This window comes from Caldanaerobacter subterraneus (genome assembly GCF_004345675.1).
In the GTDB taxonomy this organism is placed as follows: Bacteria; Bacillota; Thermoanaerobacteria; order Thermoanaerobacterales; family Thermoanaerobacteraceae; genus Thermoanaerobacter; species Thermoanaerobacter subterraneus.
This window is the reverse complement of the sequence record NZ_SLWU01000001.1, coordinates 1-56,511: the sequence shown is the minus strand read 5'-3', so window position 1 is coordinate 56,511 and position 56,511 is coordinate 1. Positions and strand designations below refer to the sequence as shown.

General features: G+C 38.0%; 67 protein-coding genes, 2 rRNA genes, 2 pseudogenes and 1 other annotated feature (1 of these 72 only partly in view). Of the genes and pseudogenes, 13 read left to right on the top strand and 58 right to left on the bottom strand.

Features of this window, described 5'->3' with window-relative positions:
* The 3 genes from EV203_RS00340 to EV203_RS00330 all read right to left on the bottom strand — a co-directional run.
* A protein-coding gene (locus EV203_RS00340; protein WP_132038816.1) for an OPT family oligopeptide transporter crosses the window boundary here: on the bottom strand, positions 1–1,297 show its 5' portion. The gene continues 647 nt to the left of window position 1, outside the view; only the first 1,297 of its 1,944 coding nucleotides appear in the window; the start codon lies at positions 1,295–1,297; its stop codon lies off the left edge, out of view.
* A gap of 125 nt (positions 1,298–1,422) precedes the next feature.
* On the bottom strand, positions 1,423–2,673 hold the full coding sequence (gene murA, locus EV203_RS00335) for a UDP-N-acetylglucosamine 1-carboxyvinyltransferase (RefSeq protein WP_031313994.1): 1,251 nt from the start codon (positions 2,671–2,673) through the stop codon (positions 1,423–1,425).
* A gap of 6 nt (positions 2,674–2,679) precedes the next feature.
* Positions 2,680–3,420, bottom strand: coding sequence for a YwmB family TATA-box binding protein (locus tag EV203_RS00330; protein WP_011024659.1), 741 nt, complete (start codon positions 3,418–3,420; stop codon positions 2,680–2,682).
* A 341-nt stretch (positions 3,421–3,761) separates the two neighbouring features.
* On the opposite strand from EV203_RS00330, the gene EV203_RS00325 reads away from it, so the two are divergent.
* Positions 3,762–4,046: a hypothetical protein gene (locus tag EV203_RS00325; protein WP_243700537.1), complete on the top strand. Its 285-nt coding sequence runs from the start codon at positions 3,762–3,764 to the stop codon at positions 4,044–4,046.
* Between the two features lie 18 nt (positions 4,047–4,064).
* Here the strand turns inward: EV203_RS00325 and wecB are convergent, their stop codons facing one another.
* The 24 genes and pseudogenes from wecB to rsxC form a co-directional block, all read right to left on the bottom strand.
* On the bottom strand, positions 4,065–5,222 hold the full coding sequence (gene wecB, locus EV203_RS00320) for a non-hydrolyzing UDP-N-acetylglucosamine 2-epimerase (protein WP_132038814.1): 1,158 nt from the start codon (positions 5,220–5,222) through the stop codon (positions 4,065–4,067).
* A 23-nt stretch (positions 5,223–5,245) separates the two neighbouring features.
* A complete protein-coding gene (locus tag EV203_RS00315; protein WP_043884188.1) occupies positions 5,246–6,286 on the bottom strand; it encodes an MraY family glycosyltransferase in 1,041 nt (346 codons plus the stop codon).
* Between the two features lie 52 nt (positions 6,287–6,338).
* Entirely contained in the window at positions 6,339–6,782 is a 444-nt protein-coding gene (locus EV203_RS00310; protein ID WP_031314238.1) for a deoxycytidylate deaminase, read from the bottom strand.
* Between the two features lie 13 nt (positions 6,783–6,795).
* Positions 6,796–7,428 (bottom strand): uracil phosphoribosyltransferase, encoded by a 633-nt coding sequence (gene upp, locus EV203_RS00305; protein ID WP_011024653.1) that lies wholly within the window; start codon positions 7,426–7,428, stop codon positions 6,796–6,798.
* A gap of 22 nt (positions 7,429–7,450) precedes the next feature.
* Positions 7,451–7,897 carry a ribose 5-phosphate isomerase B gene (gene rpiB / locus EV203_RS13615; RefSeq protein WP_031314240.1) on the bottom strand — a complete coding sequence of 149 codons (447 nt, stop codon included), beginning with the start codon at positions 7,895–7,897 and terminating at the stop codon, positions 7,451–7,453.
* Positions 7,898–7,948: 51 nt separating this feature from the next.
* Positions 7,949–8,359: pseudogene (locus tag EV203_RS13610) on the bottom strand (low molecular weight protein arginine phosphatase); the annotation flags it as partial.
* A complete protein-coding gene (locus EV203_RS00295; protein ID WP_132038812.1) occupies positions 8,356–9,420 on the bottom strand; it encodes an L-threonylcarbamoyladenylate synthase in 1,065 nt (354 codons plus the stop codon). The pseudogene EV203_RS13610 and the gene EV203_RS00295, both read right to left, overlap by 4 nt.
* Positions 9,421–9,447: 27 nt before the next feature.
* On the bottom strand, positions 9,448–10,167 hold the full coding sequence (locus tag EV203_RS00290) for a ZIP family metal transporter (RefSeq protein ID WP_132038811.1): 720 nt from the start codon (positions 10,165–10,167) through the stop codon (positions 9,448–9,450).
* 227 nt (positions 10,168–10,394) lie between these two features.
* Entirely contained in the window at positions 10,395–11,465 is a 1,071-nt protein-coding gene (prfA, locus tag EV203_RS00285) for a peptide chain release factor 1 (protein ID WP_011024649.1), read from the bottom strand.
* 48 nt (positions 11,466–11,513) lie between these two features.
* On the bottom strand, positions 11,514–12,353 hold the full coding sequence (gene prmC, locus EV203_RS00280; RefSeq protein WP_132038810.1) for a peptide chain release factor N(5)-glutamine methyltransferase: 840 nt from the start codon (positions 12,351–12,353) through the stop codon (positions 11,514–11,516).
* A complete protein-coding gene (locus tag EV203_RS00275) occupies positions 12,340–13,266 on the bottom strand; it encodes a DUF1385 domain-containing protein (protein WP_132038809.1) in 927 nt (308 codons plus the stop codon). Before EV203_RS00275 ends, prmC begins: the two co-directional genes overlap by 14 nt.
* Positions 13,267–13,282: 16 nt before the next feature.
* Positions 13,283–13,864, bottom strand: coding sequence for a thymidine kinase (locus EV203_RS00270; RefSeq protein WP_011024646.1), 582 nt, complete (start codon positions 13,862–13,864; stop codon positions 13,283–13,285).
* Between the two features lie 70 nt (positions 13,865–13,934).
* Entirely contained in the window at positions 13,935–14,144 is a 210-nt protein-coding gene (rpmE, locus tag EV203_RS00265; RefSeq protein WP_011024645.1) for a 50S ribosomal protein L31, read from the bottom strand.
* Between the two features lie 65 nt (positions 14,145–14,209).
* On the bottom strand, positions 14,210–15,676 hold the full coding sequence (gene rho, locus EV203_RS00260; protein ID WP_132038808.1) for a transcription termination factor Rho: 1,467 nt from the start codon (positions 15,674–15,676) through the stop codon (positions 14,210–14,212).
* Positions 15,677–15,910: 234 nt separating this feature from the next.
* Positions 15,911–16,762 carry a class II fructose-1,6-bisphosphate aldolase gene (locus tag EV203_RS00255; RefSeq protein WP_011024643.1) on the bottom strand — a complete coding sequence of 284 codons (852 nt, stop codon included), beginning with the start codon at positions 16,760–16,762 and terminating at the stop codon, positions 15,911–15,913.
* A 34-nt stretch (positions 16,763–16,796) separates the two neighbouring features.
* Positions 16,797–17,147 (bottom strand): response regulator, encoded by a 351-nt coding sequence (locus EV203_RS00250; protein WP_043884225.1) that lies wholly within the window; start codon positions 17,145–17,147, stop codon positions 16,797–16,799.
* 128 nt (positions 17,148–17,275) lie between these two features.
* On the bottom strand, positions 17,276–17,401 hold the full coding sequence (locus EV203_RS14005; RefSeq protein WP_279432239.1) for a hypothetical protein: 126 nt from the start codon (positions 17,399–17,401) through the stop codon (positions 17,276–17,278).
* 92 nt (positions 17,402–17,493) lie between these two features.
* Positions 17,494–17,874, bottom strand: coding sequence for a NusG domain II-containing protein (locus tag EV203_RS00245; RefSeq protein WP_243700536.1), 381 nt, complete (start codon positions 17,872–17,874; stop codon positions 17,494–17,496).
* A gap of 120 nt (positions 17,875–17,994) precedes the next feature.
* Positions 17,995–18,810 (bottom strand): RnfABCDGE type electron transport complex subunit B, encoded by an 816-nt coding sequence (rnfB, locus tag EV203_RS00240; RefSeq protein WP_132038806.1) that lies wholly within the window; start codon positions 18,808–18,810, stop codon positions 17,995–17,997.
* Between the two features lie 11 nt (positions 18,811–18,821).
* Positions 18,822–19,394: an electron transport complex subunit RsxA gene (gene rsxA, locus EV203_RS00235; RefSeq protein WP_132038805.1), complete on the bottom strand. Its 573-nt coding sequence runs from the start codon at positions 19,392–19,394 to the stop codon at positions 18,822–18,824.
* Entirely contained in the window at positions 19,369–20,019 is a 651-nt protein-coding gene (gene rsxE, locus EV203_RS00230) for an electron transport complex subunit RsxE (RefSeq protein WP_132038804.1), read from the bottom strand. Before rsxE ends, rsxA begins: the two co-directional genes overlap by 26 nt.
* 22 nt (positions 20,020–20,041) lie before the next feature.
* Positions 20,042–20,623, bottom strand: coding sequence for an RnfABCDGE type electron transport complex subunit G (locus EV203_RS00225; RefSeq protein WP_132038803.1), 582 nt, complete (start codon positions 20,621–20,623; stop codon positions 20,042–20,044).
* Positions 20,624–21,583: an RnfABCDGE type electron transport complex subunit D gene (locus EV203_RS00220; RefSeq protein WP_132038801.1), complete on the bottom strand. Its 960-nt coding sequence runs from the start codon at positions 21,581–21,583 to the stop codon at positions 20,624–20,626.
* A gap of 15 nt (positions 21,584–21,598) precedes the next feature.
* A complete protein-coding gene (gene rsxC, locus EV203_RS00215) occupies positions 21,599–22,933 on the bottom strand; it encodes an electron transport complex subunit RsxC (protein WP_132038799.1) in 1,335 nt (444 codons plus the stop codon).
* Positions 22,934–23,379: 446 nt separating this feature from the next.
* Here rsxC and EV203_RS13605 point away from each other — a divergent pair, with 446 nt between their 5' ends.
* Both EV203_RS13605 and EV203_RS13600 read left to right on the top strand, forming a co-directional pair.
* Positions 23,380–23,556, top strand: coding sequence for a NifB/NifX family molybdenum-iron cluster-binding protein (locus tag EV203_RS13605; protein WP_243700535.1), 177 nt, complete (start codon positions 23,380–23,382; stop codon positions 23,554–23,556).
* Between the two features lie 5 nt (positions 23,557–23,561).
* Entirely contained in the window at positions 23,562–23,741 is a 180-nt protein-coding gene (locus EV203_RS13600; protein WP_243700534.1) for a hypothetical protein, read from the top strand.
* Positions 23,742–23,760: 19 nt separating this feature from the next.
* Here EV203_RS13600 and EV203_RS00205 read toward each other — a convergent pair whose 3' ends face one another.
* On the bottom strand, positions 23,761–24,894 hold the full coding sequence (locus tag EV203_RS00205) for an Mrp/NBP35 family ATP-binding protein (RefSeq protein WP_207910849.1): 1,134 nt from the start codon (positions 24,892–24,894) through the stop codon (positions 23,761–23,763).
* 60 nt (positions 24,895–24,954) lie between these two features.
* Between EV203_RS00205 and sigI the strand changes: the two genes are divergently transcribed.
* The 4 genes from sigI (at position 24,955) to EV203_RS00185 (ending at position 28,078) form a co-directional block, all read left to right on the top strand.
* The gene (gene sigI / locus EV203_RS00200) at positions 24,955–25,611 is read left to right on the top strand and encodes an RNA polymerase sigma factor SigI (RefSeq protein WP_031314232.1); all 657 of its coding nucleotides are present in this window, start codon (positions 24,955–24,957) and stop codon (positions 25,609–25,611) included.
* Positions 25,608–26,486, top strand: coding sequence for an anti-sigma factor domain-containing protein (locus tag EV203_RS00195; RefSeq protein ID WP_132038795.1), 879 nt, complete (start codon positions 25,608–25,610; stop codon positions 26,484–26,486). The genes sigI and EV203_RS00195 overlap by 4 nt, the downstream gene beginning before the upstream one ends.
* An 18-nt stretch (positions 26,487–26,504) precedes the next feature.
* Positions 26,505–27,731, top strand: a complete 1,227-nt coding sequence (locus EV203_RS00190) for an S-layer homology domain-containing protein (RefSeq protein ID WP_132038793.1) — start codon at positions 26,505–26,507, stop codon at positions 27,729–27,731.
* Between the two features lie 104 nt (positions 27,732–27,835).
* Positions 27,836–28,078 (top strand): HPr family phosphocarrier protein, encoded by a 243-nt coding sequence (locus EV203_RS00185; protein WP_011024623.1) that lies wholly within the window; start codon positions 27,836–27,838, stop codon positions 28,076–28,078.
* A 294-nt stretch (positions 28,079–28,372) separates the two neighbouring features.
* Here EV203_RS00185 and EV203_RS00175 read toward each other — a convergent pair whose 3' ends face one another.
* From EV203_RS00175 to EV203_RS00140, 8 genes are all read right to left on the bottom strand, one after another.
* The gene (locus EV203_RS00175; protein ID WP_132038791.1) at positions 28,373–29,341 is read right to left on the bottom strand and encodes a hypothetical protein; all 969 of its coding nucleotides are present in this window, start codon (positions 29,339–29,341) and stop codon (positions 28,373–28,375) included.
* Positions 29,342–29,412: 71 nt separating this feature from the next.
* Positions 29,413–30,219, bottom strand: coding sequence for a 16S rRNA (adenine(1518)-N(6)/adenine(1519)-N(6))-dimethyltransferase RsmA (gene rsmA / locus EV203_RS00170; protein ID WP_132038789.1), 807 nt, complete (start codon positions 30,217–30,219; stop codon positions 29,413–29,415).
* A 38-nt stretch (positions 30,220–30,257) separates the two neighbouring features.
* Positions 30,258–31,274 carry a ubiquitin-like domain-containing protein gene (locus EV203_RS00165; protein ID WP_132038787.1) on the bottom strand — a complete coding sequence of 339 codons (1,017 nt, stop codon included), beginning with the start codon at positions 31,272–31,274 and terminating at the stop codon, positions 30,258–30,260.
* Positions 31,275–31,412: 138 nt separating this feature from the next.
* A complete protein-coding gene (locus EV203_RS00160) occupies positions 31,413–32,183 on the bottom strand; it encodes a TatD family hydrolase (RefSeq protein ID WP_132038785.1) in 771 nt (256 codons plus the stop codon).
* A gap of 10 nt (positions 32,184–32,193) precedes the next feature.
* On the bottom strand, positions 32,194–34,203 hold the full coding sequence (metG, locus tag EV203_RS00155; protein WP_269077458.1) for a methionine--tRNA ligase: 2,010 nt from the start codon (positions 34,201–34,203) through the stop codon (positions 32,194–32,196).
* Positions 34,164–34,396, bottom strand: a binding site (T-box leader). It overlaps the preceding gene by 40 nt.
* A gap of 73 nt (positions 34,397–34,469) precedes the next feature.
* Positions 34,470–35,870 (bottom strand): CCA tRNA nucleotidyltransferase, encoded by a 1,401-nt coding sequence (locus EV203_RS00150; RefSeq protein ID WP_132038784.1) that lies wholly within the window; start codon positions 35,868–35,870, stop codon positions 34,470–34,472.
* 74 nt (positions 35,871–35,944) lie between these two features.
* On the bottom strand, positions 35,945–36,466 hold the full coding sequence (locus EV203_RS00145) for a spore maturation protein (RefSeq protein WP_041587075.1): 522 nt from the start codon (positions 36,464–36,466) through the stop codon (positions 35,945–35,947).
* 5 nt (positions 36,467–36,471) lie between these two features.
* A complete protein-coding gene (locus EV203_RS00140) occupies positions 36,472–37,056 on the bottom strand; it encodes a nucleoside recognition domain-containing protein (RefSeq protein WP_132038782.1) in 585 nt (194 codons plus the stop codon).
* Positions 37,057–37,235: 179 nt separating this feature from the next.
* On the opposite strand from EV203_RS00140, the gene EV203_RS00135 reads away from it, so the two are divergent.
* Positions 37,236–37,490, top strand: a complete 255-nt coding sequence (locus EV203_RS00135; RefSeq protein ID WP_011024615.1) for an AbrB/MazE/SpoVT family DNA-binding domain-containing protein — start codon at positions 37,236–37,238, stop codon at positions 37,488–37,490.
* Here the strand turns inward: EV203_RS00135 and EV203_RS14375 are convergent.
* The 4 genes and pseudogenes from EV203_RS14375 to EV203_RS00120 all read right to left on the bottom strand — a co-directional run bounded on the left by EV203_RS14375 (position 37,482) and on the right by EV203_RS00120 (position 39,670).
* A pseudogene (locus EV203_RS14375) lies at positions 37,482–37,702 on the bottom strand (cation transporter dimerization domain-containing protein). The gene EV203_RS00135 and the pseudogene EV203_RS14375 overlap by 9 nt on opposite strands.
* Positions 37,703–37,827: 125 nt before the next feature.
* Positions 37,828–37,989: a cation efflux transmembrane domain-containing protein gene (locus EV203_RS14245; RefSeq protein WP_424945267.1), complete on the bottom strand. Its 162-nt coding sequence runs from the start codon at positions 37,987–37,989 to the stop codon at positions 37,828–37,830.
* A 104-nt stretch (positions 37,990–38,093) separates the two neighbouring features.
* A complete protein-coding gene (gene rsmI / locus EV203_RS00125) occupies positions 38,094–38,921 on the bottom strand; it encodes a 16S rRNA (cytidine(1402)-2'-O)-methyltransferase (protein ID WP_132038780.1) in 828 nt (275 codons plus the stop codon).
* Between the two features lie 2 nt (positions 38,922–38,923).
* Positions 38,924–39,670 (bottom strand): tRNA1(Val) (adenine(37)-N6)-methyltransferase, encoded by a 747-nt coding sequence (locus EV203_RS00120; protein WP_132038872.1) that lies wholly within the window; start codon positions 39,668–39,670, stop codon positions 38,924–38,926.
* A gap of 121 nt (positions 39,671–39,791) precedes the next feature.
* On the opposite strand from EV203_RS00120, the gene EV203_RS00115 reads away from it, so the two are divergent.
* The 3 genes from EV203_RS00115 (at position 39,792) to EV203_RS00105 (ending at position 43,576) form a co-directional block, all read left to right on the top strand.
* Positions 39,792–41,024, top strand: coding sequence for an arginine deiminase (locus EV203_RS00115; RefSeq protein WP_132038778.1), 1,233 nt, complete (start codon positions 39,792–39,794; stop codon positions 41,022–41,024).
* Between the two features lie 130 nt (positions 41,025–41,154).
* Entirely contained in the window at positions 41,155–43,341 is a 2,187-nt protein-coding gene (locus EV203_RS00110) for a hypothetical protein (RefSeq protein WP_132038776.1), read from the top strand.
* 4 nt (positions 43,342–43,345) lie between these two features.
* On the top strand, positions 43,346–43,576 hold the full coding sequence (locus EV203_RS00105; RefSeq protein WP_132038774.1) for a hypothetical protein: 231 nt from the start codon (positions 43,346–43,348) through the stop codon (positions 43,574–43,576).
* Positions 43,577–43,594: 18 nt separating this feature from the next.
* On the opposite strand, the gene EV203_RS00100 is transcribed toward EV203_RS00105, so the two are convergent.
* From EV203_RS00100 to EV203_RS00025, 16 genes are all read right to left on the bottom strand, one after another.
* Positions 43,595–44,476, bottom strand: coding sequence for a PSP1 domain-containing protein (locus EV203_RS00100; protein ID WP_132038772.1), 882 nt, complete (start codon positions 44,474–44,476; stop codon positions 43,595–43,597).
* 2 nt (positions 44,477–44,478) lie between these two features.
* Positions 44,479–45,450: a DNA polymerase III subunit delta' gene (gene holB / locus EV203_RS00095; protein ID WP_132038871.1), complete on the bottom strand. Its 972-nt coding sequence runs from the start codon at positions 45,448–45,450 to the stop codon at positions 44,479–44,481.
* A 10-nt stretch (positions 45,451–45,460) separates the two neighbouring features.
* On the bottom strand, positions 45,461–45,901 hold the full coding sequence (locus EV203_RS00090) for a YaaR family protein (protein WP_132038770.1): 441 nt from the start codon (positions 45,899–45,901) through the stop codon (positions 45,461–45,463).
* Positions 45,902–45,915: 14 nt separating this feature from the next.
* Positions 45,916–46,245: a cyclic-di-AMP receptor gene (locus tag EV203_RS00085; RefSeq protein ID WP_011024606.1), complete on the bottom strand. Its 330-nt coding sequence runs from the start codon at positions 46,243–46,245 to the stop codon at positions 45,916–45,918.
* Positions 46,242–46,868 carry a dTMP kinase gene (tmk, locus tag EV203_RS00080; RefSeq protein ID WP_009610873.1) on the bottom strand — a complete coding sequence of 209 codons (627 nt, stop codon included), beginning with the start codon at positions 46,866–46,868 and terminating at the stop codon, positions 46,242–46,244. Before tmk ends, EV203_RS00085 begins: the two co-directional genes overlap by 4 nt.
* Positions 46,865–48,283, bottom strand: coding sequence for an aminotransferase class I/II-fold pyridoxal phosphate-dependent enzyme (locus EV203_RS00075; RefSeq protein ID WP_132038768.1), 1,419 nt, complete (start codon positions 48,281–48,283; stop codon positions 46,865–46,867). The genes tmk and EV203_RS00075 overlap by 4 nt, the downstream gene beginning before the upstream one ends.
* Before the next feature lie 59 nt (positions 48,284–48,342).
* Positions 48,343–48,567: a sigma factor G inhibitor Gin gene (locus EV203_RS00070; protein WP_207910851.1), complete on the bottom strand. Its 225-nt coding sequence runs from the start codon at positions 48,565–48,567 to the stop codon at positions 48,343–48,345.
* Between the two features lie 53 nt (positions 48,568–48,620).
* Positions 48,621–49,181: a DNA-3-methyladenine glycosylase I gene (locus EV203_RS00065; RefSeq protein ID WP_132038767.1), complete on the bottom strand. Its 561-nt coding sequence runs from the start codon at positions 49,179–49,181 to the stop codon at positions 48,621–48,623.
* Positions 49,182–49,191: 10 nt separating this feature from the next.
* Entirely contained in the window at positions 49,192–50,139 is a 948-nt protein-coding gene (locus EV203_RS00060; protein WP_009610870.1) for an ROK family protein, read from the bottom strand.
* Between the two features lie 94 nt (positions 50,140–50,233).
* Positions 50,234–50,611 (bottom strand): glycine cleavage system protein GcvH, encoded by a 378-nt coding sequence (gene gcvH / locus EV203_RS00055; protein WP_132038765.1) that lies wholly within the window; start codon positions 50,609–50,611, stop codon positions 50,234–50,236.
* 25 nt (positions 50,612–50,636) lie between these two features.
* Positions 50,637–52,022, bottom strand: coding sequence for a dihydrolipoyl dehydrogenase (gene lpdA, locus EV203_RS00050; protein ID WP_009610862.1), 1,386 nt, complete (start codon positions 52,020–52,022; stop codon positions 50,637–50,639).
* Between the two features lie 30 nt (positions 52,023–52,052).
* The gene (gene tusB, locus EV203_RS00045) at positions 52,053–52,331 is read right to left on the bottom strand and encodes a sulfurtransferase complex subunit TusB (RefSeq protein ID WP_011024598.1); all 279 of its coding nucleotides are present in this window, start codon (positions 52,329–52,331) and stop codon (positions 52,053–52,055) included.
* 11 nt (positions 52,332–52,342) lie between these two features.
* Positions 52,343–52,702, bottom strand: a complete 360-nt coding sequence (locus EV203_RS00040) for a DsrE family protein (protein ID WP_022588123.1) — start codon at positions 52,700–52,702, stop codon at positions 52,343–52,345.
* A 12-nt stretch (positions 52,703–52,714) separates the two neighbouring features.
* Entirely contained in the window at positions 52,715–53,068 is a 354-nt protein-coding gene (locus EV203_RS00035; protein ID WP_132038763.1) for a DsrE/DsrF/TusD sulfur relay family protein, read from the bottom strand.
* 53 nt (positions 53,069–53,121) lie between these two features.
* Positions 53,122–54,138 carry a thiosulfate transporter TsuA gene (gene tsuA / locus EV203_RS00030; protein ID WP_132038761.1) on the bottom strand — a complete coding sequence of 339 codons (1,017 nt, stop codon included), beginning with the start codon at positions 54,136–54,138 and terminating at the stop codon, positions 53,122–53,124.
* A gap of 20 nt (positions 54,139–54,158) precedes the next feature.
* Positions 54,159–54,401 (bottom strand): sulfurtransferase TusA family protein, encoded by a 243-nt coding sequence (locus EV203_RS00025; RefSeq protein WP_022588126.1) that lies wholly within the window; start codon positions 54,399–54,401, stop codon positions 54,159–54,161.
* Positions 54,402–54,581: 180 nt separating this feature from the next.
* Between EV203_RS00025 and EV203_RS00020 the strand changes: the two genes are divergently transcribed.
* Both EV203_RS00020 and EV203_RS00015 read left to right on the top strand, forming a co-directional pair.
* Positions 54,582–55,475: a LysR family transcriptional regulator gene (locus tag EV203_RS00020; RefSeq protein WP_132038759.1), complete on the top strand. Its 894-nt coding sequence runs from the start codon at positions 54,582–54,584 to the stop codon at positions 55,473–55,475.
* An 11-nt stretch (positions 55,476–55,486) separates the two neighbouring features.
* Positions 55,487–55,705, top strand: a complete 219-nt coding sequence (locus EV203_RS00015; RefSeq protein ID WP_011024592.1) for a sulfurtransferase TusA family protein — start codon at positions 55,487–55,489, stop codon at positions 55,703–55,705.
* Positions 55,706–55,750: 45 nt separating this feature from the next.
* Here the strand turns inward: EV203_RS00015 and rrf are convergent.
* Positions 55,751–55,902 (bottom strand): 5S ribosomal RNA (gene rrf, locus EV203_RS00010).
* Between the two features lie 32 nt (positions 55,903–55,934).
* Positions 55,935–56,511 (bottom strand): 23S ribosomal RNA (locus EV203_RS00005); the annotation flags it as partial.

Genomic DNA, 56,511 nt, shown 5'->3' with positions numbered 1-56,511 from the left:
CAATACCGCCAATTGTGATGGCAATTATCATACCCTCATTTCCTACTACGCCAGCAAGTTTTAAAACAGAAGTCACTATTAGCAAAGTAGCAATAGTCATACCAGAAATTGGGTTGTTAGATACGCCTACAAGTCCTGTAATCCTGGCAGACACTACAGCAAAGAAAAACGCAAACAATACTGCCATTAAACTACCCAGTGCAGTCACTCCAAGGGAGGGCATAAGCCAGGCTACAAAGAATACAAATGCTGCTCCAAATATAACCCACGTGAGGGAAACATCCACATCTGTCCTTTTTAATTCTTTGCCTTTCATTCCAAGCCCTACTATTGATTCTCTGAAAGCCTTTATGATGGTAGGAAGGGCTTTTATAAGGCTTATAAATCCTCCTGCCAACACGCCACCAGCGCCTATGTATCTTATGTATTTACTCCATATAGCCCCGGCGGACATGTCCCTTATTAGCTCAGTAGCTGGACAGATAGGTGTAGTAAGCCCTGCACCAAAGAACTTTATAAGGGGAATTAGTCCTAGCCATGCCAAAACGCTACCTGCCAACATGTACATAGCTACATCCAATCCCACAATAAATCCAACACCCATTAATGATGCCAAAACATTTACTCCTACTTCTGTGCTCTCAAACCTCTTAATGACCCATGAAGGGTTTTCAGACCACATGCCAAAACCGCCAGAGAGGAGTTTATAAATTCCTCCTACAATCATTCCTGACAGCACTGTCATGAACCCTGTTCCACCCTGGTTGCTTGTAACTAACACTTCCGCGGCTGCCATTCCTTCTGGATAAATGAGCTTCCCGTGCTCTTCCACAGTCAAATACCTTCTTAAAGGTATCACAAAGAGCGCTCCCAAAAGTCCACCTATGAGGATTACAAATACAATTCGAGTTAATGTGAACTCATCCTTTAGCCCCCAAAGCACGATTGCCGGAAGAGTAAATATAATACCTCCTGCCAAACTTTCTCCTGTAGCAGCAATGGCCATCACCAAGTTAGATTCTAGGATGCTGTCCCTCTTAAAAAGGCCTTTTAGCAAAGCAGTTGCCAAAACTGCCGCAGGAATAGCTGCACTTATAGTCATTCCCGCCTTTAACCCAAGGTAAGCATTAGCTGCCGCAAAAAGAATGGCAAATAAGCTTCCTACTATAACTGCTACTGCTGTGAGCTCTGGAAGTACCTTATCAGCTGGAATAAATGGGATGTACTCACTTCCGTGAACTCCGCCGTAGGCTTCGTGAGAAAGCTTCCTCTTGTCAGATTCTTTAGCCTTTGCCATACTTTCCCTCCTTCTGTACTTGATTAAACGTTTTTTTAAGAAGAAAGTCTCTTAATTTGCCACAATAATTATTATTCTTCAAAAGCTAAAAAAATCCTTCTAAGTACTTCTAAAAAATTTTTAATCTATTTTCTGTATATTTTTGCACCCAAAGCTCTTAGCTTCTCTTCCATCTTCACATATCCTCTGTCTACATGGTAGATATCGTTAATCTCTGTTCTCCCCTCTGCTATAAGCCCTGCCAGCACCAAAGCTGCTCCTGCCCTCAAATCAGTAGCTTTCACTTCGGCTCCTGTCAAATGGTCTACACCTGTAATCATTGCACTTCTGCCCTCAATTTTTATATTTGCGCCCATTCTCTTTAATTCGCTCACATGCATAAATCTGTTTTCAAAAACTGTCTCTATTATGACGCTGGTACCCTTTGCCACGGTCATCATGGCCATCATCTGCGCTTGCATGTCCGTTGGAAATCCCGGATATGGGAGGGTCTTTATGTCAACAGCCTTGTAATTTTTTACCCCTTTTACCCTGAGGCCTCCCTTTTCTTCCGTTATCTTAACTCCGCATTCTGTCAATTTTGCAATTACAGACCTCACATGGTCCACTATCACATTTTCAATGAGCACATTCCCGCCTGTCATGGCCGCTGCCACCATAAAAGTTCCTGCTTCAATTCTATCAGGTATGACAGTGTGTTCTGCTCCTTTCAATTCCTTTACTCCTTCAATTCGTATAGTGTCAGTACCTGCTCCTTTGATATTGGCCCCCATCTTGTTCAAAAAATTCGCCAAATCCACAATTTCAGGCTCCTCAGCAGCATTTTCAATTACAGTAACACCGTCGGCAAAAACTGCAGCCATCATTATATTCTCAGTTGCTCCTACACTGGGAAAATCAAGGTATATCTTTTTGCCTGTCAATTTTTTAGCTCTTGCCTCAACATATCCGTGTCCGATAGTTATATCAGCTCCCAGACTTTGAAACCCCTTTAAATGTAGGTCTATAGGTCGAGCCCCTATTGCACAACCTCCAGGCATGGAAATTTTGGCATGTCCCAGCTTTGCCAGTATGGGTCCCATCACCAAAAAGGATGCCCTCATCTTTTTAACAAGTTCATAAGGCGCTTCTACGTCCTTTATATCTACCCTTATCTTCAATTTCCCATTGTCCAACTCACACAGGGCTCCAAAATTCTTTATGAGTTCTATCATTACATTGACGTCTTCCAGAGAGGGTATATCTTCTAATATCACTTCATCAGATGAAAGCAGTGAAGCAGCAATTATAGGCAAAACCGAATTCTTCGCACCGCTTATCTTAACCGTTCCTTTAAGGGGCGGGCTTTTTTCAACAACAAATTTCGTCTTCATCACCCTCTTTTAATATTCTGTAGCTATCAAAGGACTAGCAATCCATATATAAGTTCTATCGTCATAAGAATTGTACCTTAAAGCTACCTGTAAATTTATTTTTTCATCTCCCACTTCAATGTATTCCCCAAAACTTCTTGTATACCCCGAGATGCTGACTACTTGGACATCTTCCAGCCCTTCGACCTTCTTTGCTCTTAATTCTTTAAAGACTTCTTTGACTATACTACTCGCTTCTTCTAATTTCAACTTTCCTTCAAAACTTCCAACAATTGAAGTAGCTACGACAGGCTTTACTTTCACCTTTCTAAAAGCATTCTCCACTGTTTTTCTTTCTTCCAATATATTCTGATTGCCTTTTATCAAATAATTGTCAATAAGAAGATATGTCTCCTTTTTATCCCCATTTTTTATAGACTGAACAACCAGTGTCACACTTCTCTTATCATCCAGATACTCCAATGAAACCTGCCTTAAATTTCCCTCGTCCATCCTAGACAATTTAGCACCTTTTAGTGCCTTCATTTCCTCTGCTACATCTTTCGCATATTTTTCTAAATCCTCCAAAGCACAGAAACATTCTCCTATTTTACCCCAACCGTTTATATTTGAGTACTCATACCTGGCATGAGTTTTTTTAAAGACATCATAAAGCCTATCTGCGTCACTCTTGTTATGGAAAAAAATCTCTCCTTTAAACCCTACAAAGAAGCTCGCAAACAAAATTAACCCTGCAAGGGTTTTCTTCATACACCTTACCTCCTATTTAAAATGGGCGGTAAAAACTTCGCGAATCCACAAGGGGGAGAATGGACTCGCTCATTTTCACCGCCCTTCTATTTTTAATTATTGACAGCCTTAAAAAGTTTTATTCATTTTTCTATAAAAATTTTATCATTGCCATTTGAGGAAAAATGGACAGGTATTAGAAATATTTAGATAAAAAGAGAAAAAGTCAGATAAAGTCAGAAAAAGTCCTGTTTTTGGTCAAAAAAGGTCAAAAATCAGATTTGTTTTAAATTTTATATTGAATATAATTAAAAGTGGAAGGGAAAACCTCTGAAAAGGAGGTGTAGCATATGTTCTGGTTAATGGTACTTATCGTAGGACTCATATCTAGTCTTGTATTCCATCCATTGTTTAATACAAAAGCTGGAGAAGGGTATTGGGACAAATTGAACAAAATATGGGGAACATACTGGGCAGCACTAATCGCTCACCTAGTCGGCGCATGGTTAGGAGGAGCATATCTCGGCAAATGGGGATGGATGCTCTATGATTACAACGTAATAGGCGGCTTCATCGGAGCAATAGTTATTGGATATATCTGGTACTTAATCGCAAAAAGCCAAACGAAGCAAGAAGCAAGCAAATAACAATTTAAGGAGGGGGCTTTATCCCCCTCCTTCGTATTCTTCCGGCTTTTCTTTTGATAGCCCAAAAAAGTATTTTATCGCTCCAACTATTCTCACCGATGCTTTCCCATCGCCATAGGGATTTACCGCATTGGCCATTTTTTTATACTCATTTTCGTCCTCTATGAGAAGCTTTGCCTCTTTAAAAATCCTTTCATAATCCGTCCCAACCAACTTCACAGTTCCTGCCTCTTTTGCCTCAGGCCTTTCTGTCACATCCCTCAAAACCAGAACTGGTTTGCCCAGTGATGGCACTTCCTCCTGAAGCCCTCCTGAATCTGTCATAACCATATAGCATCTGGCTAAAAGGTTATGCATCTCATCCGTCTCAAGAGGGTCTAAAAGAAGCACATTGTCAAGCCCTCCTAAAATTTTATGGGCCGTATTTTTCACCACTGGATTCATATGAACAGGGTATATAAAGTACACTTCTTCTTTGTAGCTTTTTGCTATATCTTTAATAGCGTTGCATATGTTCTCTAGAGGTGCTCCCCAGTTCTCCCTCCTATGGGCTGTGACTACTATGACCTTTTTGTTTTTATAATCAATCCTATTTAATCTTTCCTCCCTGAAAGTGTAATCTTTCTTTACTGTATAGGACATAGCGTCAATTACTGTATTTCCTGTAACAAAAATGCTTTCTTCCTCTACTCCTTCATTTAAAAGATTTAATTTAGCCCTTTTTGTAGGAGCAAAATGCAGGTCTGCCAGCACCCCTGTCAATTTTCTGTTTATCTCCTCAGGATAAGGGAACCATTTGTTAAAAGACCTCAAACCTGCTTCCACGTGCCCCACTTTTATTTTGTGATAAAAAGCCACCAGCGCCGCCGCAAATGTAGTAGTAGTATCCCCGTGAACCAAAACAAGGTCCGGTTTTTCTTTAAGAAACACTCTATCAAGGCCGTCTATAGCAGCAGTAGTAATGTCAGATAAAGTCTGCCTCTCTCTCATTATGTTAAGGTCGTATTGAGGCACAATATTAAAAAGCCTCAGCACCTGGTCAAGCATTTCACGGTGCTGGGCTGTAACAGCTACTAGAGTGTCAAACTCTTTTTCTTTCTCCAGAGCCTTAATAAGTGGAGCCATTTTAATTGCTTCAGGTCTTGTCCCAAATACAGCCATAATTTTTATACCCATCAGTCTTGCACTCCTTAATAAAATCAGCGGGTTTGCGTCCCTTTTTTATTGCTTCTTAGCAATTCTATTTTATTTGCTCCCCAGAGTATAAAGAGGAGGGATACAGCAAGAATAACAAGGCTTTTCAGTTCGCTAGTAAAAGATATCAGTATAGCGCTCACACCCAGTACCAAGCTTACACCGTAAAGTATAAAAACTACTTGCTTCTGGTTTAACCCTTTGTCCAAAAGCCGGTGGTGCAGATGCCCTCTATCCGCCTCCATGATAGGTCTTTTGTTTAAAATCCTTCTTATAATCGCAAAAAGAGTATCAAATATCGGCACGCCAAGCACTAGAACTGGCACCACGATGGCAATTGCAGTAGCTGACTTTATTGCTCCTTGTATGGAAATGGCTGAAAGCAAAAATCCTAAAAACATCGCCCCAGTATCTCCCATAAAAATTTTCGCTGGATTAAAATTATAGGGCAAAAATCCTAAGCTTGCTCCTGCAATTGCAATTGATATGACAGCAGTTGCGTATCTGCCATTTAAGAGTGAAATTATGAAAAGAGAAGTAGAGGAAATAAAGGCAATTCCAGCTGCTAAACCGTCCAACCCATCAATCAAATTTATAGTGTTTGTCACGCCTACAACCCAAAGAAGAGTAAGAGAAATTGCCACCCAGCTCTTTAAATATATCACTCCGCTGCCAAATGGATTAGAAATCCAATCTATTCTGATTCCGCTCAGTATGAGTATCAAGGCAGCTGCAATCTGCCCTACAAGCTTCACCTTTGCACTTAAAGTGTATTTATCATCTAACACCCCTAGAAGCACGATAACTAAAGAGCCCAATATTATTCCTATAGTCTCATGGGACTTTGGCAAAAGAAGCAACAAGCTTGCCATAGTGCCGGCAAAAATGGCCAGTCCCCCTAATCGCGGTATCGGCTTTGTATGTATGCGCCTTTTATCGTCAGGAACGTCAATTGCTCCTATTGCAAAAGCTAATTTTTTCACCAAGGGCGTAGTTACAAATGACATCGCAAAAGCCAGTATAAAAGATAAAAAGTATATCTTCATTTTTGACACTCCTTTGGAGGGTACCCCTCTTTTGCTATTACCAATAATTATTTTACCTTTTAAACTTTACTAATTCAATACCTGCTTCCTTTAAAAGTTGAAAAGCCAATTCATCTGGATATTCTTCTTCGTACACAATTCTCTTTACCCCAGCGTTTATAAGCATTTTAGCGCATATGACGCAGGGGCTTGCGCTCACATAAAGAGTAGCCCCTTTTGTACTCACTCCATGCAAAGCCGCCTGTATTATGGCATTCTGTTCTGCATGAACCCCTCTGCAAAGCTCAGGCCTTTCTCCTGGAGGTATGCCCAGTTGGTCTCTTAGGCAACCTGTCTCCTCACAATGGGGTAATCCGGTCGGAGGCCCGTTGTAGCCGGTAGAAATTATGTGTTTGTCCACCACTAAAATAGCTCCTACCTGTCTTCTTATGCAAGTAGACCTGGTCTTCACCACGTCCACAATCTGCATAAAATATTCATCCCACGAGGGCCTCATTTTTATCCTCTCCTCACTTAGTTCCAAACAATCTATCTCCAGCATCCCCCAACCCTGGAACAATGTAGCCGTGCTCATTAAGCCCCTGGTCTATGCTAGCCACATAAATAGGCACCTCTGGATGGTCTTTGTGAACAGCCTTTATCCCTTCAGGGGCAGCTATTAAATTCACAAGCTTTATGCTTTGAGCTCCTCTTTCTTTTAAGAAATGGATTGCAGCCGATGCAGAACCTCCTGTAGCCAGCATTGGATCTACTACTATGAGGTCTCTTTCTGCAATGTCAGAAGGAAGCTTGCAGTAATATTCAACAGGTTTCAGAGTTTCAGGATCTCTGTATATACCTATATGCCCTACTTTTGCAGTGGGAATTAGTTTAAGCATCCCATCTGCCATCACCAGCCCGGCCCTTAAAATAGGAATGATGCCCAACTTTTTGCCTGCAATGACTTTTGTTTTCGCAACAGCAATGGGAGTTTTTACTTCTATCTCTTCCAGAGGCAGGTCTCTTGTCACCTCATAGGCCATTAGCATGGCTATTTCTCCAACCAGCTCTCTAAATTCCTTGGAACCCGTGTTTTCATCTCTTATGAGACTTATTTTATGCTGTATAAGAGGATGATCTATAACAAAGACATTCTCATACATAAAATAAAAACCCTCCTGTTTATCATTTCATGTACTTTTTTTCGATTTCTGTTATTTTGTCAATCCTCTTCTGATGCCTTCCTCCTTGGAAAGTGGCATTTAGCCACTCCTCTACCATCATGATAGCAAGTCCAGGTCCTGTAACTCTTCCCCCCATGCACAGGATATTGGCATTGTTATGTTCTTTGGCAGCCCTTGCTGAAAACACGTCCTCTACGTGGGCAGCTCTAATTCCTGGCACTTTATTTGCCGTAATTGACATGCCTATGCCAGTCCCGCACACTAAAATTCCTTCTGTGCACTCTCCAGACGCCACAGCTTCAGCTACTTTAAGAGCATAGTCGGGATAGTCCACTGACTCTTCATTAAAAGTGCCAAAGTCCTTGTAGGGTATCCCTTTCTCTTCTAAATATTTTTTTATCACTTCTTTAAGTTCATATCCTGCGTGGTCAGAACCCAAAGCGATCATTCGATCTACCTTCCTTTCCTCAGAGAGTTTTTCGATGAGCTTATCTATCAAACCGGAAAGCTCCTCTGCCGTCTTTTTGTAAACCTCCAAAGGCATCCCGTAAGGGTCTTCTACATCCCCTTCAAGTCCAACAAATTCTTTTATGGTGAAAATTTTGTCGGCATATTCAGGGTATTGAGATACCAAGCTTCTTTTGTGGGAAAAAGCCATGGCAAGGACTAAATCAGCACCTTTTAAATCTTCTTCCCTCAAACTTTTTGCCCTGTGGTCTGAAATATCTATCCTGTACTCTTTCTTTAACACTTCTACTGCCTCGCTTGAGGCTGGAAATCCTTCAGGAGCAAATACTCCCGCAGATTTTGCTTCCCAATCCTTGCCCAAAGCTTTTGACTTAGCATTAAAAATCCCTTCAGCCATAGGGCTTCTACAGGTATTCCCTGTACACACAAATAAAACTCTCATGTCAACTCCCCTTCAGCCTTTATTTCCTTATACCCCGCAGCTTTTTCCAACCTGTTCATTATGGCAAGTCCAATGTCATCATAACTGAAGCTTTCAGCAAATACCACTTCTACTCCTCTTCTGTCGAACTCTCGTAAAGTCTCAAACAAATTTTTCGCAATGGTCTCTGGTTTGTCTCTATCACCGACGACAATTATCTCTCCCTCTTTATATTGTGTCGAAGTTTGCACTGTCGCCATTATACCAACTTTTTTGCCATTTTTCAATTGGTTTTTTGCCAATTGCTGAATCTTTTTTACAACTTTATCAAGAGGTCCTTTTACAATGTAAACTTCAGCCTTGGGAGAATAATGCTTGTACTTCATTCCGGGAGATTTAGGCTTTATATTCTCATCCGGCCTTGTCAAAAGAGAAGGGTCTAATTTTACTTCCCCCAATACCTCTTTTAACATCTCTAAAGTAACTGCCCCAGGCCTTAAAATAACCGGTACTTCCTCAGTAAGGTCTACCACAGTCGATTCCAACCCCACGTCACACTTTCCTCCATCTATTATGACGTCCACTTTGCCGTAAAGGTCCTCAATGACATGAGAAGCATCTGTAGGACTAGGCTTTCCAGACACATTGGCGCTGGGAGCAGATATGGGGACTCCTGCCCTCTTTATGAGAAGATGAGCTATTGGATTTGAAGGCATTCTTATGGCAACAGTATTCATGCCAGCAGTGTTTACATACGGTACTTTATCAGATTTTTTTAAAACGATAGTAAGAGGACCTGGCCAGAATCTATGAGCGAGCTTTTTGGCCTTTTCAGGAAACTCCGCCGCCAGTTCATAAACCTGATCCATCAAAGCTATGTGTAAAATCAAAGGATTGTCCTGGGGCCTTCCCTTTGCAATAAAAATCCTTTTTACAGCTTCCTCGTCAAAAGAATTTGCACCTATCCCGTAGACTGTCTCTGTGGGAAAAGCCACAAGCCCTCCTTTTTTTATAACCTCTGCAGCGTAATCTATAAGCTCAATTTCGGGATTATCTTTGTCAATTTTTATTACCTTTGTCATCAAAGGCACTCCTCGCAAAATAAGGATTTACAAATATCTTGTTATTATTATACCACCTATGACCCCCAATATCATCCCCAAAATAGAAATTTTCCCCCTGTAAATATCCCTGGCCTCCGGTATTATCTCACCGCAGGTCACATAAAGCATCGCTCCTCCTGCCAGAGCAAGATTAAGTCCAATAAAAGTATTGGATATGCCACCGCTCAAAATACCTATAAAAGTGCCAAGGGCAGTCGGCAACCCCGTCAGAAAGGTATACAACAAAACTTTGCAGGGGGAAACCCCTCCTGCAGAAAGGGGCACCGCCACCGCTACCCCTTCTGGGAAATCGTGTAGCGCAATCACCAAAGCAATATCAATGCCCAAAGAAGAAGATACCATAAATCCAGACCCTACGGCAAGCCCTTCCGGAAAATTGTGCAAAGCTATTGCAATCCCTAGAAGCAAGCCTTCTCTAATAAATCCTTTATTAAATTTTGTCTTTTCTATATGGGAATCAAAAAGAGAAATAAGAAAAGCACCGATAATGACTCCAATGACACCTACAGGCATCCCCGATATCTCAAAAGAATGGGGCAACAGGTCAAACATCACTACAGAAAGCATGAGTCCCGCTGTAATCCCCATTATTCCACTAAAAAATTTGGGGCTTGGATTTTTAAAAAAATAAGCAAAAACCCCTCCCAGCCCTGTCCCCGCTACTCCTGCAAAAGCCCCTATCATCAATATCTCAAAATTTGACATAAAAACATCCCCTTGAATTTATCAAACAATCTCAATTTTACTTTATTAAACTTCTCATAAAGTTATGCAAAATAAAAAACTCGCTCGACGGTAGGAGGACCATCGAGCGATTAAAGTGTCCTCTATAGAGGACAGCTGGGGGGCTAATTTTTTGATTTATTGTGATGAAGCATTTTTAATAAATTATACTTTATAAAAGCAATTTAGTCAAGTGGTAACAGAGAAAATCAGTTAAGAGTCATATTCTTAAGTTTTTCCGCCTGGTCATTTAAAATCAACGCATCTATGATTTCGTCCAGCTCCCCATCCAAAACCTCTTGGAGCTTGTAAAGAGTAAGTCCTATCCTGTGGTCTGTAACTCTTCCCTGAGGAAAATTGTAAGTCCTTATCCTCTCACTTCTCTCCCCTGTGCCAACCTGAGACTTTCTAGCTTCGGCTATTTCCCTCTGCTGTTCCTTTAGAGCCATCTCATAAAGCTTTGCCCTTAAAATCTTTAAAGCTCTCTCCCTATTTTGAATCTGAGACCTTTCATCTTGACAGGTTACCACAATCCCTGTAGGAATGTGGGTAACTCTTACTGCTGAATCCGTAGTATTCACGCTCTGCCCGCCATGCCCACTTGACCTGAAAACATCTATTTTTATATCATTTGGATTTATCTCAACATCCACCTCTTCGGCTTCTGGCAGAACTGCTACTGTGGCAGTAGAAGTATGAATTCTTCCTCCTGCCTCAGTAGTAGGAATCCTCTGAACCCTGTGAACGCCGCTTTCATATTTAAGCCTGCTATAGGCTCCTTTTCCAGAAATGCTAAAAATTACTTCCTTAAAACCTCCAATATCTGTCTTGTTGGCGCTCATTATCTCAACTTTCCAGCCTTTTTTCTCCGCATACATCGTGTACATCCTGAAAAGGTCATAGGCAAAAAGGGCAGCTTCCTCTCCTCCTGCTCCGGCTCTTATCTCCATTATGACGTTTTTCTCATCATTAGGGTCTTTTGGGAGCAGCAAAATCTTTATCTCTTCCATCAGTTTTTCTTTTTTTTCTTCCAGTTGAGAGAGCTCTTCTTCCGCCATCTCTTTAAGTTCCTCATCCTGAGAGGACAAAAGCTCTTCTGTCGCTTTTATTTCTTCCAAAACCTTTTTATACTCCCTATACTTTAAAACGATGTCTTCAATAGCTGCGTGTTCTTTTACGTATTTTCTCCATTCTTCTACATTGGAAATGACATTAGGGTCGCTTATCTTTTGACTTAATTCTACATACCTATCCTCTATTGCCTGCAACTTTTCAATCATTATCTCACCTCAGAAAAACATTATATCACATGATAAAAAAAGTGAAAACTACAAGTTATATCTACCGATTATAACTCTATCTATATGAGCTAAATCTTTTATCACTTCAATTTCATCAAAACCATTCTCCAAAAAGATTTTTTCCACCTCTTCTCTTTGGCCGTAGCCTATTTCAAACAAACCCCTTCCTCCCTTTTTCAAATAAAATTTACAATCCGGTATGATTCTTTTGTAGAAAAAAAGCCCATCTTCTCCTCCGTCAAGTGCTAAAATAGGCTCTTTTTTAACTTCTTCTTGTAAATTCTCAAGTTCTGCTTTTTTTATATAAGGGGGGTTGGAGACAATTAAATCAAATTTTACATCTTGAGGTATATTGGAAAAAACATCGCTTTTTATAAATATAATTTTTTCAGCCACGCCAAGTTTTTCTGCATTATACTTGGCAACCTCTAAAGCTTCTTCGCTCACATCTACAGCGTACACCTTACAATCAGGAAAAAGTTTGGCTATGCTTATAGCTATGGCGCCACTTCCTGTACCTATATCAAGTATCAAATCTCCACTTTTCATCCTCTTTAACGCTTCTTCCACAAGAATTTCTGTTTCAGGTCTTGGAATCAATACCCTTTCATCCACATAAAACTCAAATCCCATGAAATGCTGTTTTTTTACAATATACTGATAGGGTATGCGGGATTTTCTTTTTTCTATATACTTTAAAAACCTCTCCAATTCCTCTTCTTTCAAAACCTCATCTCTTTTAATTGCAAGTTTAACTCTGTCAATCCTAAGAGAATGAGAAAGCAAAAGCTCAGATTCAAGTCGAGGATTTGGACAGACGCTTTCAAGCTCTTTAGCCCCCAGAGCTATTGCCTCATATACTTTCAAACTCCCGCCCCCCTTCATCCTGAAGCACGCTTTTTAAAGAGGCAATTGCTACCTCCAGTTGCTTATCATCTGGCTCTTTAGTGGTGATCTTCTGCAAAAGCAATCCCGGATACACAAACAAAGCTAGTATTTTGTTGTTACTCCTGCCAGCTAATTTTATCACTTCATACGAAATGCCTGCAACTACTGGCAATAAAAAAATTCTACTCAATATCCTCACATAAAGAGAAGGCCATTTTAAAAAAGAAAAGACTATTATTGATATAATCATAACTATAAAGAGAAAATTTGTGCCGCATCTGGGATGCAAAGTAGTGTATTTCCTGGCATTTTCAACTGTCAATTCCTCTTCATGTTCCAAACAGTGTATAGCTTTATGTTCTGCTCCGTGGTATTCAAATATCCTCTTTATGTCCTTCATTTGAGCAATGAGAAGAAGATAAAGTATAAAAATTAAGATCCTTAAGGCGCCTTCGACAAAATTTATTACTATAGTATTTTTTGTAAAAAGTCTTGCGTAATCTGCGACATATGTCGGTCCTATGAAAAATATCACAATGGATAAAATCAAAGAAATTATTACAGAAAAATACATTAATATGTCTTCTAGTTTTTCGCCAAAAATTCTTTGTAAAAAAACATCAAATCTTGTTGGTTCTATACTCTCTTCCTCTTCAAAAACCTCTGCCGAATAAGTAAGGCTTTTTATCCCTATGACAAGCGAATCAATTAAGGCAAAAGTACCCCTTATAAAGGGAAGAGAAAAAAATTTGTTTTTTCTGGTGAGAGGGACAGCATACTCTTTTTTTATTATTATTTCTTCCCCTCTTCTCAAAGCTATAGCATAGCTTTTATGTCCCCTCATCATAACTCCTTCAATTACTGCCTGCCCGCCTATATCAGTTTTCTTCATCACTGCACCCCCATCTTTATGTACGCGGAACTTCGTGGCACTTTCTGCACCTTGCTTCGTAAGTCTCATGGGCTCCTACTAAAATAATTGGATCATCATATTTAGCAGGTTTACCATTTATAAGTCTTTGTGTTCTCGTTGCAGGATTGCCACATTTAACACAAATAGCAGTTAATTTATCTACAGACTCAGCAATCGCCATTATATCTGGAGTAACTCCAAAAGGCTCTCCCCTAAAATCCATATCCAGTCCCGCACATATAACCCTTTTCCCCATATCAGCTATTTCTCTTACCACATCAACAAGAGAATGGTCAAAAAATTGAATCTCATCTATTGCCACCACCTGTGTATCTTCTTCTAAAAGGTCCAATATCTCTGATGCCTTTGTGACAGAGATGGCATTTATACTGCTTCCGTTATGAGATACCACTTTGTCAATAGAATACCTGTCATCAATGGCAGGCTTAAAGACCTGTACTTTTTGCTTTGCTATCTGGGCTCTCCTAATTCTTCTTATCAGCTCTTCGCTTTTTCCACTGAACATAGGACCTACTATAACCTCTATAAAACCGTGGTCCAGTGAACCGTATATCATAAAAACCACCTTTCTTTTAATGTCAAATTAAAAACAAAAGGTTAGAGTCTTTTACACTCTAACCCCCAAATTATTTTTCCTCTAAATTAAATCTCTTTCTGAATCTCTCGACTCTTCCACCTGTATCTACAATCTTCTGTTGACCTGTGAAGAAAGGATGGCATTTTGAACATATCTCTACTCTAATTTCTTTCTTTGTAGAACCGGTTATAAAGGTATTTCCACAAGCACATTTCACAACAGCATCGTGATAATAGGTGGGATGTATACCTGGTTTCATCGCTATCTCACCTCACTCAAGCCCAAACTCATACGGTGAAATTATAACACAAGTTGTGGACAATATCAAGATTTATAAAATTGGGACCTTATCATATTTACAAACTCAGCATTTGACTTCGTCCTTATCAATTTCTCAATTATCATTTCTGTAACTTCTTGAGGAGGAAGATTTGACATGGCTTTTCTCAAAATCCACATGGCTTCCATCTCCTCCTGCGTGAGCAGCAGCTCTTCTTTCCTCGTACCGGATTTATATATGTCAATGGCAGGGAATATCCTTCTTTCCTGAAGCTTTCTATCTAAGTGCAGCTCCATATTGCCCGTCCCTTTAAACTCTTCAAATATCACTTCATCCATACGGCTTCCCGTCTCAACTAAGGCAGTCGCCAAAATCGTGAGGCTTCCGCCTTCTTCAATGTTCCTTGCTGCCCCAAAAAATCTCTTCGGCGGATGCAAAGCAGCAGGGTCAATTCCACCTGATAGAGTCCTTCCTGAAGGTGGTGTCACCAAATTGTATGCCCTTGCTAATCTTGTAATGCTGTCCAATAAAATAACCACATCTCTTTTGTATTCTACCAATCTTTTGGCATGCTCTAAGACCATCTCTGCAACTTTGATGTGGTGCTCTGGCAGTTCGTCAAAAGTAGAATACACTACTTCCCCTTTTATAGACCTCTTCATATCAGTTACTTCTTCAGGCCTCTCATCGATCAAAAGGACTATTAAAACTACTTCGGGATGGTTTTGAGAAATGCTATTGGCGATCTGCTTTAACAAAGTCGTCTTACCGGCTTTAGGAGGAGCGACAATCATTCCCCTCTGACCTTTGCCTATAGGCGCTATTAGGTCCACCAGCCTCATAGAAAACTCACGAGGGGATGTCTCAAGCCTTAACTTTTGATTAGGGAAAATAGGGGTAAGTTCATCAAAAGGAATTCTCTTTTTGGCCTTTTCTGGGTCTTCATCATTTATAGCCTCAACGTACAAAATAGCAGAATACTTTTCTCCTTCTCTCGGAATTCGAGTGATTCCTCTGACCTTGTCTCCCACTTTAAGTCCAAATCTTCTTATCTGAGACTGAGAAATATATATGTCCTTTGGCCCCTGTGTAAAATTTTCTACTCTTAAAAATCCAAACCCATCAGGCAGAATATCCAAAATCCCTTCTGCTACTACGTCTCCCTGCGTCTGTATAAGCTCTTTCAAAGGGTCAGAAAGGTCCTTCACCATAGGTAAGTTCTCTTTTAAGAAAGCCTGCTGAGATTGGAGGCCGTTATTGCTAAGAGCCACAGATTGAACCTTTTCCTCTTCGCCCTCTTCTTTATTTTCTTCTTTATTCTCTTTATTCTCCTCTGGAATTTTTTCTTCTTGCTTAAGCTTTTCTTCCTCTTTTTCTTTTACTTTTTCAATAATTTTTTCTCTCAACTGCTGCTTTCTGTATTTCGTAATACTCTTGATGCCCAGCTCTTTCGCAATTTCCCTCAATTCCATTAAACCTAAATTTTCCAGATTATTAATATCAAACTCCAAAAGCGCACCTCCCAAAATATAGATTTTTAAAAAATTTCCATTCTAAACTGGGGATAAATGAGAACGGACAAACCGCACGAAGAAAAACAAAAGCTGAGAAATGAATACGTATAATCTTCTTCTATTTTATTGTTATTTTATCAACATGTCAAGTGCCTTTTTTAACAAGTTCATTGATATTTTTGCCATTTTGCAAAAATTTATACATAAAATTTAAAGCGGGTAAAACCCGCTTTACGCCTTTAAAGATGAGCCAAATAAAATCATTTTCTGCTTTATGACCTCTTTCATCGCTTCTTTGCAGGGGCCTAAAATCTTTCTCGGGTCATAGACTTCTTTATCTTCTTCAAGGAGCCTTCTTAACCTCGCTGTAAAAGCCTGTCTTACATCCGTATCTATGTTTATCTTGTTAATCCCAAGACTTACAGCTTTTTTTATCGCTTCCTCAGGTACCCCTGAAGCTCCATGCAAAACTAAAGGCATGTTTAAAAGCTCTTTTATTCTCTTTAACCTCTCAAAATCAAGTTTAGGCTCTCCTTTGTATGGCCCATGGGCCGTGCCAATTGCTATTGCCAAATAATCAACTCCTGTCTCCTTGGCAAAGCGCAGAGCTTCTTCAGGGTCAGTCATTGAAGCTTCCCTTTCATCAACTGTAATGTGGTCTTCCGTTCCGCCAATTTTACCTATTTCTGCCTCGACTGAAACTCCCATGCTGTGGGCAATCTCAACAATTTTCCTGGTCCTTTGTATGTTTTCCTCTAAAGGAAATTTAGAAGCGTCAATCATAACAGAAGTCCAACCATTCCTTAAGCACTTCATTATGGTGTTAAAATCTGTACCGTGATCCAAGTGAAGAGCAATGGGAACTGTAGCTTTTTCAGCCAGTGTCCTTACAATAGCTGAAATCGCCTCAATGCCAGCGTACTTAAGGCCCCCTTCACTCACCTGAATTATCACAGGAGACCTGGTCTCTTCTGCAGCCTCTACAATAGCCTGTGTAATTTCCAGGTTGCTGGTGTTAAAAGCTCCGACCGCATACCCTTCTTTGTGAGCCTTCTCAAGTATTTCAATCCCTGTAACTAACATCTTCAACAACTCCTTCAGTCTATAAAATTTGTATTTATACCGCCATTTCCTGTTTTAGATTTTCATAAACTAATTTTTTTAGCTCAAGTATGTCAAAAGGCTTAGCAATAAAAGGAAGATTTTTCAAAGGCTCAGCAGGTTCGTCAGCAGACATGACTATTCCCTTCATATTAGGATGAATTCTTTTTACTTTATTTATAATTTTTACCATATCCTTTGCCATGCTGAGGTCAAAAATGCCCACATCAGGGACAAAATCTTCAATCTCCTCCATAAAGTGAGATATGTCAGTATAACTTCTCACTTCATGCCCATCTATTCGAAAAATCTCCTCTATTAAGTTGCAAATTCCTTTATTATCGTCTACCACTAAAATCTTGCTCATTCCTGTCACCTTTTAAGCACTTACCTTTTACAAAACACACACATACAGTAAATAATATTCTACACAAAAATTAATATTCCTCTCTCAATTTAAAAATTTTTTGCTTTGACTTTATAATATCATAAAAATCAACAAATTTCTATAAAAAATTGCAAAAACCTCATCCTCTCATCATAAAAGCTCCATTTATGATATTCAACAACTTTTCCAGTTACGCTACTTCTCTCAGACACAAAATTCTTGACAAGCCTCATCACAAGGGCTGTCTCTTATTTTTTTCACTCAAAAAATCCAACGATAATTTTACACTATGAGGAATAGATGCAATATTTTTATTCGTTCCATTCTAGTAACTGATACCATCTATTTCTATTTCCTTCTCCCCTCCTTTTATTTCAACAACTAATCTATTGGGCAAACATACAATAGCCTCTCCAACTCGTGAAATATAGCCTTGTTTAACACACAATTGATCAGGACAATCCGCCTCAATTACTCTCACTTTATCCTCTCCAATTTCAAGTAAATTATAACCATATTCTGTCTTTATTGGTATTGTTTTTCCCACTAAACTACTATCAAATTTTATTCTCTTTACCTCTTTCCCATCTACTTGTATACTTATATACTTTTCTTCGTAACTAGAAACTGATTTATTTATAAATATTAGTGATATAACACTGATAATCACAATAGTAATTATTAAAAATTTGTCACCTTTTGTCACTTTTTTCACTCCTTGAAACAAGTTTATTTCTACAAACGTCATGCTTAGTTTACCATTTATATCTTTTATTTACAAAATAATTATAAAAGAATAAAAAAGAGCCTAATTAAAGGCTCTAAATTATTGTACATTCTCACCAATCAATTCTAAACTTGAAAATATGGCACCTGTAGGACATTTTTTGACACAAATTCCGCAATTGGTACATTTTTCATAGTCAATCTTTGCTAGATAATTTTCAAAAGTAATTGCATTTTCAGGGCAACTTTTAACACACATTTGACATCCAATACATCCAACGCTACAATTGCTTCTAACTACCTTACCCGGATCATTACTCTTACATTTTATTATCACTTCTTGGTCATAGGGTACAAGCTCAATTATTCCTTTAGGACAAACTTCTATACAAGCTTTGCAAGCCACACATTTTTCTTTATCTATAACAGCAACTCCATTAATAACTTGAATTGCACCATAATTACAAACATCCACACATGTACCACAACCTAAACAGCCATATGAGCAAGATTTGCTTCCTCCAGCTAATATATTTTGAGCCCTACAATCTCTTATACCATAATAGAGATATTTATTTTTTGCTTTATTACGATCCCCTTGGCATAATACAGTTGCTACTTTTCTTTCCACTTCCACTGCGTCGACTCCCATTATCTCCGCAATTTTTTTTGCTACAGAATTTCCCCCAACACTACAAGCATTTACTGGAGCTTCACCCTTTACAATTGCATTAGCATAGGCATCACAACCGGGATATCCACAAGCCCCACAGTTTGCACCTGGTAAAACTTCTCTTATCTTTTTTACTTTTGGATTTATCTCCACAGCAAAAATTTTAGATGCTAAAGAAAGACTTGACCCAAATAAAAATCCTAAACCGCCTAATACTACTATTGGATACAATATTCCACTCATGTTATTACCTCCTAAACAAGCCCATTAAATCCTAAAAATGCTATGGATATAAGACCTGCAATTATTAATGTGATTGGAACGCCTTCTAAAGCCTTTGGAACATCTATTATTTCAAGCTTCTCTCTTATTCCAGCCATAAGCAACAATGCAATAGCAAAACCAATAGATGCTCCTAGGGCATTAAAAATCGTTTCAATTAAAGTATATCCTTCTTGAATATTTAATATGGCAACTCCTAGTACTATACAATTAGTGGTTATCAATGGAAGATATATACCTAATGCACCATAAAGATTGGGACTAGTTTTTTTAAGAAATATCTCAACAAATTGTACTAAAGAAGCTATTACAAGTATAAAAGCTATAGTTTGCAAATATTCTAAATTTAGTGGAGCTAATATAGCATGATGTATTATATAAGTTATCACTGACGATAGTGTAATTACAAAAGTTACAGCCATCCCCATTCCAGTAGCTGTTTCTGTTTTATTAGATACACCTAAGTAGGGACATATCCCCAAAAAACGGGCAAAAACATAATTGTTGACAAATATCGTATTAATCAATATTATAAATATATTCATCTAAAACTTCCTCCCTTACACCAGTCTCAGAAGCTTCTTTTCTCTTTCTAACATAATTAAAAATCCCAATCAATATCCCAAGTACAATGAACGCTCCTGGTGGCATTATAAAAATTAGTGCTGGTTCAAAACTTGCTCCAAACAACTGTATCCCAAACAAACTACCTGAACCTAATATTTCTCTTATGCTTCCTAATATTACTACTGCTAAAGTATATCCTGCTCCCATACCTAAACCATCCACTATGGAGGGCAACAAACTATTTTTGGAAGCAAAAGCTTCTGCTCTACCTAAAATTATACAGTTAACGACTATTAAAGGAATAAAAATTCCCAGTGCGTTATACAGATCACGGGTATAAGCCTTCATAAACATTTCCACAATAGTAACAAAAGTTGCAATAACTACAATAAAAGCTGGAATGCGAATTTTATCTGGTATAACTTTTCTTAATAAGGAAACAACTAAATTTGAACTAACTAATACAGCCGTTACAGCTAATCCCATAGCCAAGCCGTTAATTGCTGAAGTAGTTACAGCTAAAACTGAACACATACCTAGTGCCTGGACAAATATGGGGTTCTCCTTCACTAGACCATTATAAAAAACTTTGGAGAACTTCATTTTTTACACCTCCACGATTTAACTAATTAGCCAATTTTGAATTATATATTTCCCGAACCATATTTACGCCGTTGACTATTGCATTACTCGTTATAGTTGCACCAGTAAGAGCTTGTATTTCATTATCAGCTTTAGGAGGATGCTTAACAACAACTAATTTATCAGCTACAGATTTGCCTTTAAAAGAATCGGTGAAGAAGCTCTTAGTTGCATTTGCTCCAAGTCCTGGAGTTTCTTTATGATTTAAGATTTTGATACCTGTAATATATCCTTTTTTAGATATACCAACCATAAATTGAATTTCTCCACCATAACCATTAGAAGTAATTTTAAATACATATCCCACAAGAGATGAATTTGCGTCATAACCTTCACTAATTTCTAATACATTTTGATTAGAACCAGCAATCTCTTTTAATCGCTTTTCATCTAATGTAACAAAACTTTTTGCTTCTTTTAATACCTCTTGTTTTGCGGTATTATTAGCAATCTCCTCCATTTCCGCTATCTTTTCTGAAGTAACTGCATTTGAAACTCCTAATATTACTCCAGCAACAGCAGTTATCAAAAATAAAATTAAACCTACTTTTACTGTTTCCTTCATCTATTTCACCTTCCCAAATACCTTAGGTTTAGTAAATTTCTCAATTAACGGAGTTGCAACATTCATCAATAGTATTGAATAAGATACTCCTTCTGGATAAGCTCCTTTAACTCTAATTATTGCTGTTAGTATCCCTGCTCCAACTGCAAATATAATTCTACCTAAAGGAGTTACTGGCGAGGAAGAATAATCTGTAGCCATATAAAAAGCACCAAGTATCAATCCACCGCCTAATATATGATATGGCAATAATTTAGGTTCAACTCCTAATAATAGTAACATGATAAAAGTTGTTCCTATGTAAAATACTGGTATCTTCCAATCTATAACTTTCCTTATTATCAAATATGCAGCACCTATTAACAATAACAAGGCAGAAGTTTCTCCAATAACTCCTGGAATATTACCTATAAACATATCCCTCAATGTTGGAAGTTCAGCTCCTGTACCGTACTTCATTATGGATAATGGTGTAGCTGATGTGACTACGTCCGGTCTAGTGCCAGTATAGTTTGTCATGTGAACTGGCCATGAAGCCATCAACATTGCTCTCGCTGCCAATGCTGGATTCATAAAATTCGCACCCAAACCACCAAAAAGTTGTTTTACAACTATGATGGCAAAAGCAGAACCTATTACTGGTAACCACCAAGGAGCACTGGCTGGTAAATTAAACGCGATTAATATACCAGTTATTACAGCAGAAAAATCTGTTATAGTTATAGGTTTTTTAAACAATTTCTGAATTAGTGCTTCGAATAACACAGATGAAGCTACTGAAATTAATATTAATTTTAAAGCATTTAAACCAAAGAAGTATACACTTCCTATCATAGCCGGCGTAAGAGCTATTACTACATCTAACATTATCCTCTGGACAGTTTCATTAGATCTTATATGAGGAGATGAAGAAACTAACAATTTATCTTGTAAAGCAACCTCTTGCACTTTAGACGCCATTTCATATCCTCCTACCTATTTAGATTTTCTTTTTTTAGCGAGTATTTCTCTTTTTGCTAGCCTTATGGATTCTACCAAAGGCCTTTTAGCTGGACATATATAAGAGCATGAGCCACATTCCACACAGTCAAGAGCATTGTATTCTTCTGCCTTATCAAAGTTTTTCTTGAGAGAATAACTACTTATATACAATGGTAGTAAGTTTACAGGACATACTTCAACACATTTACCACATTTAATACATGGTTGTACTTGTGGGGGTCTTGCTTCCTTTTTTGTCAATATCAATATTCCACCAGTTCCCTTTATAATTGGTACATCTAGAGAATGCTGAGCTATTCCCATCATAGGCCCACCACTGATAATCTTGCCTGGTGAGTCTTCAGTAAATCCCCCACACTGTTCTATCAAATCTTTAAGAGGCGTTCCTATTTTAACAAGGAGATTTTTTGGTTGTTTAATTCCATGGCCTGTAATCGTAGTTACTCTTTCATATAAAGGTTTACCTTCTAATATCGCATCAGCTACCGCTTTAGTAGTAGCAGCATTGACTACTATCACTCCTACGTCCATTGGCAATCCGCCAGATGGCACAATTCGTCCTAATATAGCATTAATTAATCTTTTTTCATCCCCCTGAGGATATTTAACTTTCAAAGTTGCTATTTGGATGTTTTTCTCATTTTTGCTCGCTTCTCTTAAAGCCAATATGGCATCAGGTTTGTTTTTTTCTACTCCAATAATTCCTCTTTCTACTCCTACTGCTTTCATGATTGCTTTTAAACCAAATATTATCTTTTCAGGATATTCGACCATTAATCTATGGTCAGTTGTTAAATAAGGTTCACACTCTGCCCCATTTACAAGAATAGTATCGATTTTTTTGTCAGAAGGAGGCGATAATTTGACATGAGTTGGGAATCCAGCTCCTCCCATACCTGTGATGCCAGCCTCTTTAATTATCTCAATAATTTCTTTAGGAGATAAGTCCTCCAGCTTTCCTTTTGGTTTTACAGACTCGTCTAGCTCATTCTTTCCATCCGATTCTATAACTACACATTTAACCCTTTGACCAGTAGGTATAAACATAGGCGTAATGTCTTTAACTATGCCTGATACAGATGAATGTACTGGAGCAGATACAAATGCATCCGATTGCCCAATTTTTTGACCTACTTTTACAGTATCTCCTATTTTCACTAAAGGTTCACAAGGTGCTCCAACATGTTGAAGCAATGGAATATAAACTACTTCCGGTTCCCTTGCCCTTTCTATTGGAAGCCCCTCAGTTAACTCCTTATGATGTGGTACATTTACTCCACCCTTGAAAGTGAGATTTTCTAACTTCACCTTTTTTCACCTCTTTTTTATTCTCCTTTTGTGTAACTGATATATGAATAAATTCGTATTTAAAAATGAAAATGAGTATTATTCGGCTCATATTTTATAACATTTTACTTAATATAGCAAGAAAATAAATTTCACAAAATCAGATACTATAAAATAAAAATGCTGGAGGATAAAAATCCCCTATAAAAAATAGCATACTTATCCTGAATGCTTTCTCATCAATTATATCACAAAATTTCTAAAAGCTAAAGATATAACTTTTGCACGGGTTAGAATAACCCTATGAGTTCCTTTTTCTGTGATGTTTTGTTTCCAAGTTCTATTTTAGCACAGGGGCTGTCTCTTGTTTTTTCACTCAAAAAGTCCCACGATAATTTTACACTATGAAAATTTCCTCTATCATTTTTTTGGAAAAAGCGCTATAATAGGAAAGAGGTGATTTTGTTATGAGAATAGCTGCTACAATTACGGAAAAAGGATATATTGAAAAATTGCCAGATGGACCTCATATAGTCATTTTTGACACAGAAAAAAATCAAACAGAAAAATACGACAATCCAGGATATCGCTTGAAAGAAAACAGGCGAAGTGCTGTAGTAGATTTTCTCTTTGAAAAAATGTAGATGTAGTGGTAACTGTGCCGGAAGCTTTTTGCAGCATCTCCTATGGAAAAGCAAGGCAGAAGAGCTTAAAATTTATAAGGCTCAAAGAAAGCATGCCTTACGAAGAAGTCATCAAAGATTTATCTTCTCATTTAAAAAAATTGACAGATACTATACCTGAAGATGAACTTTACAACAGAAAATGATATTTTAAAAAGAGCCCCCTTATTTTAGAGGCTCTTTTTCATGCCTTAAAGGCCTTACTTTTTCTACAATTTTCTCAGCTAATTCAACATAGATTGCTCCTTCTTCAGTGTCATCAAGAGCAGGTGGAATGCCTTCATCGCTTAACTCCCTTATCTTCACCACTATTGGGATTCTCGCCAGTATTTCTGTCTGCAAAGCTTCTGCCAGCTTTTCAGTCTCTCCTTCTCCGAAGATATTGTACCTCTCGCCACACTTTGGACACACAAAATAAGACATGTTTTCTACAATCCCTATAACCTCTACATTGACCTTTTTCGCCATATGTCCCACTCTTCCTGCAACGTGGGAGGCAGATGCTTGAGGAGTAGTAACAAGAATAAATTTTGCCTCAGGCAGCCTTTGCATTACAGTAAGGGGTATGTCTCCCGTACCTGGCGGCAAATCTAATATCAAGTAATCCAAATCTCCCCATAAAACCTCATTAAAAAACTGGTCTATTACTCCTGTCAAAAGGGGCCCTCTCCATATCAAAGGCGTATCTTCATCGACAAAATTTCCCATAGATATAATTTTCAGGCCAAATCTTTCAATAGGCAAGACAGTGTGTTCGTCCAAAGCGTAAGGCTTTTCTCCTACAATGCCCAAAAGCCTTGGCACACTAGAACCCAAAATATCCGCATCCAAAAGTCCTACTTCAAAGCCTAACCTTGAAAGAGCAACAGCCAAATTTACTGCAACAGTGGATTTGCCTACACCACCCTTGCCGCTTCCTACCACTATAACTCTGGTATTATCGAAAAGGTTTTTCTTCTCCTCCTTGAGCCTTCTTGCTAAATCCTGCCTTTCCTCTTCCGTCATGGCCCCAATGTTTACCACAATTTCTGAAATTCCTTCTATTTTTGATATTTCTTTGATAGCATTGTTTTTTATCTGGTTGCGAAGAGGACAGCCTTTTACAGTCAAATTTATGTCAACTGTAACCTTATCCCCTTCTATCTCAATATTTTTAACCATCCCCAAATCTACTACATTTCTTCTAAGCTCTGGGTCATACACCTTTTTTAGTGCCGATAATATCTGTTCTTTTGTAATCAATTTTATACCCCCTATTGGTACTTTTTTGTTGACAACTATATTATAATATATAATCATTACTAATAGAATACCCCTAAAAATTTTCTTCAATTCGAATAATATAGTGGGGTGGTTGATTTGGACATAAACGAAAGAGTGTACATAGCCAAAAAAGACCCCTCTGAAAGAGAAAAACTGATAGAAGAATATACCCCTTTCATAATAAAACAAGTTTCTCACTTTGCCAATAAATACATTGACGAACAAAACAGCGATGAACTAAGCATAGGTTTAATAGCCTTCAACGAGGCGATAGACAGCTTTGACATCACAAAAGGCTCCTTTTTGAATTTTTCCAGTTTAATTATAAAAAGGCGCATAATAGATTTCTTGCGTCAAAATCAGGACCTAGCTTATCCTCTTGATGTATACCCAGAAAGAGAATCTGACTATGAGATTGAAAATAGAAGGCTTGAGATGCTCTCCTTTGTGAATCTGCTAAGCCTTTACGGCATTGAAATAGAAGACCTTGTAAGACAATCTCCTAAACACAGGGAAACCAGAAAATTGGCCTTAAAAATAGCTCGCACAATATGTGAAAATGAACACTTGCTTTCTTACCTTAAAAAGACAAAAACCCTACCTGTAAAAGAATTAATTGAACTTTTAAGAATAAGTCGAAAATCCATTGAAAAATACAGAAAATACATAATCGCCCTCGTGATAATACTCTCCGAAGACCTTCCTATTCTCAAAGAGTACATAAACTTTGAAAGTGAGGTGGCAAAAACATGAAAGCCGTAGTAATTAAAAAAGAAAAAGACAAAGCATACCTTTTAACAGCAGACGGGCAGTTTATAGCCTCAAAAAAATTTAAAGATGCAGAAATAGGTGAAACTGTCGAAATCTTGCACAAAAATTTCTTTTCACATCCCGCAGCAAAAATTTTAATAGCCGCCTCCGTAATAATTGCTCTTTTAGTTTCTGTATTAACTTTCAGAGCTCCTGAAGTATACGCTTATGTCTACATAGAGATAAATCCCAGTATAAAAGCGGCTGTCGACAAAAATGGAAAAGTTGTTTCTGCCATTTCCATGAATGAAGAGGCTAAGAAAATTTTAGAAAAAATACCTTACAAAGGCTTGGACATTTCGACTTTTATAGTTAAAACTGTTGAAGAATCTGAAAAAATGGGGTTTTTAAGAAAAGATGGCGAAGTCATAATAACCACTATACCTTTGAAAAAATCGAAAATAGTCGAAGAAAAAGTACAAGAAGCAGTTGAAAATATAAAAAAATCCAAATCAGCCTTAAAATTTGAAGTTAACGCAAAAGAAGAAAAAATACAAAAAACAGAGAAAAAAAATTTAAAAGAACCGACGGACGACAAAGAAAATGACAAAAAACAGGATAAAAAGTTAAAAACAGCACCTCCTGTCAAAATAACTAATACAGAGCCTAAAAATGAAGTTACAAAAGATAAACAAGAAAAACAAAAGATAAAAGTAGAGGTACCTGTAAAAATAACAAAGCCTGATAAAGAAGTACAAAAAGAAACTACCGAAAAACCTAAAGAAGAAAATAGTGAAAAACAGGAAAAAAGTGAAATGAAGGATAATGACAGTAAAAATGGCAAAAATGAGAAAGGTGAAAGGGATAATAAAAATTAAGAAAGAGGTGAAAAAGTGATGTATAAATACCTAAAATCATTCATTTTTACAATTATAATCTTTTCTCTCCTTTCTTTTACAGTAACTTTTGCAAAAGCACAAACCTATTACTCTTTTGATGATATAAAAGAGTACAAATGGGCGATAAAAGCTGTTGAAAAAATGCATGCAAAAGGGATAATAAAAGGGGTAGGTGATAAAAAATTTGCTCCATCAAAACCTGTCACCCATTTAGAAGCACTTGCCCTAATTTTGCGCACTTTGGGATACGAAGAAACTTCCGAACTTCCCAAAGAATACAGGGGAGAAGTCCCTGCATGGGGGAAAGAATTCATAGGCTTAGCGTATGAAAAAGGGCTTGTAACTTCGGAAGAACTAAAAACATTCAACCCTAATAAAGATGCAAAAAGATACGAAATAGCAAAATACTTAGTGAGAGCTTTGGGACTGGAAAAAGAAGCAAAGCTCAATATGAATCAGGAACTATCCTACAAGGACTGGAAAGCCGTCCCCAAAGATTCGAAAGGATACATGTATGTGGCAGTTAAAGAAGGGCTCATAGTAGGTGACGGTAAAAATTTGAAACCGAACGAACCTGTCAAAAGAATTGAAATGGCTGTAATACTAGAAAGGCTAGATGAAAAAATAGGAAATGCCATATCATCTGGAAAAGAAGTAATAGGAACAGTATATCAAGCAGATGAAAGCTCTATTACAGTAAAGGTCGGCAACTTATTGAAAACTTTCCCAGTGATTAAAAATGTCCCTGTATTTGATGGAAATGATTATCTTAAAATAGACTCTTTAAAGAAAGGCTATACAGTGAGATTGATATTAGATGGCAAAAACAATATAATATTTGTAGAAGTTTTAAATAAAAACAGTGAGGAAGTGATTCCTATTCAATTAGAAAAGGCCATAAGCCTTCCCCAAAATGTCTTAAATCTTGTTGAAAGCTTAAAAGAGACACAAAACGTAAAGCTAGTTGAAGAAAATGGAACTTACTACATTATTGCCACACGCGGAATGATGCGGACAGGAGGATACAGTGTAAGCATAGAGAAAGCCCAAATAATAAAAAGTGCAAATAAGACCACCCTCGAAGTGGAAATAAAATATCAAAACCCATCAGAAAATGCTATAGTAACTCAGGCAATAACCTACCCTTATGATGTAAAAATGTTTAAATATGACGGAAAAATTGACGACATAAAAATCCTTTACAAGTACAGTGTAGCCCCTTAGAAAGGGGCTAAATTTTTGCCAAAAATTTTGTGAAAACGGTCAATTGATTAAATCGTTTAATTGATGTACTATAGTTACTAGATTGCAAGGGGAGGAAAATACATATGAAAGAAATAAAAGTAAAATTAAGCACCATTGAAAGTGTAAAGCGCTTTGTAGAAAAAACTTCAAAATACCCATTTGAGATTGACGTAGTATCTGGAAGATACGTGATTGACGCAAAGTCTATAATGGGACTTTTCAGCTTAAATTTAGAAAATGTGCTTACAGTTGTGGCTCACACTGACAATGAAGAAGAGATGAAAAAACTAGAAGAAGATTTAAAAGAATTTGCAGCACAAAATTAAAGGGGCTTTATTGCCCCTTTCAGTTTGTTGACAAAACCCATATTAATTTAAGTGGCATTTTGTGTTAATGCTCCGGAGTTGCAAAGCGACTAAACTAAGGCTCACTTTTCGGGCTCCGGCGGGGTCCCGACCAATTCGCCCTTCGGGCTCAGGTGGTCGCTCGCTTCGCTCGCCCCGCCTTCGCCCCTCAAGTTCGCCAAGTTTAGTTACCGCTTTGACAACAAGTCGCATTTACACACAAAATGCCACTTTTAAACTTTGTCAACAGTCTGAAAGGGGCTTTATTGCCCCTTTTTAATTTTGTATTATAGGCGGAGGAGTGGGCTCTATAGGCACCGCAATCTGCCCTGTTTTTGCATCTATGTGCATAAGCCAATACCCCTCATCTCTCGGCCCCCTGAAACCTTCTCTTACAGGTTTCCAAACCACAAAGCCCGTCATACCTGCAAAAGGCTGATCTGAAAGGGTGAAAAATCCTGGCATCCCATAGACGATATACTTTAAATCCCCTTTCTCGTCCTTCACAAAACCCACAAGGTAATGGTCAAAACTTCCCTCTCTGTATCCAGTCTTTACTTTCCACCACCTGTAGCCTTCCAAGTTCTTTTCAAAAGGCTGCACTTCCTCCAAAAAGTTTACTATGTTGTTGACATATTCTTTCAAATACTTTATATAGTCTGCTTCTTCTTTATTGTTACTGTCTTCTTTTTCTAAATTTTCTTTTAGTGCATCTTCCTCAGGTTCAATCTTCTCATAGACAGTTTCCGGAGCTGGTGAAACCTCAACTTTCTTCTCTTCAACTGTTTCTTCTTTATGGGTTTCACTTTCTTCGCTCTCCCTTTTAATTAAATATTTTCTGTAAGCGCTCTTCCAATTTGAGCTTTTTTTGTTCATTTGAGAAACAAGAGGCACCAAAAACTTCTCTCCGTCATGCGCTTCTACTAAAATAACAGCAAATTCCTCCCATTTAAGACCTGAACCCTTTACATCCTCCAAATCAAAAGTCCACTCTCCTCCACCTCTTCCCTTGTCATCCACTTTCAAGGCTCCAAAATCCACCACAACTATATCCCCGTTCGATTTCAAAAGCTTCAAGTTATAGGAATAATCAGGATTAAGGTTTTGAAGGGCAGCAGTTATTCTGCCTCTATTCCCTCTAAATTCTAATTTTAGATATCCTGAGACTTCCTTCCCTTCAAAAGAACATCCTTTGTCCTCTGGATTTAATACTATATAAGAACGCTTGTATATATTCACTGGCATTTGCTTAATCCCCCTCATTTCACTAAAAATCCATTGCCGCACTACATATTATGAAATGAGGGGAAATATTATTACTTTTTTATGAGAAGATAAAGTGCATTTGCCAAATTCGCAAACTGATCTATTGAAAGGGTTTCCCCCCTTGCCTGAGGGGAAATTCCAACTTTTAAAAGAGTTTCATGTAAAACTTCTTTTGAAAAGCCGAGAACTTTTAAGGAGTTTAATAAAACTTTTCTCCTTTGTCCAAAGGCTGCTCTTACAACTTCAGAAAAGAGCTTTTCGTCTTTAACTTCTACTAAAGGCTTATCGTAAACTTTCAATTTCAAAAGAGAAGACTCCACTTTCGGAGGAGGCACAAACACCTTCGAAGGAAGGTTAAAGAGTATTTCCGGTTTTGCTTTGAAATTTACAAAAACAGTAAGCATACCGTAGTCCTTTGTGCCTGGTAAAGCGCATATTCTCTCAGCAACTTCTTTTTGAACAAGCACTGTCATCTCTTTTACCAATTTGCAGTTAAGCATTTTCATTATTATAGGTGAAGTTATGTAATAGGGAAGATTGGCTACGACTTTAAAGGAATTTCCGTCAAAATGCTCCTGAGCAATTTCTAAAAGGTCAACTTCTAGTATGTCTTCATTTATGATGACCACATTTTTATAGATTTTTAATTTTTCTCTACTCATCTCAAAAAGCTCTTTATCTATTTCAAAGGATACAACTTTTTTAACCTTTTTGGCAAGTTCTTCTGTTAAGCCTCCATGCCCTGTACCCACTTCTAATACGAAATCTTCTTCTCCTACTCCTGAAGCTCTCACAATTTTTGAAAGGAGATTTTTGTCAAATATGAAATTTTGACCCCATTTCTTTTTCGCCTTCATATCTTCACCTCAAAAAATCAGGCAGGGAAGCCCCTGCCCTACTGAAGAATGTACACTTTGACGTATCTTCTCCCCCAGTTTCTGGCCTCTTCTCTGGTAGGAAAATACACGTCAATTCGATTGCCCTTTATAGCCCCTCCAGTATCAGCTGCAATGCAAAAGCCGTATCCTTCTACATACAGCCTCGTTCCTAGCGGTATAACTCTGGGGTCCACAGCAACTACTCCCCTTCTTACCACCATTCCACTCGCAGTAATACCGTAGTCGGGGTCTCCAGGCTTTTTACCTGTGCTCTCTTCACTGCTGTCATAAGCTGTAGCTAGCATTGTCTTCACTTCTCTGTATCTTACGATTTCTCCTCTAGAAGTAGTAAAAACCCCTAAAGTCCCAACTCGTACGATCTGGGGAACGGGGTTTTTAATCACTTTTTCTTCAATTACGTTTCGCGCTACTTCTTTCCCATTCTCATAAGTGACTTTTATAACTTTTACTTTTTTCCCCATTTCCCCTTGTCGGGCTATTCTAGTCTGACCCCTTTCCATCGTATAGTCCTTTACTGTCTCTGTCTGATACGGTATATCTATTTCTTCAGTTATAATCTTCTCCGTCACCTTTGTGATGTCGATGTACATGTAAGCAAATATAGGCGTATCCAAAGTCATGTTGATTTTGTCCTGTGGCCCCAAAGCTATCCCTCTTTCAGAAAGCAGGTCTTTTATAGTAGAAGCTGCTGAGTATATATTTTCTACTTTCCCTCCTACATTTAGTGTAACAGGCACTGCTCTTTTGATGGTTATCGTCATGCCATTTTTAAGTCGCGCATTAAGAGAGGGTTTGACCACATCTTCCTGCCTTAGTTCAATGCCTCTTTCCTTTAGCAAATCTCCTACTGTGGATGCAAAGGTAGTTATCACTATTTTTTTATTTCCATCCTGAAGGGTTATTTCCTTTCTCAAATTCACATAAGCCAAAAGGCCAATGGCCCCACAAGCGACTGCTACCAGTGTTACAAGGACAACCGGTTTTAGTCGCCTTCTAAGGTCATCTGTATCCATCCCATACCCTCCTGTTAAAAATTTGGTTTAGGGGAGTCGTAAGTAATTTTAATGCAATTAAATTAATTTGTCAAATTTTTATACACAATTTTTCAGTTATGTAAGTATTATACGCAATTTTCACACTTTTGATACCTATCAAAAACAGGAGGGCAAATTGAAAAGCTTTATGGCATTTTGCGAGGTTGTTTCACAAACTTCTTCAAAACTTATGCCTTTTATTTCAGCAATTTTTTGTGCTACAAATTTAACATATGTGGGCTTGTTTCTCTTACCTCTGTAGGGCTCAGGAGTCAAATAGGGACTATCTGTCTCAATTAAAAGCCACTCAAGAGGAACTTCTTTTGCAACCTCCTTAACTTTTTTAGCGTTTTTGAAAGTGACAGTTCCTGAAAGAGAGATGTAAAAATTCATACCTATCACTTCTTTTATCATCTCGAGATCACCAGAATAACTGTGAAATACCCCTTTTAAATCCTGTGTCCATTCTTTTTTCAGTATTTTTAAGATATCCTCATGGGCGACTCTGTCGTGAATTACAATGGGAAGTTTAAGCTTTTTTGCGAACCTTATCTGCTTCACAAAAGCCTCAATTTGAAATTCTTTAGGAGGGTCACCGTAATAATAATCCAAGCCAATTTCTCCTATAGCCACCACTTTATCCTCAAGAGCCAACTTCTCTATTTCCTCTATCTTGTCTTTTTCTCTTTCTGCATCATGAGGGTGAATGCCTACAGTTGCGTATATAAAATCGTATTTGTGGGCAAGTTCAATGGTCTTTTTAGAAGTCAATATATTGGACCCCACATTTATTAAAAATGTGAGGTCCTTTTTGCACTCCTCAATCACTTTTTCCCTGTCTTCATTGTATTTCTCATCCTCAAGATGAGCGTGAGAGTCTATAAGCAATTTTATCACCTCAGCTTATTTTAGAACCGCTTTCTATGTCTTTGTCTACCGTGAGAAGCGCCATTTTCCCTTCATTAGTGGCCGCCAATAGCATCCCCTGGGATTCAATCCCCATGAGTTTTCTCGGCTGTAAATTATATACAATTATTATCTTCTTGCCTATTAACTCTTCTGGACTGTAATATTTGCCAATTCCTCCTACAATCTGCCTTATCTCTTCCCCGACTTTAAGCTTCATTTTAATGAGCTTGTCTGAACCTTCTACTTTCTCAGCTTCTAAAATTTCAGCAACTCTCAGTTGAACTTTTGAAAAATCTTCTATCGTGATATAATCTATCTTCTCTTCTTTTGTTTCTTTTGTCTTTTCTTCAGTTTTCTTTTCAAGAGATGCCAGTTCTTTCTCAACATCTATTCTGGGGAACAGGATTTCTCCTCTCTTCACCCTTGTGCCTTCCTTCAAAAGCCCAAATTTTAAGCTTTCCCATGTAGTCAAATCTTCCGTAATCCCTAATTGTTCAAACATCTTTTTAGGAGTATTGGGCATAAAAGGAGATATCAAAATTCCTATGAACCTTAAAGATTCTGCCAAATTGTATAAAACTGTACCCAGTCTGCCTCTTTTAGATTCATCTTTTGCTAGCACCCACGGCATAGTCTCATCAATGTACTTATTAGCTCTTGACACTAATTTCCATATCTCTATTAAGGCGTTGGAGAATTGCAACTTGTCCATGTATTCTTCTACTTTCTGTGGTAAATTTTGCGCTACATTTATGAGGTCTTCATCTATTTCTTCTTGAGAAGAAGGTTTAGGCAACACTCCATCAAAGTATTTCTCAATCATTGTGACAGTTCTACTTAAAAGATTGCCCAAATCATTTGCCAAATCGGAATTTATCCTGTTTATTAAAGCTTCGTTTGAAAATACGCCGTCAGCACCAAAGGGAACTTCTCTTAAGAGGAAATACCTTACAGCATCTACTCCGTACCTGTCCACTAGTTCCTTGGGGTCCACTACATTCCCTTTGGATTTTGACATTTTACCTCCTTCTAAAATCAACCATCCATGCCCAAACACCTTTTTAGGAAGAGGAAGTCCTAAAGCCATGAGCATAGCAGGCCATATTATCGTGTGGAACCTCACAATTTCCTTACCAACGAGATGCACATCTGCAGGCCAATACTTTTTAAATTTCTCATCATTTTCTGTCATATATCCTAATGCAGTGATATAGTTAGAAAGAGCATCTATCCAAACGTATATGACGTGCTTAGGGTCAAAAGGCACTTTTATTCCCCAGTCAAAAGTGCTCCTTGAGACAAATAAGTCCTCCAATCCAGCCTTTATAAAGTTTATCATTTCATTTCGCCTGGACTCTGGCTGTATAAAATCTGGATGCTCCTCATAGTACTTCAAAAGCTTATCTCCATAAGCTGAAAGTCTGAAGAAATACCCTTCCTCTGTAACCCTTTCAACGGGCCTTCCGCAGTCAGGACATTTTCCATCCACAAGCTGGCTTTCTGTCCAGAAAGACTCGCAAGGAGTGCAATACCATCCCTCGTATTCTCCCTTATATATATCCCCCTGCTCGTACAACTTCGTGAATATTTTTTGCACTATTTCTTCGTGATAGGCATCAGTTGTCCTAATAAAATGGTCATAACTTATATCCATTGTTTTCCATAAATCTTTTATCCATTCCACAATGCCGTCCACATATTCTTTTGGAGACATGCCTTTTTCTCTGGCTATCCTCTGAATTTTCTGCCCGTGCTCGTCCGTGCCTGTCAAAAACATCACGTCATACCCTGTCAATCTTTTGAACCTTGCCATTGCGTCAGCAGCCACAGTAGTGTAAGAATGGCCAATATGTAGCTTGTCACTGGGGTAATATATAGGGGTGGTGATGTAAAAAGTCTTTTTCATTTTGACCTCCTCCTCAAGTTTTTTATAGTAATTAAATAAAAAACTCGCCTCCGGCAAGGGGCGAGATTTTCGCGGTACCACCCTTCTTCGCATGAACCTCGCGGCTCATGCCTCACAGAGTGCAAACACACTCCTACTCTGTAACGGGAGTCCCCGGTAAAGCCTACTAGCCTTCGACAGTACGGCTCCGGAGCCATCTTCAAAAGCTAGAACTTTATCGGCTCTCACCTTGCCCGACTCTCTGTAAAAGTTCTAGTCTTCCTACTCTTTCCTTCATCGCCTTTTCCAATATTCTATTTATCCTTAAATATACCCTTTATAATGAGTATTGTCAACTCCCTTTTTTATTATTCAACTCCTCATATTTTCTCCACTCTCATTCTCTCTTTTATAAACTCAACGGCATCTTCTTTTGTCTTTATTTCGCCGTAAAACCTGTTTTTCCTTATCTCATACAGTATCTGCCCGAGCTTTTTGCCATCTTTCACATCAAAATTTAATATTATGTCTAGAGGAGAAAGCAGCGGTTTTTCCGTCTCTTTAAACTCTACATATCGTCTTAAAAGTCTGATTATAAAATTCTCATAACGGGGTATGTCCTCTTCTTTCCCAAAGCTTAACCGGCTGGCAGTGTAATCTGCCAAAGAGGCTAGCAGAATACCTATAGCGTTATCTTTTAGATGATAGAAAAACCTGAAAAGTGTCTTGTTATTTACCCCTTCAATGTAGTAATCGAGGGGCTTTTTATGGTAAAGCACAAGTTTTTTCAGGAGGTTTGTCTCTTTTTTGGGAATTCTCATGCGGGAGGCCATTTTCTTTATTATCTCAGCACCTTTTATCTCGTGATTGTAAAAGTGGAGGCGGTTTTCTACGTCGATGTATATGGAATCAGCTTTGCCTATGTCGTGAAACAAAATTCCCAGTTTTATTATATCTTTAACTTTATTTCCCGAAGACATGGGTTTTTCTAGGTATTCACTCACAAGGTCTTCTACATCCTTGGGAAATCTCATAGCGCTTATGATGTTTTCATACTCCTCCACTGCCCTTATAGAATGTATCCACGCGTTTATAAGCTGATAGTAGCATTTACCCACCTCTTTGAGTTTAGCTACCTCTTCAAAAATATTTTCCATCAAACTTAGCTCTTCCATCAACCTCAAATACTTATGCGAATCTTTTTCTCTTATTATCATAAAAATTTCATTCATTATCCTCTCAGGGGCAACATTTTTTAATAAATGGGCTTCTTCCTTTATTTTGGCTTTTGTCGCCTCATCTATATCAAATTTATAAGTGGCAGCAAATCTCACAGCCCTCAAAGCCCTCAAAGGGTCTTCCCGAAAGGTATAGTCTGCCACATGTCTTATTTTTCTGTTTTTTATATCCTTTAATCCTCCAAAAGGGTCTATTATGTATTCAAATTCAAAGTGGTCAGTGAGTCTAATAGCCATGGCATTTATTGTAAAGTCCCTGTGGACCAGATCTTCGTATATGTCTTTCCCTCTTAAATTAGTGAAATCCAGTATTTCACCTCCAACCACTATTCTATATGTTCCTTTTTCTGCCATAAAAGGTACAAAACTGCCTCCCATTTTCTCAGCTGCCAATTTTGCGATTTCTTCTGCATTGCCTTTAACTACAAAATCGTAGTCCTTTGCTTCTTTGTTCAATACCCTGTCCCTTATGTAGCCGCCGACAATGTAAACGTTATAGGCTTCTCTTCCTAATTTCCTTATGAGCCTGGGTACTGTAGCCACGAAGATCCTTCCTTTCAAAAAGGTAAATTGCCTACCAATAATAAGTATAACAAAAGGGAAAAAGTATACAAGGCCTAAAAAAATATGCGGCTGTAAAAAACGCAAGAGATAATAGCCACTATATCAGCAAAAATTCCAGAAACGATTGAATGCCTTATATTCTTTATTCCTACGGCTCCAAAGTAAACTGCAAGCACATAAAAAGTAGTCTCTGTAGAACCGTACATAGCAGAAGCCATCTTGCCAATGAAAGAATCAGCACCATAAGTTTTCATAAGTTCTGTGGCAATCCCTAAAGCTCCGCTCCCTGAAAGAGGCCTTATCAAAGCAAGGGGAACAAGCTCTTCAGGCATACCTATCTTTTGAGTGAAAGGCATCAAAATCTGGGCAAGCAAATTCAAAGCCCCAGAAGCCCTCAAAACTCCTATAGCCACCAGCATAGCTAAAAGAGAAGGAAAAATCCTTACAACCACATCTAGTCCCTCTTTTGCGCCCTCTATAAAAATCTCATAAACTTTGGCCTTTTTTACAAGACCGTAAAAAGGTATAATTATAAGAAGAACAGGGACAAGCCATTCAGAAAAAATTTCTACCACACACATCACTCCCTAAATATTGACATTTTTTCAATAAAGTTGTTGAAAATTAACCCTGCCGTAAGAGCTGTGGCCGTAGAAAAAATGCTCACAATTACAAAATCCGCCGGGTTTTGCGCTCCAAGGGATGCTCTAAGGCCTATCATAACAGCTGGAATAAGTTGAATTGAAGCAGTATTTATAACTAAAAATCGGCACATGGCATTTGAGGGATTCTCTTTTCTGTTGAGCTCTTGAAGGTACTCCATAGCCTTAATTCCAAAAGGAGTAGCGGCATTGCCAAGCCCCAGCATATTAGCTGAGATATTCATAATCATTGCAGAAACAGCTGGATGGTCCTTAGGAATCTCAGGAAAAATTTTTGTTATCACAGGTTTTAGCACTTTTGCTACAATATCCATAAGCCCTGATTTTTCAGCAATTTTCATTATTCCGAGCCAGAGAGCCATAACTCCTAGAAGGCCTATTGAAATCGTCACTGCACTTTGAGCGGAATCAATTATCGCCTTTGATACCTCCGACATTTTTCCATTTGCCATTCCAACAAATATTCCCACAGCGATCATAAAAAACCATATGTAGTTCATCATAAAAAAACCTCCTGCATTGCCAAAAATCCTACTATTTTTCGCTTTTTCTTCTTATGTAATAAAATTTATGTTATTATCCTAAAAAAATTCCAAAAAAGGTGTTGACTTATTTTTCAAAACTTGGTATTATTATAAGTGAAGTACAACTGTCGAAATTTGTAACTCAGGAGGGGAGAAATATGTTGAAATCCACGGGTATTGTGAGAAAAGTAGATGAGCTGGGAAGGGTAGTAATACCAATTGAGCTCAGGAGGACATTAAACATCGCAGAAAGAGACGCATTAGAAATCTATGTAGATGGAGAGCAGATAGTCCTCAAAAAGTACGAACCAGCATGCATTTTCTGCGGCAACGCTGAAAATGTCATAAACTACAAAGGGAAAAACATCTGCAAAAACTGCTTGGAAGAGCTTAAGAAAACTCCATTAGAATAATCGCAGGAAAAATAATGGGAGGAAAATCCTCCCATTATTTTTCCTCCTTTTTTCTTCTGACTCTATGTGAACTGTGACATTGGCTCCTGGGAATCTATCAATAATTTGCTTTGAAACCCTATGGGAAAGTTCATGGGTAATTTCCTAGTCCTCAATTTGTGAAAACTTGTAATTTCAGGATTTGACTTGATTATCTCCTCTATTTCTTTCAATTTTTCCTCCGGAAGAGTTGTATCCGTCAGGTTTTTTAAAGCTTCTTTTGTAAGGTCAACAGACCAGACACATTTTCTCCCGTGGCCAAAGAGATGGTCCTCATCAGCAGGCTTTGCCGCTTTTCTTATGGAAAAAAGGCAATTATACTTGCAATTAAATCAATTGAGGAATGAATTGCCTCAGAAATTACACCTATAGAATGCATCAAAATTCCTGCCACCAATTTTGCTGTGATCAAAAAGCTGTTAGAAACAAGAGACAAAAGAGCCGCTTTTTCTCTATTCATGGCAACCTCCACACATTATCAATTGAAATTGTCACTTGTATATATTACAGTTCATGGGCCAAAAATATGCAAATATTTTACACAAAAGGTATTGAAAATCAACTTCAATTGATATCCTCTTCCATGGCAAGCTTATAAACTTCTCTTTTTGAAACCTTCAGTTCTTCTGCAACCTTTTTCACAGCTTCTTTTTTATCCATCCCTAGTTTTAAGTATTTATATAGCAATTCTTTAGGGTCTTTTTGTAAAGGACTAATTTTAGCTCCTTCTATTACTATTACAATCTCTCCTTTTACTTCCTCTCCTAACTTTTCTAAAACTTCTTCTACCGTCCCTCTTATAAACTCTTCGTGAATTTTTGTAAGCTCCCTTGCCACCACAACTTTTCTTTCCCCTATGTATTCTTTTAGTTCCTTTAAAGTTTCCTTCAATCGGTAAGGAGATTCATAAAGTATTGTAGTCCTCTCTTCTCTTGAAATCCTCTCTAGTTTTTCCCTTCTCTCTTTGCTTTTCTTTGGCAGAAAACCTTCAAATACAAAAGAAGAAGTATCAAGTCCTGAGGCAATAAGCGCTGTGATGGCTGCTGTTGGCCCTGGAAGAGGCACTATCTTTATGCCTTCCTGTATGCAGAGCCTAACTAATTCTTCCCCGGGATCTGAAATCGAAGGGGTACCCGCATCAGTCACCAGTGCAATAGATTTTCCACTTTTCAATTTTTCTATTAGCTTGGGTCCCATCGTTACTTTATTATGTTCATGGTAACTTACAAGGGATTTTTTTATTTCGTAGTGATTTAACAACTTCAGTGTCTGTCTGGTATCTTCTGCTGCAATAAGGTCCACCTCACTTAAAACCCTCAAAACCCTAAGAGTTATATCTTCCAAATTGCCAATAGGTGTGGGGCACAAATACAATGTCCCATACTCTTCCATTTTTATTCCTCCTCCAAACTTTCCTTTGAATATATGGATTTCACCTCTTCTGTATACTCACCAGTCCTTTCATACACATAAAGGGGCGGAAGTACAGTCAAAGAGGGCTGCGCTCCCTTTTTTGCTTCCAAAAGCAATAAATTGGGCTTGCTGTTAACGTAGGGATGAACAAACCTAAGCTTTTTAGGCTCCAAATTGTACTTCCTCAAAAAGTACATGACATCTACTAACCTGTCCGGACGGTGAACCATAAAAAATTTTCCGCCAAATTTTAAAAGCTTAAAAGCTGCTTTTACAAAATCCTCAAGTCCTCCGTAAACTTCATATCGCGCGATATTCTCTGCCTCCTCCTTTTTTTCAAAACCTGTATAAAGGGGCATGTAAGGAGGATTAGAAGTTACCACGTCAAATTTTTCGTAACCCAATAATTTCTCTACTTCTCTTACATCCCCGTGTATTATCTTTATTCTGTTTTCCAGACTGTTAATTGCCACGCTCCTTATCGCCATGTCAACCATCTCTTCCTGAATTTCGACCCCATAAATAAAAGTATCTTTTGTTTTTGCTGCAATCAAAATAGGAATTATCCCATTGCCGCATCCCAAATCCACAATCCTATCTCCTCTTCTTGCAGTGACGAAATTTGCAAGCAAAACTGCATCTATCCCAAATCTGAATTTGTCCTTGTGTTGAATTATGGCCATATTTTTTATGTTTAACTCATCCAATCTTTCTCCCTCTTTCAACACTTTTCTCACCTCTTCTATATTCTACCTTTCAACCTGCCTTTTTTCAACAAAAACCTCATCCAGCGTATTGAAAATCACCTCATTGAACAGTATACTATATAAGGAATTTATACGCGGGAGGATGAAAAATTTGATAAAAACAGGTATCGTCCCTAGAATAACCTCTGAAATAAATCCGTTAAAAGCTGTGATACTACATAGACCAGGAAGAGAACTGGAGCGCTTAACTCCTCAAAACCTTTCTGAACTTCTCTTTGATGACATACCCTGGGTGCGAAAAATTCAAGAAGAGCACGATGAATTTGCAAAGGTACTGAAAGAAAACGGAGTAGAAGTGCTGTATATAGAAAGATTGCTGTCTGAAATACTACAAGATGAAGAGGTAAAAGAGGAATTTATCGAAGACCTCCTCCAATTAAATGGTATCACCTCTCCCAAAATATTAAACTTTTTGTTTGGACTTTTAAGAGAAAAACCCGTAGATGAACTGGTAGAAATATCTATATCTGGACTTTCATTGTATGAAGCAAAAGTAAAAAGGTCCTTGATGGGCCTGGCAGAACACATATACGAAGAAGACTATTACTACATCAAGCCATTGCCAAACCTCTATTTCACAAGGGATCCATCCGCTGTAATCGACAGAGGACTCATGATAAGCTCAATGAAAGCTGCTGCGAGAAAGCCAGAAACCCTGATATTTAAGTACCTGTATAATTATCATCCTCTCTTCAAAGACAACGAAGTCCCCCTTTTTTATGACAACACTTATCCTCATTCTATAGAAGGCGGAGACATTTTAGTCTTAAATGAAAAAGTAATAGCGGTCGGCTGTAGCGAAAGAACATCCCCACAGGCAATAGAACAGCTTGCTCACAATCTATTTGAAAAAGGGTCCTCTGTTGAAAAAATACTGGTAGTACAAATCCCTCCAAAAAGGTCTTACATGCACTTAGACACTGTATTTACCATGGTGGATACCAACAGATTTGTCTTCTACCCGGGCATAAAAAATGAGCTAAAAATTTTTAGCCTCATAAAAGAAGAAAAAGGTTTTTCAATACACAGGGAAAAAGACTTACAAACAGCCCTAAAAAATGCCCTAAACCTCTATACAATAGACATAATTCCAACTGGAGGATTAAACGCCATAACTTCTGCAAGAGAACAATGGAATGACAGCACTAACACTCTTGCCATAGCTCCGGGCGTAATTGTAACTTATTCGAGAAATGAAATATCAAATAAAATTTTGGAAAAAGAAGGGATAAAAGTGATCCCGATTGAAGGGTCTGAGCTGTCAAGAGGAAGAGGAGGCCCTCGTTGCATGACAATGCCTCTTTTAAGAGAATAAGTTAAATAAAAAGTCCTCTTTTTTAAAAAGGGGACTTTTATTTTTTCTATTAATAATTCTTTAACAATTTTATGGTATAATAAGAAGTCGTGCACAGAACATAACTAAAAAATTAAGGAAGGAATGTCATATGAAAAAATTTGCAACTGTTTTTTTATGTCTCATACTTGTTTTTCTGGCAGTTTCTCCTGCCAGCGCCTTTGCTTCATCAAAACAAAATAAAACTGCAGTCCTTTTTATCTTAAACAGAATGAGTATTAAAGACCTTAATAAGTATGAACTGCCCAACATAAAAAAATTGTTAGACATCGGTTCTTTAGCACTTATGAATACAAAAACAGCAGGAAGTTATTCTGAAGCCGCTGCTTACCTAACAATAGGAACTGGAACAAGAGCAGCTGCAGGAGAAATAGGAGGACTATGCCTTAATAAAACCGAAGTGTATGGCTACATTTCTGCAGAAAAGCTTTATCATTTGTACACAGGAAAGGAAGTAGGAAAAAGCGATATAGTAAACATAGGAATACAAGATTTAATAAATCAAGCTTCAACTTTAAATTATACCGTCACCCCTGGACTATTAGGCCAGCTTCTAAAAGAAAATGGAATAAATGTATATGTCTTTGGTAATGCTGATGTAAAAACCCCTTCTGGTACCTTTTATAATAGATATGCCCCTCTAATTGGAATGGATAAAAACGGATTAGTTCAAGGGGATGTAAGTGAGGACTTACTTGTAAGGGATGAAAACAGCCCTTACATGGTGAGAGCTGATTATGAAAAACTTTACGAAAAATTTTTAGAAGCAAGTAAGGATGGCGGGCTTATCATCATAGATCCAGGAGATATCTTGAGGGCAGATGTGTTTTCTAAATATGCTTCCCCTTCTTTAGCTCATTTATATAGAGAAAAAGCCTTACAGGAATCAGATAGATTGATAGGAAAAATCCTTGCAAATTTAGACTTATCTAAAGACCTGTTTATAGCAGTTACTCCTTATCCTTCTAATCAAGATATACAAAATAAGAATTTAATAACGCCTGTAATAGTAGCGGGTCCATCTTTTTCCAAGGGATTTGCTACTTCTAATACAACAAAGAGAGAAGGAATTATTGCAAACTTAGACATAGCGCCTACAATTTTGACGTATTTTAATATAAAGCCTCCAGTAGAAATGTTAGGTCATCCCATTGAAACTATTCCCAACAGCAATGTTTTGCATAAACTTTTAAAAGCCAACACTATGATAGTATCTGTGCACAATGCAAGACCTCCTATACTAAAAGGGTATGTTTTAGTTTTTATTACTCTCCTTGTACTCTATATAGGCCTATTATTTTTGAAAAAAGACTATTTAAAATATTTGACTCCTCTCTTATTAGGAGTAATGACTGTTCCTCTCACCTTTTTAGTACTGCCTTTATTTGGCCCTTTGTCTCTTTATTGGAATGTATTTGCAATTATATTAATAACCTTTGTTATTGATGCGATAATAATGCTTATCACAAAAAATGCCCTTGACAGATTAATGGCAATAAGTTTAATAACGTCGCTGACTATAATAATAGATTTGCTGCTTAATTCTCCTCTAATGAAAAATTCTATCTTAGGATATGATGTGATAAGCGGTGCAAGATATTATGGAATAGGAAACGAATACATGGGGGTACTAATAGGTTCCTCAATAATGGGAATAAGTCTATTGATAGAAAAATACCAGAGAAAAACCACAAAAATAGTCGCTTTCATCTTCTTTACTGTCGCCTTCGTACTAATGGTGTTGCCTCAATTTGGGGCAAAAGTAGGAGGATTTATAACAGGGTTTATGGCTTTTGGCACTACAATTTTGATGTTCTCGGGAATAAAAATGAATAAAAAAAATTTCTTAATCATGTTTTTTTCGATGGTAGCATTGTTATTCTTAATGTTTGTAGCTTCAATGTTTTGGGGAACAACAACTCATATGGCTCAAACAGCTATCATTGTAAAAACTGAAGGCATCAATTCTCTACTGCAAATTTTTACAAGAAAACTTCAAATGGAACTTAAACTCATGAGATACACGATATGGTCGTGGGTTCTCGTAATCTCTATCGTAGTGCTATTTATAATTTCTTATAAGCCAACAGGAGTTTTACAAGACATCTTTAAAAACCACAAATATGTTTACTTTGGATTTTTTGGTAGCATTATTGGGATGCTCTTTGCATTGGGATTCAATGATGCAGGCATTGTAGCAGCCGCTACAATATGTATATATACCATCCCCCCCATTTTGCTACTCCTTCAAAAAAAGGTAGCTGATATAAACTTATGACCTCTTGCACAATTGCATCAAAAGCACTCTAAAATATATAGCAAGAATTTTTGGCACTCTTTTAAAACTAGGAGAAGGAGTAATTGTAATTCTTGCCCTGACTTTGTTATTAGGAATAAAAAGAGGCATTTTTAAGGTCATGGCTATTGCAGGACCAGTAGCATTGGGAGTGCTATTAAGAGCAACATTGGGCACAAAAATAATGCAGCACCTTAAGAATACTACTATAAAGTAGAATAAAAAAATAGAGGAATTACTCCTCTATTTTTTCTAAATCTTCTTTAAACATCTCTTCTTCACACATTTTTTCTATCTCTTCTCTTTCTTCTATTACTTCTACCTCTTCAGGGTCATATTCTTTTATTATCTCTATGCCTTCCAGATTTTTCATTTTTACTTTGAGTTTGCGCCTTATTACATCTACTTCTGTTATCTTCATCTCCTTATCTCCCACTCTTATGATGCTGCCCACTTTGGGAAGTTCAGCCCTCAATTTTTCATACATTTCCTGCTCATATTTCAAGCAGCACATCAAGCGCCCGCAAAGCCCCGATATTTTAGCAGGGTTTAAAGAGAGATTTTGGTCCTTTGCCATCTTTATTGAAACAGGTTCAAATTCTCCCAAAAAAGTGGTGCAGCAAAGTGGTCTTCCACAGGGCCCTAACCCTCCAATTATTTTGGCCTCATCCCTTACACCTATCTGCCTTAACTCTATCCTTATTCTAAAAACAGATGCCAAGTCTTTTACCAACTCTCTAAAGTCTACTCTGCCTTCTGCAGTGAAGTAAAATATAACTTTGGTGTTGTCAAAAGTGTATTCCACATCTACGAGGTTCATCTCAAGCCCGTGTTCTTCTATTTTCTTAAGGCATATCTCAAAGGCTTGCGCCTCTTTTTTCTTGTTTTCATAATAATGTTCAATGTCTTCTTCTGTAGCAATACGTATAACTTTCTTTAAAGGCGCTACAATCTCTTCTTCAGGGACTTCCTTAATTCCAACTACAACTTCTCCAACCTCTATCCCTCTTATAGTCTCTACAATCACCTTATCGCCAACTTTTATAGGCAAATCTCCCGGGTCAAAATAGTATATCTTGCCTGCCTTCTTAAATCTAACTCCTACGACTGTAACCAACGTTATTGACCCCCTAAAATATCTAAAAGTAAATTCTCTACAGCCAACTGATAGTTTACATTGCTTTTAAGCTGGGAATTAAACTGCTCTATTCTATTGATTATATTATTTAATCTCTTAAAGGTCAACTTAGATTCCAATTTTTCTATAGAATCTATATAATCCACATTCTTTATAAATTTCAAATTTTTGGTTGTTTTAAAGACCAACACATCTCTTAAATAAGAGAGGAATATTTTTAAAACCTCCTCAATCTGTTCCTTATTTTCCTCAAAAAAGCTGTACTCATTAAGCACTTCAAAACCTTTTTTCTCAAAAATTTTCTCAATCTCAGAAAGCACATTGCTGCGAAGCTTTTTATAATTTTCGTCCACCAATTTGTCCGCCTCACCAAAATTGCCATCCGCGAGATGTGCCAGAACTTCTGCCTCTTCTTCGCTGACGCCTTTTTCACCAATCAGGTATTCTTTAATCACTTCTTTTCTTTCTCTTTTAAATCTTACCACATTGCAGCGAGATACTACTGTAGGCAAAAGAGCTTCTATTTGAGGTGAGATTAGTATGAAAAGGCCGTATAAAGGCGGTTCTTCTAAGGTTTTAAGAAAAGCGTTCTGAGCTGCAGGAGTCATTTTATCAGCCCTGTCAATTATAAATACCTTTTTAAAAGACTCATAAGGCTTTATATTTATTTCAGCGTTTATATACCTTACAGTTTCTACTTTTATAGAATCTCCCTCTGGTTCTATTATAAACACATCTGGATGACTTTTCTTAAGCATTTTTACACAAGAGCTACACTTAAAACAAGGCTTATCAGTACCTTTGCAGTTTACCATCATTGCAAAATATTCAGCCAAAAATCTCTTTCCTAAACCTTCTTCCCCAACAAATAAGTAGGCATTAGAAATTTTATTCTGATTTATTATATTGCGAAATACTTTTAGAATCTCTTCGTGGCCATACACCCTAAGCAACTTCATCACCTTACGAGTAAATGTCTATTAACAAACCTCTTATATCATCAATCATTTTTAGCAGTTCTAACTTTTTAGACTCTTTTAGAAACTCCTCTGTAAGCTTTTCCAGCTCTTTGTCCACCTTTTCCACTAGAGAATATATTCTCCTTCTTCCTCTTAAATCTACATGTTCTTTTTTAGTGTATTTGAGCATGTTTTCTGTGGCTTCTTGCAAAAACTTCTTTACAAGCTTCTTATACTTGAGAAGGTCTTGTAAATTCAAACTTTCTTTTAATTTGTCAGCCGCTTCATCTATTTCTGACAAAATTTCTGACAATTTATCTTTATAAACTCTGTCTAACTCTTTTTCAAAAGTTTCTCCAAATTTTTTCTCCACTTTATACGTTCTTGAAATCTCGCTTTTCATTTCACTAACCACTTTTGAAAGCCTGACTTCATTAACCCTCATAGCAAACACCCTTTTTATATCCTAAAGAATTTTTCTACATCGAGCACAAACACTGTAGCACCGCCAATTGTCACTTCAACAGCCTGCGGAAGGAAGATATCTGTAGCCCCTCCCATTGGAGTAGGTGAAGTTATTATTCTATCACGGGTTTTGCACTTCTTTTCTATTATGCTTATGACATCGTCCAATTTATCATCTTCCACTCCTATTATCAAGGTGGTATTGCCAGACCTCAAAAAACCACCTGTAGAAGCAATCCTTGTAAAGCTGAATCCTCCCTCCGTAAGCCCATCCATCAACCTTCTGACATCTTCATCCTGTACGATCGCAAGAACTAACTTCATACTTTCGCCCCCTTCAAATATTCTTCTACTGCCTTTACCACCATTTTATGAACCGCCAGTACCTCCTGCATACCGTCTATCAAAACAAACCTCTCCGGAAAATCCTTCACCAGTCTAAGATAACCTTCCCTCACTTTTTTGTGAAATTCATAGTCCTCCCCTTCGAGCCTGTCGGCTTTTTTACCCTGTCGCCTTTTTATGGCTTCCTCCGGTGTAATGTCTATATATACTGTAATATCCGGAAACAAACCTTTAGTTGCTATTTCATTTACAATTTTAACTTTTTCCAGTCCCAATCCCCTAGCATATCCCTGATATACATAAGAACTATCTACAAACCTGTCAACTATTACCATTTGACCTTTAGAAAGAGCGGGTAAAATCTTCTCTTCCACCAGTTGCGCCCTAGAGGAAGCGTAAAGGAGCATTTCTGTCACCGGGAAGATGAGATTTTCTCTGTCAAGCAAAATTTCGCGGACTTTCTCTCCTACTCTCGTCCCACCCGGCTCCCTTAAGACAAGTAGGTCATAACCCTCTTTTTTAAGATGTTCTTCCAAAAGCTTAACCTGTGTGGTCTTCCCACATCCGTCTATGCCTTCGAAACTTATAAATTTCCCTCTCATATCTCACACACCGACAGTAAATTATCCTGTATACCCAAAACCTTAATACCTTTATTATACAATACTTCTATATATTTTACCATATCTTTTTCAATCCTCTCTCCTGGACATATGAGAGGAACTCCTGGCGGATAAGGTGTCACAAAATCTGCAGAAATCGCCCCTTCTGCCTTTTCAAAGGGTACCCTCACCTTCTTTTTCCTCACAGCTTCCGAAGGAGTCAACACCATTTCAGGCAAAGAAGGAAAAAGAATTCTATCCCCAAATTTAACCCTCTTCCTGTTTTTTGAAAGCTTTTTTAAACCTTCTAAAAGCATTTTTACCCTTTTTTCATCATCCCCTACAGTAACCATCGCTAATATATTGTAAACATCAGACATTTCAACTTGTATATTGCATTCTCTCCTCAAAAAATCCTCTGCTTCAGGCCCTTCAATTCCCAAATTCTTTACACTTATAGTGAGCTTTGTAACATCAAAATCCACAATGCCGTACCGTCCAACGACATCTTCTCCCAGACATTTCATTTCTTCTATTTTACCAATTTCTCTTCTAGCATATAGGGATAATTGAATAATTTCCTCTAATCTTTTTTTGCCCTCTTTCTCCATGTATTCTCTCGCCATGTCAATTGAAGACATGAGAATATAAGAAGGGGATGTAGATTGAAAAAGGCTTAAAGAATATTTTAACCGATCCACATCTACCCTATCAGAATTTAAATGGAGTATAGAAGTTTGAGTAAAAGAAGTAAGAGTCTTGTGCAGGCTCTGTACTACAATATCTGCTCCTGCTTTTATGGAGGACTTAGGCAAATTGTTTGAAAAAGGAAAGTGAGCCCCATGAGCTTCATCTACAATTAAAATTTTACCGTACTTATGCACAATATCCACAATTTTTTCAATATCACTGCAAAAACCGTAATAATTAGGGTATGTCACTACTACAGCTTTTACATCTCTTTCTTTTTGCAAAACCTCCTCTAGCTTTTCTACATCAATTCCCATCGCAATTCCATTTTCATAGTCTATCTCGGGCAGCAAATACACGGGAATCGATTGAGTAAGCACAACTCCGTTGTAAACAGATTTATGAGAATTCCTCATCACAAGCACTTTATCCGTAGGGTTTAGCACTGCATACATGGCCGCATATATTCCAGCAGTACTGCCATTTACCAAAAAGAAAGCTTGTTTTGACCCAAAGGCCTTTGCTGCAAGCTTCTCAGCTTCAAGGATTGGACCATCGGGATTGTGAAGGTTGTCAAGTCCTGGCACCTCTGTCAAATCAATTTTTGCTAAATTTTCAATGTACTCTTTTGGCAATACTCTTCCTTGTTTATGGCCGGGCATGTGAAAAGGTACAGTTTCCTTTTTCACGTATTCCATGAGAGCGTCGTACAAAGGGGTTGACATAAAATACCTCCACAAAACATTTTTCATTTTCATTATACCACAAAAAAAGAAAACTGGATTTACACCCAGTTTTCATACCCGACGTCTTTCATATAATCCTCCCATATATCAATCATCTTTTGCCTGTAGAAGTCATAGTTCTTATCGAAGGGAGACAAATTTATCAATCTCTTCTGACACTCTTCGCATATAAATTTTCCTAATACATCTATGCCATCTTGTACCTTTTTATCGCATATAAAACATTTTCTTTTTATCGTGACACTCTCCATCTGGCACACCACTTTCAATATTATCCTAATAGAATTATTCCCTATTTCTTGAAAAATATTCTACTTTATGATAATTCTTTATATCTAAAACAGCTAATCAGATGGTCATTAACAAGCCCTACAGCCTGCATATAAGAGTACACTATGGTAGAGCCTATAAAGACAAAACCTCTCCTTTTAAGGTCTTCACTTATCATATCAGATAATTCCGTGCGGGATGGAATATCCTCCACTTTCTCCCAACTATTTATTATAGGTTTGTAATTCACAAATCTCCATATGTATTCATCAAAACTACCAAATTCTTTTTGAATTTCTATAAACTTCTTCGCATTGTGAATGGAAGCCTCTATCTTCTTTCTATTGCGCACAATGCCCTTGTTCTCCAATAATTCTCTTATTTTTTCTTCATCGTATTGAGAAACCATATGAGGGTCAAAACCACTATAAGCTCGTCTAAAATTTTCCCTCTTTTTTAGTATGGTAAGCCAGCTGAGACCAGCTTGGAAAGATTCCAAAATCAAAAACTCAAAATGCTTCCTATCGTCGTGGACAGGCACTCCCCATTCCTCATCGTGATACTTTATATAAATCGGATCCACGAGGCACCAAGGGCATCTTTGCATATTCATCCCCTCACAAGAGCAATGCAGCAGCCCCCAAAACTCCTATATTTTCTCCCAGCTGAGCCTTTACCACTTCACATACTTCTGCATTGGGTTTTAATGCCTTTTTTCTTACAGTTTCCATCATTTTCCCATACAACATATCCCACTGAGCAGAAACTCCTCCCCCTATGGCGATCTTTCTGGGATTGTAAAAAGCCATTATGTTGGCAATTCCCACTCCCAAGTAAAAAGCCTCCTTTTCTACCAATTCTTTTGCGAATTCATCTCCCAGTTTTGCAGCTTCGAACACGTGCTCTGCTCTTACTTCTCCTTCTCCCGCCAGTTCCTTTATTTTCGTCTTTATCCCTTTTTCAATCCCTTCCCTTGCAAATCTGGCAATCGCCGTTCCAGAAGCGTAAGCTTCAAAGCATCCGTAATTTCCGCAGTTGCACCTCGGCCCATCAAAGTTTATGGTGTGATGTCCAATCTCTGCAGCATTCGAATTCTCTCCACTATATAATTTCCCTTCAATTATGACTCCTCCGCCAATTCCAGTGCTGACTGTTATGTACACAAAATTATCTACTCCTCTACCTGATCCAAAAAGGTGTTCTCCTATTGCAGCCGCATTTGCGTCATTTTCCAGTCTAACCTCTATGCCAAGCCTTTTCGACAAAATTTCCACTATAGGGACGTTACTCCAGTGAGGCAAATTTGGAGGGCTTATCACAATCCCCTTTTTGGCATTCAAAGGCCCAGGAGACCCTATCCCGATACCTTTTAAATTGCTCATTTCAAGCCCTGTATCTTTTAAAACCTGATATATGCTCTCTTCAATCCTTTCAATCACCACGTCTGGTCCTTTCTCAGCCATTGTTGGAATTTTTATGCTCTTTATTATGTTGCCATTTTCATCAACAATGCCTGTGCTTATCTTTGTGCCTCCCAAATCAACTCCACAGAGAAACTTCTTCAACTATACCGCCTCCTTCACTAAAAGCCTTTTAAGCTAATTATACCACTACTGAAAATTTCAATAAACTAAAAAAGGCCCCGTAAAGGGCCCTTTATTACTCTTCCAAAAATTTTTTGTACTCTTCTGCCTTCATAAGCTTTTCAACTTGAGCTTTATCTTTCAACCTTACAGCAACAAGCCAGCTTCCATAGGGATCGCTATTTACCAAAGAAGGGTCTTCAGCTACAGCATTGTTCACTTCAATTACTTCTCCGTCTACAGGTATATAAACGTCAGAAGCCGCTTTTGCAGATTCTATAACTCCAAGCACATCTCCAGCTGTAAACTCTGTTCCAACTTCAGGAAGTTCAATGTACTCCGCATCCCCTAAAGAGTCCTGGGCATAATCAGTTATGCCAATATAAGCTTTATTCCCTTCTACTTTTACCCATACATGGTCCTTTGAGTAATACAAATCTTCCAAAACTTTCATTTTTGTCCCTCCAATTTTTAATAATTTAAATTTTGTGGATTGCCTCTTTGAAAATATCTTTAAAAGCCTCCATAATAGTTTCGCTCTTTGTAGGATGGGCATAGACCACATCTTTCAATTCTTCCGCTTTTGCTCCGCTCTGACAAGCCGTTGAAATTATGTGCACAAGCTCTGATGCACCACTACCTACTACCCATGCCCCAACTACTTCTCCATCTTCAGTTGAAATTATCTTGGCAAATCCTTCTGTCTCACCATAAGTTTTGGCTCTCCCGTTATTTTTAAAGTCAAATCTTCCTACTTTAATTTCTCCAAATTTTTCTTTGGCCTCCTCTTCTGTATACCCGAAATATCCAATTTCTGGTTCTGTAAAAACAGCTGCAGGTATCTTGTAGTAATCCAAAGTTCTCGACTTTCCAAAAATATTGTCAACTGCCACTTCTCCCTGTGAAGAAGCTACATGGGCCAGCATCATTTTACCTGTCACATCTCCTACAGCCCAAACACCCTCTATGTTTGTCCTCATGTGCTCATCGACTTTAATCGCTTTCTTATCAAATTCAAGCAAATCTACAATTGGCCCTATACTTGTATTTAACTTTCTTCCAATAGAAACAAACACTTTATCAACAGATATTTTCTTAATATCATCACCTCTTCTAATCGTAACTACAGAGTTTTCTCCCTCCTCCTCTACTTTTTCCACAGTAGAAGAAGTATAAATCTTAATGCCTCTCTTCTGAGCAGCAAATTTAACAGCAGAACTTACTTTTTTATCAAGGGAAGGGAGGATATTAGGCATCATTTCAACCACATACACTTCTACTCCAAATTGGTTCATTATAAAAGCAAATTCCATCCCTATTACTCCGCCACCTATAATGCATAAACTTTTGGGTAAAGACGTTATCTCCAAAATTGTATCGCTATTTAGAACATTTTTCGAATCAATGCCTTCAATTGGAAGCTCTGCAGGAGATGAACCAGTAGCAATTATAATGTTTTTCGCTTTGATTTTTTCTCCCTCAAAAATTACATTCTTCTCTTTGTCTACCTTCGCTTCTTTATTGAAGACCTCTATTTTATTGGCTTTAAGCAAAGCCTTAATGCCTTCAACAAGTTCCCCTACAATGGTATCCTTTCTCTTCACTACTTGCGCATAATCAAAATAATTTATTTGAATATCAAAGCCAAACTCTTTTGCCTTTTTTAAAATTCCATAGACCTCAGCAGCTCTTGCATAAGCCTTTGTAGGTATACAACCTCTATTAAGACATGTGCCCCCTAATTTATCCTTTTCAAACAGAGCTACTTTTGCCCCTTTTTTAGCAGCTTTGATAGCCGCCACATACCCTCCAGGCCCTCCGCCTATGACAGCCAAGTCATATTCTCCGGTATGAAGGTTTTCCATTTACTCTACCTCCAATATAAATTTTGTAAATTAAGAAATCACTTTTTCCTCCTTCTCGATAAGTTCCGCCCATCCATCATAATCCACCAAAGTCACTTCGCTATCCTTTTCATCAAATCCCCTTGCAATAAAATCTTCTTTTAGAGCAAAAAGTTCAACTCCCTCTTTCACAAGATTCTTCACATTTTTACAAGCAGCAAAAATTACGCCGTCCTGCACAAATAAAACCTTATCCTGAGGCAGAGCAAGGTTTAATAAAAATTCGGAAATTTTTTCAGAAGGACTTTTCTTTACTATTATCAAGGCCATACTTTCACCTCCTAGAAAATCACTACTTTATCAAAAGAATGGACAAATTCCGGCAGCTCATCTTTTGACACAATTTTTAAATTCCACTGAGGAGCAATTTCATCTTCTTTTATATTGAACTTATCTAAATCTTCCTTTACCGCATAAACAGGCGTCTGATACTTCTCAATATACTTAAAAGTCATCGCCAAAGGCAGACACCCAATCAGCTCTGGCTTACAGGAAGACCTAACAGCCAAAACAGCCTCCTCAACAAAGAGCACCGCAGGTTCAAGGTCTTCTCCGTACATTCCAAACGCACTTCTGAAAGCCTCATTTATCCAAATACTTCCTACAGGAGAAGTATACACTGCAAATAAAACTTTTTTCACTTTTTACACCCCCTAAGGCAGTAAATTGATGTACCTATCGGAATTGTATATAAGCGCTGCCATCTCTGGCACTCCAGAAAAATCTGAGCCTTCAATTTTCATATCCTCGCCAATCCCTCTGTACTGAGCACAAAGGCCGCAAATGTGAACTTCCACACCTTTTTCAGAAAGCTCACGAAGTTTTGAAGGAATATTTCTATCAACCTTCATAGGTTTAACAAGTTTGTTTGCGGCAAGTACAGAATCAGCAAATAAAAATATTGAAACCTTATGTCCCCTTTTCAAAAGAGCTTCTGCGAGATGGATTGCAGTATCCATATCCTCATTTGTATAAGGGGGTACATTTACCTGTATTGTTACATGCATACATCTATCCCTCCTCTTAAAATTTTGTGGGAAGGGCAAAGCCGCCCTCCCACTTATTTTCTCTCAAAAAGGTACCAAACCATAAACCAGTTTCCCAACACTGCAAAGATTGTAAACACTATTGAACTTATAGCTAAATGGGGAAGTCCCGAAAGAATGTGCCCTATATTGCATCCTCCAGCACTTCCTGCACCAAATCCCATTAAAATACCGCCTACTGCTACCTGGACAAAAGTCTTAGGGTCCTTTGGAACTCTTAATCTGAATTCTTTTGCAAAAAGTGCTGCTAAATACGCACCAATTATGATCCCTACTATTTCCATTCCTTCCCAGTTGTACGGAATAGGCTGAGTGAGGTCTAAATTTGCAGTAGTAGTTCTGAAAAGATTCACCCAACCTCCTGTGATGCCAAGGGGATAAGTCTTTTGAGAAAGATATGCTATAACTCCTACAAGTCCTAAAGCAATACCGCCTGTTATCCAGTTAAGCCCTGAAACTTTTCTTTCAGTAGTCTTCCAAAATACCAGTACTATGAGAAGTAACAAAGCAAAAATAATTGCTACAATCCATGGATTAATATTTAAAAGATTTGCCAGAGTTAAATTGACAGCTCCATCTTTTGCAGCGTAAAATCCTCCCGGGTTATTAGTAGTAGTTATGGGCTTACCCATCCACCTATTTACAAAAGATAAAGGACCACCTTTTACAGCTGCTGCAGTGATTCCATAGAAGACTGCTGCAATAAATGCTGTTATATAACCTTCACCTATCCTATAAGTAACACCGCTGGCACAACCACCTGCTAGAACCATACCCATACCAAATAAGAAACCGCCTATGATCTGAGCAAGAGGAATCAAAGGTTTTGGATTTAATTTAATCCAACCCAGTTGCGCCGCCAGATGAAAGCCAATCGTCTCCACCAGTATTGCAAGCAAAGCTAACTTCATCAGGTAATTGTCTTTTGTCATCTTCACATCTCTGATCGCTGAGTTAAAACAAATCCTTCCTCTTTGTAAAACTATGCCAAAAAGTATACCTACCAAAAGCCCCTGTAATCTCGGATCCATAAAATCTCCCCCTTGACTCATCAAAGCTTTTTAATGAGAATTCGCCACTCGCTTGGCCCTATTTCTTCAATGGATATTACCTCTCCTCCTACTTCCTTTACTCCTGCTGGAATCCTTTCTTTAGAAAGAGCGTAATCAATAAGTACTTCCAGTATTTCACCTGATTTCATCTCTTTGAGTTTTCTTCTGGTGTCCACATCTGGAACAGGGCATACCTCTCCTCTTTCATCTAAAGTATAGGTAGGCTTTACTTCATTACTCATTTTACATTCCTCCTTATTTTGTTATCATTTTAACATTCTAGTTTCATTTTACTATAAAATTTTCTCCATTTATCATTTGAAATTCTTATGCAATATTAGTTTTACTTATAACAAACTTTGTAGTATAATAAAACTAAACGTTATATTGCGATAGCTTTTTAACAAACAGGGGGAGTTTTTATGAATATTGAAAACTTAAGGGCATTTTATAAAACTGTATATTACAAAAGCATTTCTTCAGCGGCAAGAGAGTTGTACCTCTCTCAGCCAACCATAAGTCAACAAATAAAAGCATTAGAAAAAGACTTGAAAGCAACTCTTTTAAAGCGCACCAATAGAGGAGTCTTTCCTACACCAGCCGGAGAATTAGTTTATCAATATGCAGAAAGGATATTGAATTTGTACGACAACATGGTAAAAGACTTAGAGTGCTGTGAAAACAACTGCATAAACAGATTAACAATTTCTGCCTGCCCTACTATTGGGCAATATGCCCTCCCTTGTACCCTGCACGAATTCAAAAGAAGGTATAAAAACATCACAGTGCATGTAGAGCACAATTTTACACCTGAAGTGATATACAACGTAAAAGAAGGAGGAATAGACATAGGCTTTATAGAAGGTTGTTATGTAGATGAAAACATTTCTTGCATTCCTTTAGGAGATTTCAAAATGCATTTTGTAGCGAGCGGCAACTGGGAAGAAAAAAGTTTGTCAAAAAACAAATTATTGCGTTATAATTTTTTTATAATACATAGAAAGTGCGCTTTGCGCAAAATAATTGAAGAGACTTTACTTGCCCACGAAATTGATATAAAAAAGTTAAAGATTGAAATGGAATCTCCTTCTATTGAATCAATTAAGTCCTCCGTGGCTGCAGGACATGGTCTTTCTATTTTGCCTTATATAGCCATAAAAAAGGAATTATATACTAAAACCTTGTCCATAGTTGAAGTAGAAGGCATAGAATTTAACTACAGTTATTCTTTAATATACAACAAAAAAATTTACAAAAAGTCCAAAATGGACTTCATCGATTTCATAAAAAATAACGGTAAAGATTTTTTCTGCTAAGGGTGCTGAAAATGGTTCATGAGATTATGTGCATGGGAGAAATATGCCCTCTTCCACTTCTAAAGGCCAAAAAGAAATACGAAGAAATGAAAGAAGGGGAGATTTTAAAAGTTGTGGTGGATCACAGGTGTACGTTAGACAATTTGGAAACATATTTTTCTAAATTAAATTGCTCTATGGAAGTAAAAGAGGTGCTAAAAGGTGTGTGGGAAGTATATATAAAAAAATAAAGCTCCCATAAAGGGAGCTTGTTAAAGGGGGCTTTTTAAAAATTTCCCCGGCAGCGACCTACTCTCCCGCTTATGCAGTACCATCGGCGCTGGAGGGCTTAACTAGCACCCCAGCCGGTCTTGCGACCGTCCGGGGGCCCCTTGTGGACCGTGTTCGGAATGGGAACGGGTGTTTCCCCTCCGCTATCGCCACCGGATACTTAGACCTTCAAAACTACACAAAGCCTTCAGGGTCAAGTCCTCGGCTTATTAGTACCGGTCAGCTAAAAGCGTTTCCGCTCTTACACCCCCGGCCTATCTACCTCGTCTTCTACAAGGTGCCTTACCCCTTTCGGGTGGGAGACCTTATCTTGGGGTGGGCTTCACGCTTAGATGCTTTCAGCGTTTATCCCTTCCAAGCTTGGCTACCCAGCTGTGCACCTGGCGGTGCAACTGGTACACCATCGGCTCGTCCATCCCGGTCCTCTCGTACTAGGGATGGCTCCCCTCAAGTCTCCTACGCCCGCGACGGATAGGGACCGAACTGTCTCACGACGTTCTGAACCCAGCTCACGTACCGCTTTAATGGGCGAACAGCCCAACCCTTGGGACCTACTTCAGCCCCAGGATGCGATGAGCCGACATCGAGGTGCCAAACCTCCCCGTCGATGTGGACTCTTGGGGGAGATCAGCCTGTTATCCCCGGGGTAGCTTTTATCCGTTGAGCGACGGCGTTCCCACTCACTGCCGCCGGATCACTAAGCCCGACTTTCGTCCCTGCTCGAGATGTCTCTCTCACAGTCAAGCCCCCTTCTGCCTTTGCACTC

Bases quoted from the DNA above. Each gene is read 5' to 3' on its own strand.
- EV203_RS13605 (WP_243700535.1), top strand. From the start codon at position 23,380: ATGAGAATAGCTGCTACAATTACGGAAAAAGGATATATTGAAAAATTG.
- metG (WP_269077458.1), bottom strand. From the start codon at position 34,203: ATGCGAAGAAGGGTGGTACCGCGAAAATCTCGCCCCTTGCCGGAGGCG.
- EV203_RS00035 (WP_132038763.1), bottom strand. From the start codon at position 53,068: ATGCATGTAACAATACAGGTAAATGTACCCCCTTATACAAATGAGGAT.
- EV203_RS00140 (WP_132038782.1), bottom strand. From the start codon at position 37,056: ATGATGAACTACATATGGTTTTTTATGATCGCTGTGGGAATATTTGTT.
- EV203_RS00175 (WP_132038791.1), bottom strand. From the start codon at position 29,341: ATGCCAGTGAATATATACAAGCGTTCTTATATAGTATTAAATCCAGAG.
- gcvH (WP_132038765.1), bottom strand. From the start codon at position 50,611: ATGAAAGTTTTGGAAGATTTGTATTACTCAAAGGACCATGTATGGGTA.
- EV203_RS00135 (WP_011024615.1), top strand. From the start codon at position 37,236: ATGTTGAAATCCACGGGTATTGTGAGAAAAGTAGATGAGCTGGGAAGG.
- EV203_RS00270 (WP_011024646.1), bottom strand. From the start codon at position 13,864: ATGATATACGGTTCACTGGACCACGGTTTTATAGAGGTTATAGTAGGT.
- EV203_RS00205 (WP_207910849.1), bottom strand. From the start codon at position 24,894: ATGATTATATATTATAATATAGTTGTCAACAAAAAAGTACCAATAGGG.
- EV203_RS00225 (WP_132038803.1), bottom strand. From the start codon at position 20,623: ATGAAGGAAACAGTAAAAGTAGGTTTAATTTTATTTTTGATAACTGCT.
- EV203_RS00330 (WP_011024659.1), bottom strand. From the start codon at position 3,420: ATGAAGAAAACCCTTGCAGGGTTAATTTTGTTTGCGAGCTTCTTTGTA.
- EV203_RS00310 (WP_031314238.1), bottom strand. From the start codon at position 6,782: ATGAGGCCCTCGTGGGATGAATATTTTATGCAGATTGTGGACGTGGTG.
- EV203_RS00115 (WP_132038778.1), top strand. From the start codon at position 39,792: ATGAAAAATTTGATAAAAACAGGTATCGTCCCTAGAATAACCTCTGAA.
- rpmE (WP_011024645.1), bottom strand. From the start codon at position 14,144: ATGAAACCAGGTATACATCCCACCTATTATCACGATGCTGTTGTGAAA.
- EV203_RS00020 (WP_132038759.1), top strand. From the start codon at position 54,582: ATGAATATTGAAAACTTAAGGGCATTTTATAAAACTGTATATTACAAA.
- EV203_RS00065 (WP_132038767.1), bottom strand. From the start codon at position 49,181: ATGCAAAGATGCCCTTGGTGCCTCGTGGATCCGATTTATATAAAGTAT.
- EV203_RS00190 (WP_132038793.1), top strand. From the start codon at position 26,505: ATGTATAAATACCTAAAATCATTCATTTTTACAATTATAATCTTTTCT.
- tmk (WP_009610873.1), bottom strand. From the start codon at position 46,868: ATGAGAGGGAAATTTATAAGTTTCGAAGGCATAGACGGATGTGGGAAG.
- tsuA (WP_132038761.1), bottom strand. From the start codon at position 54,138: ATGGATCCGAGATTACAGGGGCTTTTGGTAGGTATACTTTTTGGCATA.
- EV203_RS00185 (WP_011024623.1), top strand. From the start codon at position 27,836: ATGAAAGAAATAAAAGTAAAATTAAGCACCATTGAAAGTGTAAAGCGC.
- wecB (WP_132038814.1), bottom strand. From the start codon at position 5,222: ATGGGTATAAAAATTATGGCTGTATTTGGGACAAGACCTGAAGCAATT.
- rpiB (WP_031314240.1), bottom strand. From the start codon at position 7,897: ATGATCGCTTTGGGTTCTGACCACGCAGGATATGAACTTAAAGAAGTG.
- EV203_RS14245 (WP_424945267.1), bottom strand. From the start codon at position 37,989: ATGAATAGAGAAAAAGCGGCTCTTTTGTCTCTTGTTTCTAACAGCTTT.
- rsmI (WP_132038780.1), bottom strand. From the start codon at position 38,921: ATGGAAGAGTATGGGACATTGTATTTGTGCCCCACACCTATTGGCAAT.
- EV203_RS00220 (WP_132038801.1), bottom strand. From the start codon at position 21,583: ATGGCGTCTAAAGTGCAAGAGGTTGCTTTACAAGATAAATTGTTAGTT.
- EV203_RS00325 (WP_243700537.1), top strand. From the start codon at position 3,762: ATGGTACTTATCGTAGGACTCATATCTAGTCTTGTATTCCATCCATTG.
- EV203_RS00085 (WP_011024606.1), bottom strand. From the start codon at position 46,245: ATGAAGTTAGTTCTTGCGATCGTACAGGATGAAGATGTCAGAAGGTTG.
- EV203_RS00015 (WP_011024592.1), top strand. From the start codon at position 55,487: ATGGTTCATGAGATTATGTGCATGGGAGAAATATGCCCTCTTCCACTT.
- tusB (WP_011024598.1), bottom strand. From the start codon at position 52,331: ATGGCCTTGATAATAGTAAAGAAAAGTCCTTCTGAAAAAATTTCCGAA.
- rsxE (WP_132038804.1), bottom strand. From the start codon at position 20,019: ATGAAGTTCTCCAAAGTTTTTTATAATGGTCTAGTGAAGGAGAACCCC.
- EV203_RS00275 (WP_132038809.1), bottom strand. From the start codon at position 13,266: ATGAAGAAAACTGATATAGGCGGGCAGGCAGTAATTGAAGGAGTTATG.
- EV203_RS00110 (WP_132038776.1), top strand. From the start codon at position 41,155: ATGAAAAAATTTGCAACTGTTTTTTTATGTCTCATACTTGTTTTTCTG.
- EV203_RS00165 (WP_132038787.1), bottom strand. From the start codon at position 31,274: ATGGATACAGATGACCTTAGAAGGCGACTAAAACCGGTTGTCCTTGTA.
- lpdA (WP_009610862.1), bottom strand. From the start codon at position 52,022: ATGGAAAACCTTCATACCGGAGAATATGACTTGGCTGTCATAGGCGGA.
- rnfB (WP_132038806.1), bottom strand. From the start codon at position 18,810: ATGAGTGGAATATTGTATCCAATAGTAGTATTAGGCGGTTTAGGATTT.
- EV203_RS00250 (WP_043884225.1), bottom strand. From the start codon at position 17,147: ATGAGCAAGATTTTAGTGGTAGACGATAATAAAGGAATTTGCAACTTA.
- rsmA (WP_132038789.1), bottom strand. From the start codon at position 30,219: ATGAAGGCGAAAAAGAAATGGGGTCAAAATTTCATATTTGACAAAAAT.
- EV203_RS00090 (WP_132038770.1), bottom strand. From the start codon at position 45,901: ATGAGGGTTAATGAAGTCAGGCTTTCAAAAGTGGTTAGTGAAATGAAA.
- upp (WP_011024653.1), bottom strand. From the start codon at position 7,428: ATGTATGAGAATGTCTTTGTTATAGATCATCCTCTTATACAGCATAAA.
- EV203_RS14005 (WP_279432239.1), bottom strand. From the start codon at position 17,401: ATGAGGCTTGTCAAGAATTTTGTGTCTGAGAGAAGTAGCGTAACTGGA.
- EV203_RS00075 (WP_132038768.1), bottom strand. From the start codon at position 48,283: ATGTCAACCCCTTTGTACGACGCTCTCATGGAATACGTGAAAAAGGAA.
- EV203_RS00295 (WP_132038812.1), bottom strand. From the start codon at position 9,420: ATGACAAAGGTAATAAAAATTGACAAAGATAATCCCGAAATTGAGCTT.
- EV203_RS00025 (WP_022588126.1), bottom strand. From the start codon at position 54,401: ATGAGTAATGAAGTAAAGCCTACCTATACTTTAGATGAAAGAGGAGAG.
- EV203_RS00315 (WP_043884188.1), bottom strand. From the start codon at position 6,286: ATGAAGATATACTTTTTATCTTTTATACTGGCTTTTGCGATGTCATTT.
- EV203_RS00195 (WP_132038795.1), top strand. From the start codon at position 25,608: ATGAAAGCCGTAGTAATTAAAAAAGAAAAAGACAAAGCATACCTTTTA.
- EV203_RS00255 (WP_011024643.1), bottom strand. From the start codon at position 16,762: ATGTTAGTTACAGGGATTGAAATACTTGAGAAGGCTCACAAAGAAGGG.
- rsxA (WP_132038805.1), bottom strand. From the start codon at position 19,394: ATGAATATATTTATAATATTGATTAATACGATATTTGTCAACAATTAT.
- EV203_RS00290 (WP_132038811.1), bottom strand. From the start codon at position 10,167: ATGTCAAATTTTGAGATATTGATGATAGGGGCTTTTGCAGGAGTAGCG.
- prfA (WP_011024649.1), bottom strand. From the start codon at position 11,465: ATGATTGAAAAGTTGCAGGCAATAGAGGATAGGTATGTAGAATTAAGT.